At 72.5% G+C, this 57671-nt stretch carries 46 protein-coding genes (2 of these 46 cut by a window edge); 26 read left to right on the plus strand and 20 right to left on the minus strand.

Going from position 1 to position 57671, the window contains the following annotated elements; translation table 11 throughout:
* The 4 genes in view from IO20_RS0116550 to IO20_RS0116565 are tightly spaced (at most 38 nt apart) and all read right to left on the minus strand, a layout consistent with a single transcriptional unit that may run on beyond the window.
* Nucleotides 1–838 carry the 5' portion of an acyl-CoA dehydrogenase family protein gene (locus tag IO20_RS0116550; protein WP_030552899.1) on the minus strand. The gene continues 323 nt to the left of window position 1, outside the view, so 838 of the gene's 1161 nt are visible here — the first part of the coding sequence; the start codon lies at nt 836–838; the stop codon falls past the left edge of the window.
* Between the two features lie 8 nt (nt 839–846).
* Nucleotides 847–1776 (minus strand): hydroxymethylglutaryl-CoA lyase, encoded by a 930-nt coding sequence (locus tag IO20_RS0116555; RefSeq protein ID WP_030552902.1) that lies wholly within the window; start codon nt 1774–1776, stop codon nt 847–849.
* Complete coding sequence (locus IO20_RS0116560; protein WP_211270384.1) at nt 1773–3698, minus strand: acetyl/propionyl/methylcrotonyl-CoA carboxylase subunit alpha; 1926 nt, start codon at nt 3696–3698, stop codon at nt 1773–1775. The genes IO20_RS0116555 and IO20_RS0116560 overlap by 4 nt, the downstream gene beginning before the upstream one ends.
* 38 nt (nt 3699–3736) lie before the next feature.
* Nucleotides 3737–5344 carry a carboxyl transferase domain-containing protein gene (locus IO20_RS0116565; RefSeq protein WP_030552906.1) on the minus strand — a complete coding sequence of 536 codons (1608 nt, stop codon included), beginning with the start codon at nt 5342–5344 and terminating at the stop codon, nt 3737–3739.
* Nucleotides 5345–5430: 86 nt separating this feature from the next.
* Between IO20_RS0116565 and IO20_RS0116570 the strand changes: the two genes are divergently transcribed.
* Entirely contained in the window at nt 5431–6027 is a 597-nt protein-coding gene (locus tag IO20_RS0116570; RefSeq protein ID WP_030213334.1) for an SACE_7040 family transcriptional regulator, read from the plus strand.
* Nucleotides 6028–6138: 111 nt separating this feature from the next.
* A complete protein-coding gene (locus tag IO20_RS0116575) occupies nt 6139–6915 on the plus strand; it encodes a phosphatase (protein WP_030552908.1) in 777 nt (258 codons plus the stop codon).
* Between the two features lie 4 nt (nt 6916–6919).
* On the opposite strand, the gene IO20_RS0116580 is transcribed toward IO20_RS0116575, so the two are convergent.
* The 4 genes from IO20_RS0116580 to IO20_RS0116595 all read right to left on the minus strand — a co-directional run bounded on the left by IO20_RS0116580 (nt 6920) and on the right by IO20_RS0116595 (nt 11321).
* Nucleotides 6920–7951 carry a cation diffusion facilitator family transporter gene (locus IO20_RS0116580; protein ID WP_051874609.1) on the minus strand — a complete coding sequence of 344 codons (1032 nt, stop codon included), beginning with the start codon at nt 7949–7951 and terminating at the stop codon, nt 6920–6922.
* A 24-nt stretch (nt 7952–7975) separates the two neighbouring features.
* Complete coding sequence (gene tesB / locus IO20_RS0116585) at nt 7976–8845, minus strand: acyl-CoA thioesterase II (RefSeq protein WP_030552912.1); 870 nt, start codon at nt 8843–8845, stop codon at nt 7976–7978.
* A 6-nt stretch (nt 8846–8851) separates the two neighbouring features.
* Nucleotides 8852–10009: an acyl-CoA dehydrogenase family protein gene (locus tag IO20_RS0116590; RefSeq protein WP_030552914.1), complete on the minus strand. Its 1158-nt coding sequence runs from the start codon at nt 10007–10009 to the stop codon at nt 8852–8854.
* Between the two features lie 124 nt (nt 10010–10133).
* Complete coding sequence (locus IO20_RS0116595; protein WP_030552916.1) at nt 10134–11321, minus strand: helix-turn-helix domain-containing protein; 1188 nt, start codon at nt 11319–11321, stop codon at nt 10134–10136.
* Nucleotides 11322–11485: 164 nt separating this feature from the next.
* Between IO20_RS0116595 and IO20_RS0116600 the strand changes: the two genes are divergently transcribed.
* Nucleotides 11486–12091 (plus strand): hypothetical protein, encoded by a 606-nt coding sequence (locus tag IO20_RS0116600; RefSeq protein ID WP_030552918.1) that lies wholly within the window; start codon nt 11486–11488, stop codon nt 12089–12091.
* A 45-nt stretch (nt 12092–12136) separates the two neighbouring features.
* Here the strand turns inward: IO20_RS0116600 and IO20_RS0116605 are convergent, their stop codons facing one another.
* Nucleotides 12137–13570, minus strand: a complete 1434-nt coding sequence (locus IO20_RS0116605; RefSeq protein WP_030552920.1) for a PucR family transcriptional regulator — start codon at nt 13568–13570, stop codon at nt 12137–12139.
* Nucleotides 13571–13704: 134 nt separating this feature from the next.
* Between IO20_RS0116605 and speB the strand changes: the two genes are divergently transcribed.
* Nucleotides 13705–14685 (plus strand): agmatinase, encoded by a 981-nt coding sequence (gene speB / locus IO20_RS0116610; RefSeq protein WP_030213311.1) that lies wholly within the window; start codon nt 13705–13707, stop codon nt 14683–14685.
* Between the two features lie 119 nt (nt 14686–14804).
* A complete protein-coding gene (locus IO20_RS0116615) occupies nt 14805–16487 on the plus strand; it encodes a thiamine pyrophosphate-binding protein (RefSeq protein WP_030552922.1) in 1683 nt (560 codons plus the stop codon).
* 60 nt (nt 16488–16547) lie between these two features.
* Here IO20_RS0116615 and IO20_RS39745 read toward each other — a convergent pair whose 3' ends face one another.
* On the minus strand, nt 16548–16922 hold the full coding sequence (locus IO20_RS39745; RefSeq protein ID WP_157850782.1) for a hypothetical protein: 375 nt from the start codon (nt 16920–16922) through the stop codon (nt 16548–16550).
* A gap of 207 nt (nt 16923–17129) precedes the next feature.
* Between IO20_RS39745 and IO20_RS0116625 the strand changes: the two genes are divergently transcribed.
* From IO20_RS0116625 to IO20_RS0116640, 4 genes are all read left to right on the plus strand, one after another.
* On the plus strand, nt 17130–20927 hold the full coding sequence (locus IO20_RS0116625) for an ABC transporter ATP-binding protein (protein WP_397791886.1): 3798 nt from the start codon (nt 17130–17132) through the stop codon (nt 20925–20927).
* An 81-nt stretch (nt 20928–21008) separates the two neighbouring features.
* Nucleotides 21009–21362, plus strand: a complete 354-nt coding sequence (locus IO20_RS37655) for a hypothetical protein (protein ID WP_051874610.1) — start codon at nt 21009–21011, stop codon at nt 21360–21362.
* Between the two features lie 90 nt (nt 21363–21452).
* Nucleotides 21453–21869, plus strand: a complete 417-nt coding sequence (locus tag IO20_RS0116635; protein ID WP_030552930.1) for a hypothetical protein — start codon at nt 21453–21455, stop codon at nt 21867–21869.
* Nucleotides 21870–21968: 99 nt separating this feature from the next.
* Complete coding sequence (locus tag IO20_RS0116640) at nt 21969–23417, plus strand: alpha/beta hydrolase family protein (protein WP_030213282.1); 1449 nt, start codon at nt 21969–21971, stop codon at nt 23415–23417.
* Between the two features lie 65 nt (nt 23418–23482).
* On the opposite strand, the gene IO20_RS0116645 is transcribed toward IO20_RS0116640, so the two are convergent.
* On the minus strand, nt 23483–25297 hold the full coding sequence (locus IO20_RS0116645) for a glycoside hydrolase family 3 protein (protein WP_030552932.1): 1815 nt from the start codon (nt 25295–25297) through the stop codon (nt 23483–23485).
* A 238-nt stretch (nt 25298–25535) separates the two neighbouring features.
* Here IO20_RS0116645 and IO20_RS0116650 point away from each other — a divergent pair, with 238 nt between their 5' ends.
* Complete coding sequence (locus IO20_RS0116650; protein WP_030552934.1) at nt 25536–26084, plus strand: hypothetical protein; 549 nt, start codon at nt 25536–25538, stop codon at nt 26082–26084.
* Nucleotides 26085–26111: 27 nt separating this feature from the next.
* Entirely contained in the window at nt 26112–26669 is a 558-nt protein-coding gene (locus IO20_RS0116655) for an AAA family ATPase (RefSeq protein ID WP_030552936.1), read from the plus strand.
* 58 nt (nt 26670–26727) lie between these two features.
* Here the strand turns inward: IO20_RS0116655 and IO20_RS0116660 are convergent, their stop codons facing one another.
* Both IO20_RS0116660 and IO20_RS0116665 read right to left on the minus strand, forming a co-directional pair.
* Nucleotides 26728–27399, minus strand: a complete 672-nt coding sequence (locus IO20_RS0116660) for a DUF4097 family beta strand repeat-containing protein (protein WP_030552938.1) — start codon at nt 27397–27399, stop codon at nt 26728–26730.
* A 280-nt stretch (nt 27400–27679) separates the two neighbouring features.
* Entirely contained in the window at nt 27680–28726 is a 1047-nt protein-coding gene (locus IO20_RS0116665) for a LacI family DNA-binding transcriptional regulator (protein WP_030552940.1), read from the minus strand.
* A gap of 137 nt (nt 28727–28863) precedes the next feature.
* Between IO20_RS0116665 and IO20_RS0116670 the strand changes: the two genes are divergently transcribed.
* From IO20_RS0116670 to IO20_RS0116680, 3 genes are read left to right on the plus strand one after another with little or no spacing between them, the layout of a single operon-like run.
* A complete protein-coding gene (locus IO20_RS0116670) occupies nt 28864–30015 on the plus strand; it encodes a Gfo/Idh/MocA family protein (RefSeq protein WP_030552942.1) in 1152 nt (383 codons plus the stop codon).
* Entirely contained in the window at nt 30012–31163 is a 1152-nt protein-coding gene (locus tag IO20_RS0116675; protein WP_030552943.1) for a dihydrodipicolinate synthase family protein, read from the plus strand. Before IO20_RS0116670 ends, IO20_RS0116675 begins: the two co-directional genes overlap by 4 nt.
* Nucleotides 31164–31189: 26 nt before the next feature.
* Entirely contained in the window at nt 31190–31963 is a 774-nt protein-coding gene (locus tag IO20_RS0116680) for a sugar phosphate isomerase/epimerase family protein (RefSeq protein ID WP_051874615.1), read from the plus strand.
* A 114-nt stretch (nt 31964–32077) separates the two neighbouring features.
* Here the strand turns inward: IO20_RS0116680 and IO20_RS0116685 are convergent, their stop codons facing one another.
* Together IO20_RS0116685 and IO20_RS0116690 are read right to left on the minus strand one after the other, a co-directional pair.
* Complete coding sequence (locus IO20_RS0116685) at nt 32078–32494, minus strand: PIN domain-containing protein (RefSeq protein ID WP_030552945.1); 417 nt, start codon at nt 32492–32494, stop codon at nt 32078–32080.
* A complete protein-coding gene (locus IO20_RS0116690) occupies nt 32491–32727 on the minus strand; it encodes a type II toxin-antitoxin system VapB family antitoxin (protein ID WP_030552946.1) in 237 nt (78 codons plus the stop codon). The genes IO20_RS0116685 and IO20_RS0116690 overlap by 4 nt, the downstream gene beginning before the upstream one ends.
* A gap of 132 nt (nt 32728–32859) precedes the next feature.
* On the opposite strand from IO20_RS0116690, the gene recD2 reads away from it, so the two are divergent.
* Together recD2 and IO20_RS0116700 are read left to right on the plus strand one after the other, a co-directional pair.
* Complete coding sequence (recD2, locus tag IO20_RS0116695) at nt 32860–35085, plus strand: SF1B family DNA helicase RecD2 (protein WP_030552947.1); 2226 nt, start codon at nt 32860–32862, stop codon at nt 35083–35085.
* 179 nt (nt 35086–35264) lie between these two features.
* Complete coding sequence (locus IO20_RS0116700) at nt 35265–36554, plus strand: citrate synthase (protein ID WP_030213252.1); 1290 nt, start codon at nt 35265–35267, stop codon at nt 36552–36554.
* Nucleotides 36555–37059: 505 nt separating this feature from the next.
* On the opposite strand, the gene IO20_RS0116705 is transcribed toward IO20_RS0116700, so the two are convergent.
* Together IO20_RS0116705 and IO20_RS0116710 are read right to left on the minus strand one after the other, a co-directional pair.
* The gene (locus tag IO20_RS0116705; protein ID WP_030552949.1) at nt 37060–39363 is read right to left on the minus strand and encodes a heavy metal translocating P-type ATPase; all 2304 of its coding nucleotides are present in this window, start codon (nt 39361–39363) and stop codon (nt 37060–37062) included.
* Nucleotides 39364–39445: 82 nt separating this feature from the next.
* Nucleotides 39446–39670, minus strand: a complete 225-nt coding sequence (locus IO20_RS0116710; protein WP_030222074.1) for a heavy-metal-associated domain-containing protein — start codon at nt 39668–39670, stop codon at nt 39446–39448.
* Nucleotides 39671–39824: 154 nt separating this feature from the next.
* On the opposite strand from IO20_RS0116710, the gene IO20_RS0116715 reads away from it, so the two are divergent.
* The gene (locus IO20_RS0116715) at nt 39825–41075 is read left to right on the plus strand and encodes a cation:proton antiporter (RefSeq protein WP_030552951.1); all 1251 of its coding nucleotides are present in this window, start codon (nt 39825–39827) and stop codon (nt 41073–41075) included.
* Here IO20_RS0116715 and IO20_RS0116720 read toward each other — a convergent pair.
* Nucleotides 41053–41769 carry a TetR/AcrR family transcriptional regulator gene (locus IO20_RS0116720; RefSeq protein WP_078946109.1) on the minus strand — a complete coding sequence of 239 codons (717 nt, stop codon included), beginning with the start codon at nt 41767–41769 and terminating at the stop codon, nt 41053–41055. The two genes, IO20_RS0116715 and IO20_RS0116720, sit on opposite strands and share 23 nt — an antisense overlap.
* A gap of 163 nt (nt 41770–41932) precedes the next feature.
* On the opposite strand from IO20_RS0116720, the gene IO20_RS0116725 reads away from it, so the two are divergent.
* From IO20_RS0116725 to IO20_RS0116740, 4 genes are all read left to right on the plus strand, one after another.
* Complete coding sequence (locus IO20_RS0116725) at nt 41933–44215, plus strand: MMPL family transporter (protein ID WP_030552961.1); 2283 nt, start codon at nt 41933–41935, stop codon at nt 44213–44215.
* Between the two features lie 4 nt (nt 44216–44219).
* On the plus strand, nt 44220–45566 hold the full coding sequence (locus IO20_RS0116730) for a tachylectin-related carbohydrate-binding protein (protein ID WP_030552963.1): 1347 nt from the start codon (nt 44220–44222) through the stop codon (nt 45564–45566).
* A 33-nt stretch (nt 45567–45599) separates the two neighbouring features.
* Nucleotides 45600–46901: a tachylectin-related carbohydrate-binding protein gene (locus tag IO20_RS0116735; RefSeq protein ID WP_030552971.1), complete on the plus strand. Its 1302-nt coding sequence runs from the start codon at nt 45600–45602 to the stop codon at nt 46899–46901.
* Nucleotides 46902–46988: 87 nt separating this feature from the next.
* Entirely contained in the window at nt 46989–48305 is a 1317-nt protein-coding gene (locus IO20_RS0116740) for a tachylectin-related carbohydrate-binding protein (RefSeq protein WP_030552974.1), read from the plus strand.
* A 97-nt stretch (nt 48306–48402) separates the two neighbouring features.
* Here the strand turns inward: IO20_RS0116740 and IO20_RS0116745 are convergent, their stop codons facing one another.
* Together IO20_RS0116745 and IO20_RS0116750 are read right to left on the minus strand one after the other, a co-directional pair.
* Nucleotides 48403–48600, minus strand: coding sequence for a helix-turn-helix transcriptional regulator (locus tag IO20_RS0116745; protein WP_030222057.1), 198 nt, complete (start codon nt 48598–48600; stop codon nt 48403–48405).
* A gap of 262 nt (nt 48601–48862) precedes the next feature.
* The gene (locus IO20_RS0116750; protein ID WP_051874611.1) at nt 48863–49804 is read right to left on the minus strand and encodes a sugar phosphate isomerase/epimerase family protein; all 942 of its coding nucleotides are present in this window, start codon (nt 49802–49804) and stop codon (nt 48863–48865) included.
* 244 nt (nt 49805–50048) lie between these two features.
* Here IO20_RS0116750 and iolC point away from each other — a divergent pair, with 244 nt between their 5' ends.
* From iolC to IO20_RS0116775, 5 genes are all read left to right on the plus strand, one after another.
* Nucleotides 50049–51002: a 5-dehydro-2-deoxygluconokinase gene (gene iolC, locus IO20_RS0116755; RefSeq protein WP_051874617.1), complete on the plus strand. Its 954-nt coding sequence runs from the start codon at nt 50049–50051 to the stop codon at nt 51000–51002.
* 9 nt (nt 51003–51011) lie between these two features.
* Nucleotides 51012–51839, plus strand: coding sequence for a 5-deoxy-glucuronate isomerase (gene iolB, locus IO20_RS0116760; protein ID WP_030552980.1), 828 nt, complete (start codon nt 51012–51014; stop codon nt 51837–51839).
* Nucleotides 51840–51931: 92 nt separating this feature from the next.
* Entirely contained in the window at nt 51932–53800 is a 1869-nt protein-coding gene (iolD, locus tag IO20_RS0116765; protein WP_030552982.1) for a 3D-(3,5/4)-trihydroxycyclohexane-1,2-dione acylhydrolase (decyclizing), read from the plus strand.
* 14 nt (nt 53801–53814) lie between these two features.
* Nucleotides 53815–55317, plus strand: a complete 1503-nt coding sequence (locus IO20_RS0116770) for a CoA-acylating methylmalonate-semialdehyde dehydrogenase (protein WP_030222036.1) — start codon at nt 53815–53817, stop codon at nt 55315–55317.
* Nucleotides 55318–55556: 239 nt separating this feature from the next.
* Nucleotides 55557–57671, plus strand: partial view of a CocE/NonD family hydrolase gene (locus IO20_RS0116775; RefSeq protein WP_030552984.1) — the 5' portion only. It continues 591 nt past the right edge of the window; the window shows 2115 of its 2706 coding nt (coding positions 1–2115); it begins with the start codon at nt 55557–55559; its stop codon lies beyond the right edge, outside the window.

Below are 57671 nucleotides of genomic sequence, written 5' to 3' on the forward strand. Positions count from 1 at the left end.
TCGGACGGCCGAAGGCGTGACGTTCCTTCGCGTACTTCACCGACTCGTCCACACAGCCCTGCGCGAGCCCCGTCGCGAGCGCCGCGATGGCGACCCGGCCCTCGTCGAGGATGCGGAGGAACTGGGCGTAGCCGCGGCCCTCCTCGCCGAGGAGGTTGGCGGCCGGGACCCGGACGTCGTCGAAGGCCAGCTCACGGGTGTCCGAGGCGTTCCAGCCGACCTTCGAGTAGGGCGCGGCGACCGTGAAGCCCGGGGTGCCGGACGGCACGATGATCGAGGAGATCAGCGGACGCCCGTCGGGCTTGCGGCCGGTGACCGCCGTGACCGTCACCAGACCCGTGATGTCCGTACCGGAGTTGGTGATGAAGCACTTCGAACCGTTGATCACCCACTCGTCGCCGTCGCGCACGGCGGTGGTGCGGGTGCCGCCCGCGTCCGAGCCGGCGCCCGGCTCGGTCAGACCGAACGCGCCGAGCAGCTCACCGGCGCAGAGCCGCGGCAGCCACTCCCGCTTCTGCTCCTCGGTGCCGAAGAGGTGGAGCGGCATCGCGCCGAGCGAGACACCGGCCTCCAGGGTGATGGCCACGGAGGAGTCGACCCGGGCCAGTTCCTCCAGGGCGATCCCGAGCGCCAGGTAGTCGCCGCCCATGCCGCCGTACTCCTCGGGGAACGGCAGTCCGAACAGGCCCATGCGGCCCATCTCGCGGACGATCTCGTAGGGGAACTCGTGGCGCTCGTAGTAGTCGCCGATCTTCGGCGCCACCACGTCGTGGGCGAACGCCTCGACGGTACGGCGGAGTTCCTCGTGCTCAGCGGTGAGCCGGTGGTCGAGGGTCATGGCTGGGGTCACTCCTTGTGGGAGAGGGCGCGGACGGTGCGGGAAGGGCTGGGCCTGCCCAGGTGGTCGGCCATCCACGCGCTCGTGGCGGTGAGGGCGGCCAGGTCGATCCCGGTCTCGATGCCGAGACCGTCGAGCATCCACACGAGGTCCTCGGTGGCGAGATTGCCCGTCGCGCTCTTCGCGTACGGGCAGCCGCCGAGGCCGCCCGCGGAGGCGTCGACGGTGGTCACCCCGTGGCGCAGGGCGGTCAGGGTGTTGGAGAGGGCCTGGCCGTACGTGTCGTGGAAGTGCACGGCGATACGGGAGGTGGGGACGCCTGCCTCGTTCAGCGCGGTCAGGAGCGCCTGGACGTGGCCCGGGGTGGCGACCCCGATGGTGTCCCCGAGGCTCAGCTCGTCACAGCCCATGTCGGCGAGCGCCTTGGTGACCCGGACGACCTGCTCGATCGGGACGGCGCCCTCCCAGGGGTCGCCGAAGCACATCGACAGGTAGCCGCGGACCTTGAGCCCCGCCTCTATGGCCCGGGTGACCGTCGGGGCGAACAGCGCGAGGGCCTCGTCGACGGTCCGGTTGAGGTTGGCCTTCGCGAAGGACTCGGTGGCCGAGGCGAACACGGCGATCTCCCGGACGCCGAGCGCCAGCGCCCGGTCCAGGCCCCGTTCGTTCGGCACGAGCACCGGGAGGCGCACCGGCAGGTCGCGGACGAGCGGGAACAGCTCCTCCGCGTCCGCCAGCTGGGGCACCCACTTGGGGTGCACGAAGCTGGTCGCCTCGACGGTGGAGAGGCCCGCCGCCGCGAGGCGGCGCACGAACTCCGCCTTCACGGCCGTCGGGACGAGCGTCTTCTCGTTCTGCAGCCCGTCCCGGGCCCCCACCTCGTGGATCCGGACCCGGGCGGGGAGTCCCGGTTCGGGCACGGTCATGGGCAGACTCATGCGGTGTCCTCCTCGCGGGGCGCCACCACGGCCAGGATCCGGTCCATGGCGACGGTGGTGCCGGGGGTGACGTCCAGTTCGGTGACGGTGCCGGCGTGCGGGGCGGAGATGACGTGCTCCATCTTCATCGCCTCGACGACCAGCAGGCTCTGTCCGGCCTCGACCTCGTCCCCGACGGCCACCTTGACGACGGTGACGGTGCCGGGCATCGGCGCGGCGAGCGTGTCGGCCCCGCCGTGCTTCGCCCCGCTGAGCGCGGCCTCGACGGGGTCGTGGTCGAGGACGTGCCAGGAGTCGCCGTCACGGCCGAGCCAGTTGCCGGCGCGGTGGAAGTGGTGGACGAGCCCGTCCACCGTGACCGTCACCGCGGTCTGCGTGACCCGGGCGCCGGCCGGCGCCTCCACCGTGACGGGTTCACGTCCCGACACGCGTACGGGGAAGGGCAGCGGAGACGGACGGCCGCCCAGGCGCCAGCCGCTCGGCCGCGAGAACGGGTCCGTCCAGCCGTCCTTGGGCGCCGGGGCCAGCGCCGCGAGCCGTACGGCCGCCGCCGCCGCGTACACCTCCTCCGGTACGCCCTCGGGGACCAGGCTCTCCGCGTCCCGCTCCACCAGGCCGGTGTCCAGGGCGCCCGTCACCACGTCCGGGTGGGCCAGGAGCCTGCGCAGGAAGCCCGCGTTCGTCGGGACGCCGAGGGTGACCGTTTCGGCGAGGGCCGCGCGCAGCTTGCGGAGGGCGGTGGGGCGGTCCTTCGCGTGGACGATGACCTTCGACAGCATCGGGTCGTAGAGGGAGGAGACCTCGGTGCCCTCGCTCAGGCCCGAATCCGTACGGACCCCGTTCCCCTGAGGCTCGTTCAGGGACAGGACCGTGCCGCCCGACGGCAGGAAGCCCCGGGAAGGGTCCTCCGCGCACAGTCGGGCCTCGATCGCCCAGCCGTCGAGCCGGACGTCGTCCTGCGTGAAGTCGAGCGGCTCCCCGGCGGCCACCCGCAGCTGCCACTCCACAAGGTCGACGCCGGTGATCAGCTCGGTCACCGGGTGCTCGACCTGGAGCCGGGTGTTCATCTCCATGAAGTAGTACGACGAGGGGTCGACGCCCGGCACGATGAACTCGACCGTGCCCGCGCCCACATAGCCGCAGGAGCGGGCCGCCTCGACCGCCGCCGCGCCCATCGCCGCCCGGATCTCCGGGGTGAGGAGGACGCTCGGCGCCTCCTCGATGATCTTCTGGTGGCGGCGCTGGAGCGAGCACTCGCGCTCGCCGAGGTGGACCACGTTCCCGTGGGCGTCGGCGAGGACCTGGATCTCGATGTGCCGGGGCCGGTCGATCCACCGCTCCACGAGCAGCGTGTCGTCACCGAAGGAGGAGCGGGCCTCGCGGCGGGCCGCCGCGATCTCGTCGTCAAGCGTCGCCAGGTCGCGGACGAGGCGCATGCCCTTTCCGCCACCGCCCGCCGAAGGCTTCAGGAGCACGGGCGCGCCCAGCTCGCGGGCCGCCGCCTCCAGTTCGGGGTCGGCCGCGCCGGGGACGACCGGGACGCCCGCCGCCTTGACGGTCTCCTTGGCCCGGATCTTGTCGCCCATCAGGGAGATCGCGGAGGCCGGGGGGCCGATGAAGACCAGACCGGCGTCCGCGCAGGCCTGCGCGAAGGCGGTGTTCTCGGCGAGGAAGCCGTAGCCGGGGTGGACGGCCTGCGCGCCGGTGCGGGCCGCTGCTTCGAGCAGCGCCGGGACGGACAGATACGACTCGGAGGCCGGCGGCGGGCCGATCCGTACCGCCGTGTCCGCCTCCCGTACGTGCCGGGCGTCGGCGTCCGCGTCGCTGTACACGGCCACCGAGCGCACGCCGAGCGCCCGCAGCGTGCGGATGACCCGGACCGCGATCTCGCCGCGGTTGGCGACGAGCACGGTGTCGAACATGCTGTGCTGGAACAAGCTGCGCATCTCCTGGGAGCCCCTCACATCCGGAAGACGCCGAACTGGGGGTCACCCAGGGGCGCGTTGGCACAGGCGGTCAGGGCGAGGCCGAGGACCTGCCGGGTCTCCGTCGGGTCGATGACCCCGTCGTCCCAGAGCCGGGCGGTCGCGTAGTAGGCGCTGCCCTGGGTCTCGTACTGCTCGCGGATGGGGGCCTTGAAGGCCTCCTCCTCGTCCGCGCTCCACCCGTCGCCGAGCTGGTCGCGCTTGACGGTCGCGAGGACCGAGGCGGCCTGCTCGCCGCCCATGACCGAGATCTTGGCGTTGGGCCACATCCACAGGAAGCGGGGGGAGTACGCCCGGCCGCACATCGAGTAGTTGCCCGCGCCGTACGACCCGCCGACGACGACCGTCAGCTTCGGCACCCGGGTGGTGGCCACGGCCGTGACCATCTTGGCGCCGTGCTTGGCGATGCCGCCGTGCTCGTACGCCTTGCCGACCATGAAGCCGGTGATGTTCTGCAGGAAGACGAGCGGGATCCCGCGCTGGTCGCACAGCTCGATGAAGTGCGCGCCCTTCTGGGCGGACTCGGCGAACAGGATGCCGTTGTTGGCGACGATGCCGACCGGGTGCCCGTGGATCCTGGCGAAGCCGGTGACCAGGGTCTGCCCGTACTCGGACTTGAACTCCTGGAAGCGCGAGCCGTCCACGACCCGGGCGATGACCTCGCGCACGTCGTACGGGGTGCGGGAGTCCACCGGCACCGCGCCGTAGAGACCGTAGGGGTCGACCTTCGGCTCCTCGACGGGCTCCACCGACCACGGCAGCGGGCCGCGCTCCGGGAGCGTGGCGACGATGTTCCGCACGATCCGCAGCGCGTGGGCGTCGTCCTCGGCCAGGTGGTCGGTGACGCCGGAGATCCGGGAGTGGACCTCGCCGCCGCCCAGCTCCTCCGCCGTGACGACCTCGCCGGTGGCGGCCTTCACCAGGGGCGGTCCGCCGAGGAAGATCGTTCCCTGGTTCCGCACGATCACGGCCTCGTCGCTCATCGCCGGGACGTACGCGCCGCCGGCCGTGCACGAGCCGAGGACGGCGGCGATCTGCGGAATGCCCGCGCCGGACATCCGGGCCTGGTTGTAGAAGATCCGGCCGAAGTGCTCCCGGTCGGGGAAGACCTCGTCCTGCATCGGCAGGAAGGCACCGCCCGAGTCGACCAGGTAGAGGCAGGGGAGACGATTCTCCAGCGCCACCTCCTGGGCGCGGAGGTGCTTCTTCACCGTCATCGGGTAGTACGTGCCGCCCTTGACGGTCGCGTCGTTGGCGACGATCACGCACTCGCGCCCGCTGACCCGGCCGATGCCGGCGATGACGCCGGCCGCCGGGGCCTGGTCGCCGTACATGCCGTTCGCCGCGAGCGGGGCGAGCTCCAGGAACGGGGATCCCGGGTCGAGGAGGGTGTCCACCCGGTCCCGGGGCAGCAGCTTGCCGCGCGCGGTGTGCCGGGCCCGGGACTTCTCACCCCCGCCCAGGGCGGCCGCCGCGAGCTTGGCGCGCAGCGTCGCGGCCAGCTCGTGATGCGCCGCCTCGTTCGCCCGCCAGGCCGGCGAGGCGGGATCCGCCGCACTCGTCAGCACAGGTGCCTGCTGCATCCCTCGAGCTCCCTTGCTCGGTTAATGAGCGTTAACGTATGTCGTTCAGGTTAACGACCGCTAACCGGGTTGTCTAGAATCGACTTATGACCACGACCCCGTTCGCCAGTGGCAGGACCGATGCCCCGACGCGGCGCGAGCAGATCCTCAAGCAGGCCGCGCGCCTCTTCGCCGAGCGCGGCTTCCACGGCGTGGGCGTCGACGAGATAGGAGCCGCCGTCGGCATCAGCGGCCCCGGCCTCTACCGGCACTTCCCCGGCAAGGACGCGATGCTCGCCGAACTCCTCGTCGGCATCAGCGAACGGCTCCTCGACGGCGGGCGGCTGCGGGTCGGCGAGACCACCGGCGACCCCGAGGCCCTCCTCGGCGCCCTCATCGACGGGCACATCGACTTCGCCCTCGACGACCGGCCGCTGATCACCCTCCACGACCGCGAGCTCGACCGGCTCAAGGACGAGGACCGCAAGCGGGTGCGGCAGCTCCAGCGGCAGTACGTGGAGCTGTGGGTGACGGTGGTCCGCGAGCTGTACCCGGACGCGGCCGAGAGCGAGGTGCGGACGGCGGTCCACGCCGTCTTCGGCCTGCTGAACTCCACCCCGCACCTGGCGGCGGTCGGCCGCCGCTCCATGGAGGACCTGCTGCGCAGGCTGGCCCACGGGGCGTTCGGGGCGCTGGCGGGGTAGCCGTTCCCGGGGCGGAGCGGGGGTTCGCGGGGGCCGCTTCCCGGGCGGGGCGGGGGTCCACGGGGCGAAACGTGTGCCCATCGCCTCCGCCGCTCGGACAGAATGTGGTCCATGCCGATACTCAGCCGTGACGCCCTCGTCGAGCACCTCGTCCGCACCAGGATCGCGGGAGACGTCGCCACCCCGCGCGACAACAACCTCTCCCACTACCGCAAGCTCGCCAACGGCGACCGGCACTACTGGCTCGGCCTGGAGCTCGGTGACCGCTGGGTCGACGAGCAGGACGTGCTCGCCGTCATGGCCGAGCGCTGCGGGGTCATCGACGACCCGGCCCACCGGACCGGCCAGGACACCATCGACCCCGAGCTGACCGTCGACGGCCTCGACCGGCTGGCCGCCCGGCTGCGCAAGGCCGCCGCCGGCAAGGAGCGGGTCCTCTTCGCGACCGGCCACCCCGGCGCGCTGATCGACGTGCACAGCCGGGTCGCCGCCGCGCTGCGCGCCCAGGGCTGCGACATCGTCCGCATCCCGGGCGGGCTCGTCGCCGACGAGGGGTACGTCGTGCAGTTCGCGGACGTCGCCGTCTTCGAACGCGGCGCGAGCCTCTGGCACACCCACTCCCCGGAGCCCATGAACGCGATCCTGGACGCGCTCGGCGAGGACGGCCGCCCCGACCTGGTGATCGCGGACCACGGCTGGGCGGGCCGGGCGGGCCAGCGGGGGATCGACTCGGTCGGCTACGCGGACTGCAACGACCCGGCGCTGTTCCTCGGCGAGGCGGAGGGCACGATGCAGGTCACGATCCCGCTCGACGACCACGTCCTCGACCCCCGCTTCTACGAGCCGATGACGGCGTACACGCTGAACGCGGCGGGCCTGGGCATCTGAGCGTTCACCCGTCGGTACGGGGCTGTGCCACCCCCGGGGTCGGGTTCACGCCCGGAGTCGGGTTCACGCCCGGGGTCGGGTCCAGGTAGACCCGGCGGATCGCCGGGAAGCGTTCGCGGAGCTGGGACTCCGCGTCCTCGCAGGCCCATTCCACCTGCGCCGCCGACGCCACGTCCCGGAAGTCGACCTTCGCCGCGATCAGGACCTCCCCCGGTCCCTGGATCAGGGTGGTCAGGTCGAGGACGTCCACGACGTGCGGGACGGAGAGCAGCTCCTCGCGGACCTCGTCCCGCATCTGCCGGGGCAGCGGGCGGCCGATGAGGAGTTCGGCGTTGGAACGGCCGAGCACCCAGGCCACGTACACGAGCAGGACGCCGATGAGGATCGAGGCGACGCCGTCCCAGACGCCGGAGCCGGTGATCTGGCCGCCGAGCAGGCCGCCCGTGGCGAGCATGAGGCCCGCGAGGGCGGCGGAGTCCTCCATGACGACCGCCTTGACGGTGGTGTCGGGGGTGAGCCGCAGGTACCTCGCGAAGGGCGCCTTCATCCGCTCCGCCTCGGCCTTGACCTGACGGATCCCGGTCCGCAGCGAGAAGCCCTCCAGGACGAAGGCGACGCCGAGGACGATGTACGAGATCAGCGGGTCGCCGAGTTCCTCGCCGTGGGTGAGGGTGTGGATGCCGTCGTAGACGGAGAAGACCGCGCCGCCGACGAAGGTGGCGACGGCCGCGAGCATCGCCCACACGTACCGCTCGCCGGCGTGTCCGACCGGATGGTCCTCGTCGGCCGGCTTCTCGCTCCGCTTGAGCGCGGTGAGGAGCATGACCTCGGTGACGGTGTCGGCGAGCGAGTGGGCCGCCTCGGACAGCATCGCGCTCGATCCGCTGACGACCCCCGCGACGGCCTTGGCGGCGGCGATCCCGAGGTTCGCCACCGCCGCCACGATCACGGTGAAGGTGCTCTCCCCGTTCCCGGAATCCGTCCCCGAATCCGTCCCCGAATCCGTCCCCGAACCCGTCCCCGAATCGTTTGTCATGACATCGGACGGTATGTCCGTACGTCAGCGCGGGACGCGAACGACACCCTCCTGGATGACGGAGATCGCGAGCTTCCCGTCCCGGGTGAAGATCCGGGCCTGACCGAGGCCGCGCCCGCCGGACGCGGTCGGCGACTCCTGGTCGTACAGGAGCCACTCGTCGGCCCGGAAGGGGCGGTGGAACCACATCGCGTGGTCCAGGGACGCCCCGACCACGTCGCCGAGGGCCCAGCCGCCGCGCCCGTGGGCGAGGAGGACGGAGTCGAGCAGGGTCATGTCGGAGACGTACGTGGCGAGGACGACGTGCAGCAGCGGGTCGTCGGTGAGCTTGCCGTTGGTGCGGAACCACACCTGCGAGCGCGGCTCGCGCGGCTCGCCGACGGAACCCCAGGGCGGGGTCTCGGCGTACCGCAGGTCCACCGCCGCGCGCGCCTCGACGAGCCGGGTCGCGATCTCCTCCGGCAGGTGCCGGGGAAGCATCTCGGCGGCCGTCGGCAGCGTCTCCGGGTCGGGCGCGGCCGGCATGTCCGTCTGGTGGTCGAGCCCCTCCTCGTACGCCTGGAAGGAGGCGGAGAGGTGGAAGATCGGCTGCCCGTGCTGGACGGCGACGACCCGGCGGGTGGTGAAGGACCGGCCGTCGCGGATGCGGTCGACCGTGTACACGATCGGCGCGCCCGGGTCTCCGGCGCGCAGGAAGTACGCGTGGAGCGAGTGCGCGAGGCGGTCGTCGGGCACGGTCCTGCCCGCCGCCACGAGCGCCTGGGCGGCCACCTGGCCGCCGAAGACGCGGGGGACGAGCGCGGAGCGGGACTCGCCCCGGAAGATGTCCCGCTCGATCTGCTCCAGGTCGAGCAGATCGAGCAGGTCATCCAGGGCGCTGTGCGCGTCGGGCACCTGTACCTACAGGCCCATCGACTTGGCGATGATCGACTTCATGATCTCGCTGGTGCCGCCGTAGATGCGGTTGACGCGGTTGTCGGCGTACAGGCGGGCGATCGGGTACTCGTTCATGTAGCCGTAGCCGCCGTGCAGCTGGAGGCAGCGGTCGATCACGCGGTGCGCGACCTCGGTGCAGAAGAGCTTGGCGCTGGCGGCCTCGGCCGGGGACAGCTCGCCCGCGTCGAGGGCCTCCAGGGCGCGGTCGGCGACGGCCTCGGCCGCGTCGACCTCGGCCTGGCAGGCGGCCAGCTCGAACTTGGTGTTCTGGAACGAGGCGACCGGCTTGCCGAAGACCGTGCGGTCCGTGACGTACTGCTGCGCGAACCGGACGGCGGCCTTGGCCTGCGCGTACGCGCCGAAGGCGATGCCCCAGCGCTCGGAGGCCAGGTTGTGGCCGAGGTAGTAGAAGCCCTTGCCCTCCTCGCCCAGCAGGTCCTCGACGGGCACCTTGACGTCGACGAAGGCCAGCTCGGCCGTGTCGGAGGTGCGCAGGCCCAGCTTGTCCAGCTTGCGGCCGATCGAGTAGCCCTCGGACTTGGTGTCCACCGCGAAGAGGGAGATGCCGAAGCGGCGGTCGTCCTCGGACGGGGCGGAGGTGCGGGCGCAGACGATCACGCGGTCGGCGTGGACGCCACCGGTGATGAAGGTCTTCGAGCCGTTGAGGACGTAGTGGGTGCCGTCCTCGGAGAGCTTGGCGGTGGTCTTCATGCCCGCGACGTCGGAGCCGGTGCCCGGCTCGGTCATCGCGAGGGCCCACATCTCCTCGCCGGTGACGAACTTCGGCAGGAAGCGCTTCTTCTGGTCGCCGGTGGCGAGCATCTTGATGTACGGCAGGGCGAGCAGCACGTGCACGCCGGAACCGCCGAACTGGACGCCCGCGCGCGAGGTCTCCTCGTAGAGGACGGCCTCGAACTTGTGGGTGTCCAGGCCCGCGCCGCCGAACTCCTCGGGGACGTTGATGCCGAAGATGCCCAGCTCGCCGAGCTTGTCGTAGAACTCGCGCGGCGCCTGCCCCGCGGCGAACCACTCGTCGTAGACGGGAACGACCTCGGCCTCGATGAAGGCGCGGATGGTCTCCCGGAACGCCTCGTGGTCCTCGTTGAATACGGTACGGCGCACGAGCCGCCTCCTCGGAGTCCTGGGCGCCTGGCCCACTATGCCTAAGCGCTTGCTCAGTCAAGTTACCCGTCAGTTCGCGTCGCTGTCCAGATCTGCGCGCCCAAGGTTGCCCACGTCACGTCCTTCAGGACGCGGACGCCTCCTGGCGGCTCCAGCGGCGGTTCGCGGTGTCGTACTCGAACGAGGGTCTGCCCGTGACGGGAGCGGTGCGGAACGGGACACCGCCGTCGGTGATCCGGACCGTGCCCCGGCGCCCCTCCGAGCTCCACTCCAGCTCCAGGTACCAGCGGCAGTCGCACCTCGCCGCCCCCGCCGAGACCAGCAGCTCCTCCGGCTCGGCGGCGCTGACCGTGTACGGGAAGGAGACCGCCGGGAGCGTCCGGCCCTCCTGCCCGGAGGCGTCGTACCCGTCCAGCGCCCGCGCCACCGGCCGCGGCCGGTCCAGGTCCACCTCGAAACGGCGCGGCGTCACCGCCCCGCCGCACCCGCCGCCCACCCGGTACGCCGCCCACGGCAGCGCCGCGCCCCGCTCCACCACCCGCACGTGCAGCGCCTGGAGCACCACCGCCGCCGCGCCCTTCCCCTGCACCGACACCCGCACCAGCGTCTCCCCGCCGTCCACGGCCCCCTGCGCCGCCGCCCAGCTCAGCGCGTCGGCCGACTCCGGCGGGGGAGGGGGCGTCCGCTCCACGAGGTAGGTGTGCCCGCACCCGTTCTTCCAGAGGTGCGAGGCGACCGTCCACGTCAGCGGCGCCGGTGGTTCTGCGGCCCGCTCCCGGGTCTTCCCCGGCAGGAGTACGGCTCCGAGCGTCACCGTCGCCACGGCCGCCAACGCCCCGCAGACCACGCCCACCCACGCCCACCGGCGCCTCCGCCGCCCGGACGGGAGACCCGGCACGCGCGCGTGCACGGGTTCCAGCTCGGGCTCGGACGGGGGCTCCGGGACCGGCTCGGGCTCGGGCTCAGGCGCCGGCGCCGGATCCTGTTCCCGGCCGCGCTCGGGCTCGGGCTCCGCGTCGGGCTCCGGCACCGGCACCGCGACGGGCTCCGGCGCCGGACGGCGACGGGTGCGGTCCGCGCGGCTCCAGGCCACCTCCAGGGCCCGCCGCTCCTCCTCGTCCGCCCCGCACAGCAGGGCGAGGCGGTCGACCACGGCGAACTCCTCCGGGACGGTCGCGCCCGAGCAGTAGCGGTGGAGGGTGGACGCGCTGACGCTCAGGCGCCGGCCCAGCGCCTCGTAACTGCGCCCGTCCCGCGCCTTCAGCGCGCGCACGAGCCGCGCGAACTCCTCGACGGCGGCGTCCTTCGGCATTCCATCCCCCTCGACCCTGCGTCCCACCCTTCACGTCCTTGCACGTCAGCGGGGGTGGAATGGTTCCGGGACGGACGGTGGGCGCGTCACCGTTGCCCGGGGCGGGCGGGGGCCCGACGCTGGTGGAAGCACTGACCGAACGACCCGACGGGGGATCCACCACCATGAACAAGCTCCGTACCGCACTCGCCACCGCCGCCGCTGCCGCCCTGGGCCTCGCGGCCCTCGCCACGGCCCCGGCGCAGGCCGCCGCCCAGCCCGCCTTCCTCGCCGCCTCCCAGATGCCGCCGTCGTCGACGCCGTGGACCGCCACCCAGGTCTTCACCGGCGTCCCGGAGAACGGCGGCGCCCTCTGCGCCCCGTACAAGATCCCGGCGCAGAACACCCGCTACCGCGAGTTCACCACCGAGCTCGACACCAACGGCGTCCAGATCACCACCGTCGCCCGCACCGAGGCCGACGCCGTGAAGCTGGTCGACACCCTCCGCAAGTCCCTCGCCGGCTGCGGGCCCCTCCTTGAGCGGCAGAACCCGGGCCTGCACGCCGTCAGCGCCTCCCACGGCAAGCTCGCCGTCGAGGAGGGGGCCTGGGTCTACAGCCTGGACACCGCCGACCCGCAGATCGGCAGCACCGACATCCACCTCTTCTCCGTGGGCCGCGACGGCCGCACCGTCACCCTCGTCCGCTGGGGCCAGATGGGCGACTTCGAGGACGCCCCGCTGACCGCCTTCCGCACGACGACGAAGACCGCCGTCAACAAGCTCTACTGACCCGGGGCGACCTCGCGCAGCCGAGAGCCGTGGAACCGGATCGGGTCACGAAGCGCGGAGGGCGAACCACAGCTCCATCCGTACGTCGGGATCGTCCAGGTCCCGGTCCAGGAGCGCCGCGCAGCGGGCGATCCGCTGGCGGACGGTGTTGCGGTGCAGGCCCGTCGCCACCGCCGTCCGGTCCCAGCCGCCGTGCAGGGAGAGCCAGACGCGGAGGGTCTCGGCGAGGGGTTCGGTGAGCGGTGCGAGCAGCGTCCGGGCGTACGCGGCGGCTTCGCCGGGGTCCACGAGACCGGCGAAGCCGCCCGCCCGGTGCCGGACCAGGGACGTGCGGGAGGCCTCCGCCCGGCGCAGCGCCCGCGCCGCCTGCGCGTCGGCGGCCGTCAGCTCCGCCGCCGCCACGGGGGCGCTCGCGCCGAGCGTCCAGCCCTCCTGCGCGGTGACGCCGGTGGAGGCGGGCAGCAGGAGCCGTACGGTTCCCCCGGCCTGGTCCATCAGCGGTGTGCCGAGCGCCGCCGCGAGCGAGGCCGTCGCGAACGGCGTGCCGTCGCCGCCCGAGGCGTGGACCACCGTCCACGGGCCGGGACCGAGCGCGCCCGCCACCTCCGCGGGGGGCGCGCCGAGGAGCAGGCGGACCAGGGCCCCGTCCCGTACGGTCACGTCCGCGCCCCGGTGCGGGGCCGTCAGCAGGGACAGCAGGACGACCGCGACGCCCGCGATGGTGTGGTCGCCGGGGTCCCGCCGCTCCGTCGCGACCCCGAGCGTCAGGCTGTCCCCGCCGCCCAGCGCGTAGGCGGCGAGCCGCAGCCCGCCCTCCTCCCCGCTCGCCGAGGCCGGTCCGCCCGGCCCGCCGGAGACCAGCGCCGCCAGCTCGGCGAGCGTCCCCGCCGCCTCGGCCGGGATCTCCGGGCCGGCCACCGCCGACTCCGTGCCGTCCGGGCCGAAGAGCACCGCCCGTCCCGCCAGGCGCGAGGCCAGCGCGCCGAGGACCGCCGGGACCGGCGCCGGCCGGGCCGCGGCCGTCGCCAGGGACTGCTGCGCCTCCGTCACCCGGCGCAGCTCGCGCAGCCGGGCCTCCGCCATCAGCTGCCACAGCGCCCGCGCGACCGCGGTGAACGGTGTCCGCGGCGGCACCTCGACCAGCGGCAGGCCCTGACCGGCGCAGGCCTCGACGAGCTCGGCCGGGACCGTGTCGTACACCGGTGTCACCCCGAAGGCCAGCGCCGCCGCCCCCGCCTCCACCACCCGCTCGACGTAGCGCGCCGGATCGGTGAGCTGCACGCCCGCCGTCATGAGCAGCTCGCCGCCGAGGAGATACGGGTAGGGATCGGCCATCTCCGAGGTGTGCACCCAGTGCAGCGGGACGTCCTCGGGCCCCGCGAGCAGCCGGAGGCCCAGATCCCGGCGCGCGAGCAGCGCGGTCAGCGGGACGGGTGGCGCCGGGGGAGTGGAGGCGGGGTGCGCCGAACGCGTCGTCATGGACTCTTCGTACACCACGCGCTCGTACAGTGGAGAGAACGCACACTTCTGCACCGCTTTCCCGCCGCCTACCGTCGTGATGTCCGGCGTGCCGGAGAACCCAGCCGGAGACACCCCCCCAGGAGGACCCGACCATGAGCAGCAGCGACCAGAACACCCCGCGCGGCCCGATCGACTCGTCCCGCATCCCGCGGTACGCCGGTCCCGCGACGTTCGCCCGGCTGCCGCGGCTCGACGAGGTCGGCACCGCGGACATCGCCGTGGTCGGCGTCCCCTTCGACAGCGGCGTCTCCTACCGCCCCGGCGCCCGCTTCGGCGGCAACGCCATCCGCGAGGCCTCCCGCCTGCTCCGCCCCTACAACCCGGCGCAGGACGCCTCCCCGTTCGCCCTCGCGCAGGTCGCGGACGCCGGCGACATCGCCGCCAACCCGTTCAACATCAACGAGGCCGTCGAGACCGTCGAGGCAGCCGCCGACGAGCTGCTCGGCACCGGCGCCCGCATGATGACCCTCGGCGGCGACCACACCATCGCGCTGCCGCTGCTGCGCTCCGTCGCCAAGAAGCACGGCCCCGTCGCCCTGCTCCACTTCGACGCGCACCTCGACACCTGGGACACCTACTTCGGCGCCGAGTACACCCACGGCACCCCGTTCCGCCGGGCCGTCGAGGAAGGCATCCTCGACACCGAGGCGCTCTCCCACGTCGGCACCCGCGGCCCGCTCTACGGCAAGCAGGACCTCACCGACGACGAGAAGATGGGCTTCGGCATCGTCACCTCGGCGGACATCTACCGCCGCGGCGCCGACGAGGTCGCCGACCAGCTGCGCCAGCGCATCGGCAACCGCCCGCTGTACATCTCCATCGACATCGACTGCCTCGACCCGGCCCACGCCCCCGGCACCGGCACCCCCGAGGCGGGCGGCATGACCTCCCGCGAGCTCCTGGAGATCCTCCGCGGCCTCTCCTCCTGCAACCTGGTCTCCGCCGACGTCGTCGAGGTCGCCCCGGCGTACGACCACGCCGAGATCACGGCGGTCGCCGCCTCGCACACGGCGTACGAGCTGACGACGATCATGTCGCGTCAGATCGCGGAGAGCCGCGCGGCCGCGCAGTAGTACCGCCGGGTGGCCCGGGGGCGGGCTGCGCGACACTCGTCGCGCGGCCCCGGCCCGGGTGGGCACGACCCGGCCACCGGGCCGCACCGTACCGACCACGCCACGCCAGAGGGACGTCCATGACCCACGACCACGACCTGGTCCTGCGCCCGACCGCCGCACAGACCGAGGCCGCGCTCAACCCGCCCCCCGGGCGCAACGGCGGCGACCTCGTCATCGAGACCCTCACCGGGCTCGGCGCCACCACGGTCTTCGGACTCCCCGGCCAGCACGCGCTCGGCATGTTCGACGCGCTGCGCCGCTCCTCCCTCCGGTACGTCGGCCTCCGCGTCGAGAACAACGCCGGCTTCGCCGCCGACGCGTACGGCAGGATCACCGGCGAGGCCGCCCCGCTGCTGCTCTCCACCGGACCCGGCGCGCTCATGTCGCTCGCCGCGCTCCAGGAGGCCGCCGCCGCCTCCGCGCCCGTCCTCGCGATCGGCAGCCAGATCCCGGCGGCCGGCCTCGGCGGCGGTCGCCACGGCTACCTCCACGAGCTGCGCGACCAGCAGGCCTCGTTCAGGGACGTGGTCAAGTCCGTCCACACGGTCCGTACGCAGTCCCAGATCCCGTCCGCCATCGCGGCGGCCTGGGAGTCGGCGCTCACCGCCCCGCACGGGCCGGTCTGGGTCGAGATCCCGCAGGACGTGCTCGTCGCGGAGACGGCGCTGCCCGTGGTCACGGCGATGGACGCGACGCCCGAGGACATCGCCCCGCGCCCCGAGCTGACGGCGCTCGCGGCCCACCTCCTGGCGAACGCCGAGCGGCCCGCGATCATCGCGGGCGGCGGCGTCGTACGCTCCGACGCCTCCGGCAAGCTCCGCGCGCTCGCGGAGCGCCTGGACATCCCCGTCGTCACCACCTTCGGCGGCAAGGGCGCCTTCCCCTGGGAGCACCCGCTGTCGCTCCAGTCCTGGCTGGAGGACCGGCACACCACCGACTTCCTGGAGGACGCCGACGTCCTCCTCGTCGTCGGTTCGGGCCTCGGCGAACTGTCCTCGAACTACCACACGTTCGCCCCGCGCGGCCGGGTGATCCAGATCGAGGCCGACGCCGGGAAGCTGGAGTCCAACCACCCGGCGCTCGGCATCCACGCGGACGCCCGCCTCGCCCTCCAGGCGCTCCTGGAGACGGCCCCCGAGCGGCGGGACCCGACGGCCCCCGAGCGGGTGCGTACGGTCCTCGCCAAGGTCAGGGAACGGATCGCCGCGCAGGACCTGGACCTGGAACAGCAGGTCGTCGCGGCCGTACGGGCGGCGCTGCCGGCCCGCTCGCCGAGCTTCTGGGACATGACGATCCTGGCGTACTGGGCGTGGTCGGCCTTCGACGCCCGGCACCCCAACACCATGCACTCGGCGCAGGGCGCGGGCGGCCTGGGCTACGCCTTCCCCGCCGCCCTCGGCGCGGCCGTCGCGGACCCGTCCCAGCCGGTCCTCGCGGTCTCCGGCGACGGCGGCGCGATGTACTCGATCGCGGAGCTGGCGACGGCGAGGCAGTACGGGCTCGACGTGACCTGGCTTATCGTCGACGACGGCGGCTACGGCATCCTGCGCGAGTACATGACGGACGCCTTCGGCGAGACCACGGGCACCGAACTGACCCGCCCCGACTTCGTCGCCCTGGCGGAGTCCTTCGGTGTCCCCGGGACCCTGGCGAGCCCGGAATCCCTGACGGCGGACCTCACGAAGGCCCTCGCGACCCCCGGCCCGTCGGTGGTGGTCCTCCCGGCCCTGCTGCGGATGTTCGAGCCGACGCACCTCTGACCCGGAAGACCGTCCGGCCCACCCTCGCGAGGGCGGCGGGGGCCGGACGGCCGCGGTGCCTCAGCCGACGAGCTCTCCCCACCGCTCCCGGTACTCGGCGAGCTGCGCCGCGTACCCCTCCCGGAACCTCTTCTCCTCCACCTCGCCGAGCCCGTTCCGGCCCATCGGCTCCGGGCGGATCAGCCGCCCGACGTCGGCGAGGACCTCGGCGGCGGCCTCGGCGACGGCGCCGCCCTTCTGCCGGGCGGTGAACACGCGGTTGCCCGACTCTCTCAGGAGCTCCTCGCACACCGTGCGGGGCTTACCGACCGCCCTCCTCATCCCCGCCTCCGGCACGGCCACGACCCTGCCCGCCACCGCGAGCCCGTCCAGGGCCCCCAGCGCCGCGTACAGCCGCCCCCACGCGTAGTACTTCCCGTCCTCGACCCGCGTCACGGACCTCCCCTTCCCCTCCGACCCTACGAACCGCCCTCCGACGTCCACCGCTTCCTACCCAGGCCGGGCCTCACTTCTCTCCCGGCCCCGCCTCCGAGGTCCTAGGACCAGCGACCGGTCTTGTCCCGTTCTTCGTTGCGGCGGGATGAAATCGCACGTCGGCCGCGTTGGGCCTTCCGGTAGAGCAGGACGGACGGGAGGCCATTCGTGGCGGCGGTGGGGCAGCACAAACAGGCGGCGGACGGACAACCGGCGGCCGACGGGCGACCGGCGGCGGACGGGCGGCAGGGCTGGGCCCGGCGGCTCACCGGATACGCCTGGCGGTACAAGGCGAACGTGATCCTCGCGCTCGGCTCCTCCCTGCTCGGGATGGCCGTGCTCGCCCTCGTGCCGCTCGTCACCAAGGTGATCATCGACGACGTCATCGGGACGAAGACCCGCGACCTCGGCGTCTGGACCGGCCTCCTCATCGGCGCCGCCGTCCTCGTCTACGTCCTCACCTACGTCCGCCGCTACTACGGCGGACGCCTCGCCCTCGACGTCCAGCACGACCTGCGTACCGACATGTACGCCACCATCACCCGGCTCGACGGGCGGCGTCAGGACGAGCTGTCCACCGGCCAGGTCGTCGGGCGGGCCACCAGCGACCTCCAGCTGATCCAGGGCCTGCTCTTCATGCTCCCGATGACCATCGGGAACGTGCTGCTCTTCCTCATCTCGCTGGCCGTCATGGCCTGGCTGTCCATCCCGCTCACCCTCGTCGCCCTCGCCGTCGCCCCCGCCCTCTGGTTCATCGCCAAGCGCAGCCGCACCCGCCTCCACCCCGCCACCTGGTACGCGCAGCAGCAGGCCGGTGTCGTCGCCGGGGTCGTCGACGGAGCCGTGACCGGCGTCCGGGTCGTCAAGGGCTTCGGCCAGGAGGACCAGGAGACCGGCAAGATCCGCGAGGCCGGGCGGAAGCTGTTCGCCGGACGGCTGCGGACGGTGCGGCTGAACTCCAAGTACACCCCCGCCCTCCAGGCCGTCCCGGCCCTCGGCCAGGTCGCCGTCCTCGCCCTCGGCGGCTGGCTCGCCTACAAGGGCCAGATCACCCTCGGCACCTTCGTCGCCTTCTCCGCCTACCTGGCCTCCCTCGTCGGCCCGGTCCGCATGCTCGCCATGGTCCTCACCGTCGGCCAGCAGGCCCGCGCCGGCGTCGACCGGGTCCTCGACCTCATCGACACCGAGCCGGTCATCCAGGACGGCACCAGGGAACTGCCGGCCGACGCCCCCGCCACCGTCGAGTTCGACGACGTGTCCTTCGCGTACGAGGACGGCACCCCCGTCCTCGACGGCTTCTCCCTGGAGATCCGCCCCGGCGAGACCGTCGCCGTCGTCGGCGCCTCAGGCTCCGGGAAGTCGACCGTCTCCCTCCTCCTGCCCCGCTTCTACGACGTCTCCCACGGCGCCGTCCTCGTCGGCGGCCACGACGTCCGCGAGCTGACCCTCGACTCGCTGCGCGCCGCCGTCGGGCTCGTCCCCGAGGACTCCTTCCTCTTCTCCGACACCGTCCGCGCCAACATCGCGTACGGCCTCCCGGACGCCACCCAGGAGCAGATCGAGGCCGCCGCCCGCGCCGCCCAGGCGGACCGTTTCATCGCCGAGCTGCCCGAGGGCTACGACACCAAGGTCGGCGAGCACGGCCTGACCCTCTCCGGCGGCCAGCGCCAGCGCGTCGCGCTCGCCCGCGCGATCCTCACCGACCCCCGGCTGCTCCTCCTCGACGACGCCACCTCCGCCGTCGACGCCAACGTCGAGCACGAGATCCACGAGGCCCTCAAATCGGTGATGGCGGGCCGCACCACCCTGCTCATCGCGCACCGCCGCTCCACCCTCAACCTCGCCGACCGCATCGCCGTCCTGGAGGACGGCCGGCTCGCCGCCCTCGGCACCCAGGCCGAGCTGGAGGAGCACTCCCCGCTCTTCCGGCGCCTCCTCACCGACCCCGAGGAGCTGGGCGCCGTCTCGCCCGGCCACATCGCCCCGCCCGACGTCCCCGAGGACCGCACCCTGCGGGCCGAGCTGGACGCCGAGTTCGACGCCGAACGGGGCATCACCCCGACCCTGTGGGTACGGGACGAGGCCGCCGACCGGGAGAGCGAGGTGCCCGGAGCCACCCCCGAGCTGCTCGCCGCGGTCGAGGCCCTGCCGCCCGCCGCCGACACCCCCGACATCGACGAGGCCCGCGCGGTGTCGCCCGAGGACGCGTACGGGCTGCGCCGGCTCCTGCGCGGCTTCGGCGTCCCGCTGCTCATCAGCCTCGGCCTGGTCGCCCTCGACGCCGGCGCGGGCCTGCTGCTTCCGATCCTGATCCGGCACGGCATCGACGAGGGCGTGAACCGGCTCGCGATCGGGGCCGTCTGGGCGGCCTCCGCGCTCGCCCTGGTCACCGTGCTCGTGCAGTGGGTCGCGCAGACCGCGGAGACCCGAATGACCGGCCGCACCGGCGAACGGGTCCTGTACGCGCTGCGCCTGAAGATCTTCGCCCAGCTCCAGCGGCTCGGCCTGGACTACTACGAGCGCGAACTCACCGGCCGGATCATGACCCGGATGACGACGGACGTGGACGCCCTGTCCACCTTCCTCCAGACGGGACTCGTCACCGCCTTCGTCTCCGTCGTGACCTTCTTCGGGATCATGGTCGCGCTGCTCGTGCTCGACCTCCAGCTCGCCCTGGTCGTCTTCGCGACCCTGCCGGTCCTCGCCGTCGCCACGTACTTCTTCCGCCGCTCCAGCGTGAAGGCGTACGAGCTGGCGCGCGAGCGGATCAGCGTCGTCAACGGCGACCTCCAGGAGTCGGTCTCCGGCCTGCGGATCGTGCAGGCCTTCCGCCGCGAGCGGTCGGGCGCGGCCCGGTTCGCCGAGCGCAGCGACTCCTACCGCGAGGCGCGCGTCCGCGGGCAGTGGCTGATCTCGATCTACTTCCCGTTCGTGACCCTGCTGTCCTCGGTGGCCGCCGCCGCCGTCATGATCGTCGGCGCGAACCGGATCGAGGCGGGCACGCTCACCACCGGCGCGCTCGTCGCCTACCTCCTCTACATCGACCTGTTCTTCGCCCCCGTGCAGCAGCTCTCCCAGGTCTTCGACGGCTACCAGCAGGCCGCCGTCTCGCTGAAGCGGATGCAGGAACTCCTCCAGGAGCCGACGTCGACGGCCGCCGCCGACGCCCCCCTGGACGTGCTGTCCCTGCGCGGCGAGATCGCCTTCGAGGACGTCTCCTTCGCGTACGGGGGAGAGGACGGCACCGCCAAGAAGGAGACCGCCCTCACCGGCATCGACCTGCGCATCCCGGCCGGGCAGACCGTCGCCTTCGTCGGCGAGACCGGGGCGGGCAAGTCCACCCTGGTGAAGCTGGTCGCCCGGTTCTACGACCCGACCGGCGGCCGGGTCACGGCCGACGGCACCGACCTGCGGGACCTCGACCTCACCGCGTACCGCCACCGGCTGGGCGTCGTCCCCCAGGAGGCGTACCTCTTCGCCGGGACGGTCCGCGACGCCATCGCCTACGGCCGTCCCGAGGCGACCGACGCCCAGGTGGAGGCGGCGGCCCGCGCGGTCGGCGCGCACGACATGATCGCCACCCTCGACGGCGGCTACCTCCACGAGGTCGCCGAGCGGGGCCGGAACCTCTCCGCGGGGCAGCGCCAGCTCATCGCCCTCGCCCGCGCCGAGCTGGTCGACCCGGACGTGCTCCTCCTCGACGAGGCGACGGCGGCCCTCGACCTGGCCAGCGAGGCCCAGGTCAACCAGGCCACCGACCGCATCTCGGGCCGCCGCACCACCCTGGTCGTCGCCCACCGGCTGACCACGGCGGCCCGCGCGGACCGCGTCATCGTCATGGACCACGGCCGGGTCGCGGAGGACGGCACCCACGAGGAACTCCTCGCCCTGGACGGCCGGTACGCCACGCTGTGGCGCACGTTCATCGGGGAGTCGGTGGACGAGGAGGAGCCGGAACGGGTGTGAGCAGGAGGTGATCCGCCCGGATGAGGAGATGAGTATCCGGGCGGATGGTCCGGCCTCCGCCCGACGGGGTTGGATCGGGGCATGAGCAACGACTCCCGCACCCGCGCCGCCTCGCCCGTCCCCGTCACCCCGCCGGACGTCGAGGGCGCGCGTCTGCGCAAGCGGTCCGTGCTCTGGGCCGGGCTGTTCCTGCCCGCGAGCCTGCTCGCCGGCATCCTGGTGCTCACCCGTGAGAACACCGCCCGCTGCCTCACCTACGGGGAGGCCTGCGACGGCACCCCCGGGTTCCTGTACCTGGTGAGCCTGGCGATCGGCCTCGCGGCGCTGGTGACCGTGCAGAGCACCTCCCGCCCCGACGTCCGCCGGGCGGCCTTCTGGACCCAGCTCGGCGCCGAGGGCGTCTTCCTCCTCTTCCTCCTCACCGCCTTCTCGTAGGCCTGTCTCTTGGCCCCCGGGCCGGAGGCAACCATTCCGGGGTCGGGCGCGTCGTACGCCCGTACGCTGATCCATTCGGGAGGGGAACGCATGCTCACGGAGACGCAGAACCCACGGCGCGGCCGACGGCTGCTCACCCGGGTCCTCGCCCCGCTCCTCGCCGCCCTCGCCCTGCTCGTGCTCCCCGGTCCGGGGCCCGGCACCGGCACCGCCGAAGCCGCCTCCGTCTGCCAGGGCCGGCCGACCAAGACGTACCGTTTCGCCACCGGCGAGCTGCGCCTCTACAAGACCCGCCACTACGCGTGCGCCGTCACCGTCGCCAAGCGCCCCGGCTCCGCCCGCCCGATGAGCGTCTCCCTCCAGCCGCGCGGCGGTCGGCCCGCCGTCAAGTCCGGCCGGTACACCCGGCAGACCGGCCCGGTCACCGTCCACGCCCTCAACCGCTGCGTCCGCGCGTCCGGTGCGGTGGCCGGCCGGGGAACCTCCACGGCCTGGATCCTGTGCTGATGTACAGGAAAGTCCAAGGGTAAGGACCAACTGGGTCTGGCGGTCCACACGTTGCCCCCGCTAGGTTCGCGACACCGTTGTGAACCAAGGGGAGGACGAATGCGCAAGTCGCTCAGATGGCTGGTGTCGCTCTCGGTGCTCATAGGCACCGTCGGCTCCACGGGCGTGGCCACCGCCGCGAACACGGAGGCCGACAGCAGCACGGCTGTCGCCGACTCGCAGAGCACGGACATCAAGGACCGCATCCTGGCCATCCCCGGGATGACCCTGATCGAGGAGAAGCCGTACGCCGGCTACCGCTACCTCGTCCTGAACTACGAGCAGCCGATCGACCACCGACGCCCGTGGGCGGGCACCTTCCAGCAGCGGATCTCCGTCCTCCACAAGGGCACGGACCGTCCCACCGTCTTCCGCACCAGCGGTTACGGGCTGAGCACCACTCCGAGCCGGAGCGAGCCGACCCGGATCGTCGACGGCAACCAGATCTCCATGGAGTACCGCTTCTTCACGCCGTCGCGCCCGCAGCCGGCCGACTGGTCGAAGCTCGACATCTGGCAGGCGGCCAGCGACCAGCACCGGATCTTCACCGCCCTGAAGAAGATCTACGCCGAGAACTGGCTCTCCACCGGCGGCTCGAAGGGCGGCATGACCGCCACCTACTACGAGCGCTTCTACCCGAAGGACATGGACGGCGTCGTCGCCTACGTCGCCCCCAACGACGTGGTGAACAACGAGGACTCGGCCTACGACCGCTTCTTCGCCAACGTCGGCACCAAGGAGTGCCGCGACCGCCTCAACGACATGCAGCGCGAGGCCCTGATCCGCCGCGAGCCGCTGCAGAAGAAGTACAAGGAGTGGGCGGAGGCCGAGGGCGCCACCTTCAACACGGTCGGCACCCTCGACAAGGCCTACGAGGCCGTCGTCCTCGACTTCGTGTGGGGCTTCTGGCAGTACTACGGCGAGGACGTCTGCGACCAGATCCCGGACGCGAAGACCGCGACCGACGACGTCGTCTACGAGACGATCGACGCCTACTCCGGCTGGTCCGCCTACGCCGACCAGGGCCTGGAGTACTACACGCCGTACTACTACCAGGCGGCGACCCAGCTCGGCTCGCCGACCATCCAGCAGCCGCACCTCGCGGGCCTCAGCCGCTACGGCTACCAGCCGGCCCGCAACTTCGTGCCGAGCTCGATCCCGATGAAGTTCCAGCCGCAGGTCATGCGGGACGTCGACAACTGGGTGCGCAGGAACGCGAACCAGATGCTGTTCGTCTACGGCGGCAACGACCCGTGGGGCGCCGAGCCGTTCCACCTCGGCAAGGGCGCGCGCGACAGCTACGTCTACACGGCGCCGGGCGCCAACCACGGAGCCAACGTGGCCGGGCTCGTCGACGCCGAGCGGGAGAACGCCACCGCCCGCATCCTGGCCTGGGCCGGCGTCTCCGCCCCGGCCGTCCAGGCGGCGCAGCCGCTGGCGCGCTTCGACGCCCGCCTCGACAAGGCGGTCGACGAGGACGTCACCCGGGAGCACGGCCTGCGGCCGTAACCCGTAACCCTCGGCTCGTCAGGTGCCCGGTGATCCTCGGCGGAGGAGCACCGGGCACCGTCGTGTCAGCTGTACGAGAGTCCGTGGCCGACCGGATACAGCACCTTCGCCGGTTCGTCCGCGTCCTGCACCGGGACCGGGAGCCGGCCCCTCGGCCGCGCCCGGCCCGCCAGGACCCTTACGGCCGCCCGGAGTTCGACGTCCGTCCAGGAGTAGGACGCCAGCGTCGCCCGCTGGCCGGCGATCCGGGCGATGTCGTACGGGTTGCGGATCGCGATCGTCACCACGGGCACCCCGGTCGCGACGAGCCGCGCCACGAGGGTGCGCTGCGGGCTGGCCGCGGTGACGTTGTACGTACCGACGACGACCACGTCCTTCCCTGCCGCCGCCGCCACCGCCTCCTCGATCTTCGCGGCCGTCGGGGTGATCCCGGTGGAGAGCGCGGTCGCGGTGAACCCCAGCTCCCCCAGGGCCGTCGCGAGGGTGGTCGTGGGCGGCCCGGTGGTCCCGGACGGCGAGGCCGGGTCGGCGCCGACGACGAGGACCCGGCCGTGCGAGGCCGGGCTCAGCGGCAGGAAGCCGTCCTCGTTGAGGAGCAGCGTCGTGGTGGCCTCGGCGATCCGGTCCGCCTGGGCGAGGTGGGCGGCGGTCCCGACCACCCGCTCGACACCGGCCCGGGTCGTGTACGCGTTCCGGAACAGGCCCAGCTTCGCCTTGAGGCGCAGGATCCGCAGGATCGATTCGTCGAGCCGGGCCTCCGTCAGCTCGCCGCCTCTGACCGCCGCCAGGACCGCGTTCCACGCGACGTCCAGCTTCGGCGGGTTGAGCAGCTGGTCCACCCCGGCCTTGAGCGCGAGCACCGGGACCCGGTCGTCGCCGTACTTGGTCCGCACGCCCTCCATGCCGAGCGAGTCGGTGACCACCACGCCGTCGTAGCCGAGCTGTTCGCGCAGGATGCCGGTGAGGATCGGCCGGGACAGCGTCGCCGGGTCCTCGCTCGGGTCGAGCGCCGGGACCACGATGTGCGCGGTCATGATCGAGTCGATCCCGGCGTCGATCGCCGACTCGAAGGGCGGGGCGTCCAGCTCGGCCCACTGCGCCCGGGTGTGGGTGATCGTCGGCAGACCGTAGTGGCTGTCGACGGCGGTGTCGCCGTGCCCCGGGAAGTGCTTGGAGGTGGCGGCGACCCCGGCCCGCTGGTACCCCTTGACCTGCGCGGCGACCAGACCGGCGACCGCCGCCGGGTCGGAGCCGAAGGAACGGACCCCGATGACCGGGTTGGCCGGGTTGACGTTGACGTCGGCGACCGGGGCGTAGTTCTGCCGGATGCCGACCGCCGCGAGCTCCGTGCCCGCGATCTGCGCGGCCTTGCGGGCGTCCGCGTGCGAGCCGCCGGCGCCGAGGGCCATCGCCCCGGGCACCAGGGTCGCGGGCTCGCCCACCCGGCAGACGATGCCGTGCTCCTGGTCGGTGGAGATGAGCACCGGGACGGGTGTGTCCTGGGCGAGCGCGGCCTGCTGGATGCCGTTGGAGAGCTCGGCGATCTGCTGCGGGTCGCGGGTGTTGTGGGCCCAGGCGAAGTAGATGACCCCGCCCACGTGGTAGCGCTCGACCAGCTCGGCGGCCGTACGGACGCCGATCTCCTTGACGTTGGCGTCGATGTCGGCCTGGTCGGGGGCGGTCGCGGAGTGGCCGTACACCCGCATCACGAAGAGCTGGCCGACCTTCTCCTCGAGGGACATGCGGTCGATGATCCGCCGGAGCCTGTCGTCCTGGTCGGCATGGGCGGGCGTGCTCAACCCGGTGACGGCCGCCGCGGCGGCTGCGGCGGTCACCGTGAGGAGGGTGCGTCGGGAGGGGGCGGGGGCGCGGTGGTGCACTGATGCTCCTTCCGGCCGTGCGAGAGTGAAGTGAAGGAAACTTCCAAGGAGACACGGATAGCCCGAAAGTAACTGCCAGGTCAAGGACCCGCGCACGAATCGCCCGCGCGAGCCGGGCCCGACCGGCAGGACACCCCCGGCGGCCGTGGCGGACCATTCGGGCGCTTCTCCGCCCCCTCCGGGGGACAGCGCACGCCTGTCATCCGGTACCCGCGGCCGCCGGGCGTTCACTGACGGCATGAACATGAAACTGGCGCGCCGGGCGCTTTCCGGCGCCCTGCTCGCGACCCTCCTGACGGCGGGACAGGCCTCGGCCGCCGCCGTGCAGCAGAACATCGCGCTCTCCGAGTCCGGCACCGACGGCTCGGTCGTCTCCTGCGAGCCGGGCCTGCCGGACGCCTGCCACTGGCGGTTCGAGTCCTTCGCGAACGGGTCGGGGCTCCCCTACGGCTACGAGACCCTCCCGGTCGTCGTCGACCTGCGGACCTCCGGCACCTGGGACGCGCAGGGCTGCCAGCCGCTCGCCGACGACAGCACCGTGACCTTCCACCGGCGGCCCGGCCAGGCTGACTTCGGCTGGCGGAAGCAGCTCGGCGGCGCGTACTGCAAGGTCGGCGACAACGCTCACGTCCTCCACGCGACGTTCGTCGTCGAACCGGCCACCCGCGCCGGCCGTTACCACCGGGTGACGGGGACCGGAACCATGACGCTCCAGGACGGAGTCGGCAACACCCCGGGCAGTACGGGCCCGTGGGACGCCCAGGAGAGCGGAACGCTGACCTACTGATCCGAACGACAGGCTTAGGGTGCCGGTATGGATCTCGTACCCGTCGACCGCACTCCCGCCCCGGGAGCCGTCCTGCTCAGCGGCATACCCGGCAGCGGCAAGTCCACCGTCGCGGCCGCCCTCGCGGCCCGGTTCGCGATGTCCGCGCACATCGAGGTCGACGAGCTCCAGAACCTGATCGTCCGGGGCGGCCACTGGCCGGACCCCGACGGCGACCCGGAGGCGGACCGCCAGATCTTCCTCCGGGCCCGCAACGCCTGCCTCCTGGCGGACAGCTTCGTCACGGCCGGCTTCCTGCCGGTCGTCGACGACGTCGTCGTCCGCCGCTCCCACCTCGACTTCTACCGCTCCCAGGTGAAGGCGGGACCGCTCCACGTCGTCTTCCTGGCCCCCGGCCCCGACAAGGCCTGGGAGCGCAACAACGCCCGCCACAAGAAGCTGACGACGAACTGGGCGTTCCTGGACGAGGCGATGCGCGCGGAACTCTCCGGCGAGGGCATCTGGATCGACAACGCGGACCAAGCGGTGGAGGAGACGGTGGACGCGGTACTGAAGGCGACGGGCCTGACGTCCCCGGCCGCCTGACGTCCCCGGGGCCTGGCGCGACGGTCCGACGCCGGGGACGTGACCTGAGGGACGCGGCCTAGAGGCTGCGGGCCGTGATGTCGCCGTACGACGTGGTGGCCCGGATGCTCAGCTCCGCCGCCGCGCCCCCGGTGTTGGCGAGCGCGTTGTGGATCCGGCCGTAGGCGGTGCCGGCGTCGAGCGTCGCGGAGACGCCGGGGGCGGCGTCGACGGAGATCGCGCCGGACTCGGTGCGCAGGACGACCGTGCCGCGGGTGGCCGCCGCGACGCGGAGGTCGCCCTGCTGGGTGCTGATCTCCGCGGGGCCGCCGAGGCGGCCGACCGTGATGTCGCCGGAGAGGAGGGCGAGGCGGGCGTTCGCGGTCTCGTCGAGCGTGACCGTGCCCTGCGCGCCCTCGAAGGTGACGTCGCCGAGCCGTCCGGTGCCGCGGAGTTCGCCGGCGGCCGTCTTCGCCTCGACGCGGGAGCCGGCCGGGAGCTGGACGGTCACCTCGACGGACCCGGAGTCGCCCAGGATCCGGTTCTTCGCGGGGGCGGCCGCGATCCGCAGGACACCGTCTCCGTACTCGACCGTGATCTGCTCCGCGGCCTTCACGTCGGCGCCCTTGGCGGCGTTCGCGGGCCGGACGTCGACGGTGGTGTCGGTCCGGTCCGAGGCGGCGAGCCGGATGAGCCCGGCGGGGATGTCGAGGACGGTGACGATGGCGGCGGGGGTGGCGAACTTCTGCATGATGAGCTCCTTCTTCGTCAGCGTGCGCTCTGTCGGCCCGCTGTTTCCGATGAGTGAAAAGCTACGTTGCGTTCGCTGATATGGCAACAGATTGCACGCCTCAAGTCCGCGTTGCTGCAGGTGGGTGCGGCAATTTCATTGCAATGATTCTGCGGTCTAACGCAACGACTCCACTCCGGAGTGTTGCAATGAGCTGGAGGTGAAAGCTCCATCGGGGGCATGCGGAAACGACGAACGCCGCCGCGAGCGCTGCTCGCGACGGCGTCCGGAGGGCGAGTGCCTACCCGCGGGGTCGTCCCGTCGACCCCCGCACCACCAGCTCCGCCGGGACCGTCTCGGGGCCGCCCGCCGAAGGCTCCTCCGTGCCCATGGCCAGACGGCCCGCGCGGACGCCCGCCCCGTGCAGCGGGAGGCGTACCGTCGTCAGGGCCGGGACCGCGTCCACCGAGAACGGCAGGTCGTCGAAGCCCGCCACGGACACGTCGCCGGGGATGTCCAGGCCCCGGTCCCGCAGGGCCGCGCAGACGCCGAGGGCCACCGTGTCGTTGGCGGCGACGATCGCCGTGAGGTCCGGGTCGCGGGCGAGCAGTTCGGCCGTCGCCTCGTAGCCGGCCTGCCGGTCGTACGCGCCGCGGACCGTCGGCCCCTCCGGGACACCGGCCGCCGTGAGTGCCGCCCGGTGGCCTTCGAGCCGGTGCCGGGTCGTCGTGCGGTCGGCGGGCCCGGCCGCGTAGCCGATGCGCCGGTGGCCGAGTCCGAGCAGGTGCTCGGTGAGCTGCCGCGCGCCGGTCCGGTTGTCGAAGACGAGCGCCGCCGTGTTCGCGTCGCCGGGCACCGGCGGGCGTCCGCACAGCACGACCCGGGTCCCCGCCTCCGCCAGCCTGGCCAGCTTGGCCGCGGTGGCCGTCAGGTGCTCCGGGTCCTCCAGTGAGCCGCCCATGAGGATCACGGCCGCGGCCCGCTGCCGCTGGAGCAGGGTGAGGTAGGTCAGCTCGCGTGCGGGGGAGCCGCCGGTGTTGCAGACGACGGCGAGCTTCTCGCCCCCGCCGCGCCCGGCCGCGCCCTCGCCGATCGCGCCCTGCGCCGCGCTCGCCATGATCCCGAAGAAGGGGTCGGCGATGTCGTTGACGAGGACGCCGACCAGGTCGGACGTGGCGGCGGCGAGGGAGCTGGCGGGGCCGTTGAGGACGTAGTCCAGTTCGTCCACGGCACGCAGGACCCGTTCGCGGGTCGACGCCGCGACCGGGTAGTTGCCGTTGAGGACGCGGGAGACGGTGGCGGGGGAGACCCGCGCGCGGGCGGCCACGTCCGCCAGGGTGACGGTCATCGTGTGTGCGTACCTCCGGGGCCCTTGTCGACGGCGATGTCGGCAGGCTAGCGTCATCCTCGATGGAAAGCGCTTTCTATCGCAGAGAGAAGGCACTTTCCGTCAGGAACGCGGAACACCGGGGAGAGGAACACTTCGTGACACGCAGGACAGTCCGCATCGCCATGAACGGCGTCACCGGACGCATGGGATACCGCCAGCACCTCGTCCGCTCGATCCTCGCCCTGCGCGAACAGGGCGGCCTCGACCTCGGCAACGGTGAGACCCTCTGGCCCGAGCCGGTGCTCGTCGGCCGCCGCGAGCCCGCCCTGCGCGCGCTCGCCGAGCGCCACGGACTCACCGAGTGGTCGACCGACCTCGACGCCGTCCTCGCCGACGACAGCATCGACATCTACTTCGACGCCCAGGTCACCTCCGCCCGCGTCGAAGCGCTCACCAAGGCCATCGACGCCGGAAAGCACATCTACACCGAGAAGCCGACGGCGGCCGACCTGGCCGGCGCCCTGGACCTCGCCAGGCGCGCCACCGAGAAGGGCATCAGGCACGGCGTCGTCCAGGACAAGCTGTTCCTGCCGGGCCTGCTCAAGCTGAAGCGCCTCATCGACGGCGGCTTCTTCGGCGAGATCCTCTCCGTACGCGGAGAGTTCGGCTACTGGGTCTTCGAGGGCGACTGGCAGGACGCCCAGCGCCCCAGCTGGAACTACCGCTCGGAGGACGGCGGCGGCATCGTCGTCGACATGTTCCCGCACTGGGAGTACGTGCTCCACGAGCTGTTCGGCCGGGTCACCAGCGTCAGCGCGCACGTCGCCACGCACATCCCGCGCCGCTGGGACGAGCAGGGCAAGCCCTACGAGGCCACCGCCGACGACGCCGCGTACGGCATCTTCGAGCTGGAGGGCGGCGCCGTCGCCCAGATCAACTCCTCCTGGACGGTCCGCGTCAACCGCGACGAACTCGTCGAGTTCCAGGTCGACGGCACCCACGGCTCCGCCGTCGCCGGACTCCGCGGCTGCCGCGTCCAGCACCGCTCGGCCACGCCGAAGCCCGTCTGGAACCCCGACATCCCCGTCACCGAGTCCTTCCGCGACCAGTGGCAGGAGATCCCCGACAACGCCGAGTTCGACAACGGCTTCAAGGCCCAGTGGGAGCTGTTCCTGCGGCACGTCGTCCTCGGCGAGCCGTACCACTGGGACCTGCTCGCCGGCGCCCGCGGTGTCCAGCTCGCCGAGCTGGGCCTGAAGTCCGCCGCCGAGGGCCGTCGCCTCGACGTCCCGGAGGTCGGCCTGTGATCCGCCTGCCAGGACCCGACGGCGGCGTACGGGAGTACCACCCCCGCGCCGAGCCCCTCGCGCTCACCACGTCCGGCGCCCTGACCTCCCGTACGGTCTTCTCCGCCGCCCACGTCGTCGCCGACCCGTACGCCGACACCAGCCCCGACTCGCCCGCCGCCGTCGACTGGGACGCCACCCTCGCCTTCCGCCGCCACCTCTGGTCCCAGGGCCTCGGGGTCGCCGAGGCCATGGACACCGCCCAGCGCGGCATGGGCCTCGACTGGAACGGCGCCGCCGAGCTGATCCGCCGCAGCGCGGCGGAGGCGCGGAGCGTGGGCGGCCTGATCGCCTGCGGCGTCGGCACCGACCAGCTCGCGGGACCCGCCGGCCTGGCCGAGGTCCGCAAGGCGTACGAGGAGCAGCTCGCCCTCGTCGAGGAGACCGGCTCCCAGGCCATCCTGATGGCCTCCCGCGCGCTCGCCGCCGCCGCTTCCGGACCCGAGGACTACCTCGACCTGTACGGGCACCTCCTCCGCCAGGCGGGCGAACCGGTGATCCTGCACTGGCTGGGCCCGATGTTCGACCCGGCACTGGAGGGCTACTGGGGCTCCGCCGACCTCGACGCCGCCACCGAGACCTTCCTCGACGTGATCAAGGCCCACCCCGACAAGGTCGACGGCATCAAGGTCTCCCTCCTCGACGCCCGGCGCGAGGTCGAACTCCGCCGCCGCCTCCCGGAGGGCGTCCGCTGCTACACGGGCGACGACTTCCACTACCCGGAGCTGATCGCCGGCGACGAACAGGGCTTCAGCCACGCCCTGCTCGGCATCTTCGACCCGCTGGCCCCACTGGCGGCGGACGCCGTCAGGACCCTGGACACGGGTGACGTCGAGGGCTTCCGGGCGACCCTCGACCCGACGGTCGCCCTCTCCCGGCACCTCTTCCAGACGCCGACCCGCTTCTACAAGACGGGCGTCGTCCTCCTCGCCTGGCTCGCCGGCCACCAGGACCACTTCACGATGGTCGGCGGCCTGCAGTCCGCCCGTTCGCTGCCGCACCTGGCGCGCGCGTACGAACTCGCCGACGGGCTGGGCCTCTTCCCCGACCCGGCGCTCGCCGAGGCCCGGATGCGATCCCTCCTCACGGTGCACGGAGTGCCGCAGTGAACCTCGACCGCTTCAGCATCAACCAGATGACGGTGAAACAGCTCGCCCTGCCCGAACTGGTCGAGCACTGTCTCCGACTGGGAGTCCCGGGCATCGGCCTGTGGCGCGCACCGGTCCAGGAGTACGGGGTCGAGGCGGCGGCCGCGCTGGTCCGCGACGCGGGCCTCACCGTCACCACCCTCTGCCGGGGCGGGTTCTTCACCTCGGACGGGTGGGAGGCGGACAACCGCGCGGCGATCGACGAGGCCGTGACGCTCGGCACCGACACCCTCGTCCTGGTCTCCGGCGGCCTCAGCCCCGCCTGCCCGGACCTGCCGTCGGCCAGGGCCCGCATCGCCGAGGCGATCGGCGCGCTCGCCCCGTACGCGGGGGAGCGGGGTGTCCGGCTCGCCATCGAGCCGCTGCACCCGATGTACGCCTCCGACCGGTGTGCGGTCTCCACCCTGGACCAGGCCCTGGAGATCGCGGAGCGGTTCCCCGCCGAGCAGGTGGGCGTCACCGTCGACACGTACCACCTGTGGTGGGACGACCGCGCCCCGGCGGCGGTGGAACGCGCGGGCGCGGAGGGCCGGATCCACACCTTCCAGCTCGCCGACTGGACCACCCCGCTGCCGGCCGGTGTCCTCAACGGCCGGGGGCAGTTGGGCGAGGGCTGCATCGACCTCCGAGCCTGGGCGGACCTGGTCGAGAAGGCCGGCTACACGGGCCCGGTCGAGGTGGAGCTCTTCAACGACGACCTGTGGGCCCGGGACGGCGTGAAGGTCCTGGAGGAGACGCTGGACCGGTTCCTGGCGGTCTGACCGGCTCCATCGAGCTGCCCGGCCCCGGTGCGGAGGGGCCGAGGCGAGGCCGCCCGGCCGTGCGGGGCCGGGCGGCCGTGTGCGTACGGCGCCCGGCGCGCTGCCTGTGCGCGGTCACCCGCCCAGGTGCCGGACGTCGTGCTGCTCGACCTCCTTGAGGACGCGGGCCACCGTGACGAAGTCGTTGTCCCGGTGCAGGATGGTCAACCCGTGGTGGACCGCCGCGGCGCAGAGAAGGAGATCGACGACGCCCGCCGCACGGTGCTGACCCTTCTGCGTCAGCTTGTACTGGGCGGTTTCCACCCGTCGCCGTGCGTCCTTGGGGACAAGCACGGTTCCGATCGTGGCGGAGAGGGTCTCGCCGATCTCGTCGCGGTCGTCCGGGCCGGCGGCGGTGAAAAGAATTTCCGCCCTGGTGGCCTCGCACGTGCCGATAGCGCCCGTTTCGATCTCGGCGTCCCAACGGCGGTGCGCGGCGGGATCGATGCCGAGGTGAACGTACGCACTGGTGTCGATGAGGTACGTGATCACTCGGCGTCCTCGCCGTGCTGGGCGGCCTTGCGGGCTTCCCATGCTCGGCGTGTGGGCTCCAGTTCACCTCGTGCGCCCCGCTCCGCGAGGCGCTGGTACGCGGCCCTGCGGCGATGGCGCCTTACGACGTCTTCGAGCGCCGTGTTGATCGTGTCCTTCTTCGTGGGCGTACCAAGAAGCTTCGCGGCCTCGGCGAGTACGTCGTCGTCCGCATCCACGTTGGTCACACCCATGATCACCCTCCAAGCGCACCATGTGGGAAGAGCGCCCACTCTTCCCACGTCGTAGCTCAGGGCCGGTCCCCCGGAGCGGGAGTTGTCCACAGTCCCGCACCCCTTGTCGGTGGGTTTCGCTACGGTCGGCGCATGTCCAACGAGGGTCGTGGTCCGGCAGTGCTCGAAGGGGTCCTGGAGCGGATCACCTACGCCAACGAAGAGAGCGGGTACACGGTCGCCCGGGTCGACACCGGCCGCGGCGCCGGCGACCTGCTCACGGTCGTCGGCGCGCTGCTGGGGGCGCAGCCCGGGGAGTCGTTGCGGATGGAGGGTCGCTGGGGCTCGCACCCGCAGTACGGCAAGCAGTTCACCGTGGACAACTACACGACCGTGCTGCCCGCCACGATCCAGGGCATCCGCCGCTACCTCGGCTCCGGTCTCGTCAAGGGCATCGGCCCCGTCTTCGCCGACCGCATCACCCAGCACTTCGGGCTCGACACCCTCGACATCCTCGAAGACGCTCCCGCGCGCCTGATCGAGGTCCCGGGTCTCGGCCCCAAGCGCACCAAGAACATCACCGCGGCCTGGGAGGAGCAGAAGGCGATCAAGGAGGTGATGGTCTTCCTGCAGGGCGTCGGCGTCTCCACCTCCATCGCGGTCCGGATCTACAAGAAGTACGGGGACGCCTCGATCTCCGTCGTGAAGAACCAGCCCTACCGGCTCGCCGCCGACGTCTGGGGCATCGGCTTTCTCACCGCCGACAAGATCGCGCAGTCCGTGGGCATCCCGCACGACAGCCCGGACCGGGTGAAGGCCGGCCTGCAGTACGCGCTGTCGCAGTCGAGCGACCAGGGGCACTGCTTCCTCCCCGAGGAGCGGTTGATCGCCGACGCCGTCAAACTCCTCCAGGTCGACACGGGGCTCGTCATCGAGTGCCTCGCCGAGCTGGCCGAGGACCCCGAGGGGGTCGTACGGGAAGTGGTGCCGGGCCCCGAGGGGACGCCCGTCACCGCCGTGTACCTGATCCCCTTCCACCGGGCCGAGCTGTCGCTCGCCGGGCAGCTGCGGCGGCTGCTCGGCACCGAGGAGGACCGGATGCCGGCCTTCCGGGACGTGGCCTGGGACAAGGCCCTCGCCTGGCTCGCGGACCGCACGGGGGCCTCGCTCGCGCCCGAGCAGGAGGAGGCCGTACGGCTCGCCCTCACCCGCAAGGTCGCCGTGCTCACCGGCGGACCCGGCTGCGGCAAGTCGTTCACGGTGCGGTCCATCGTGGAGCTGGCCCGCGCCAAGAAGGCCAAGGTCGTCCTCGCGGCCCCCACCGGCCGGGCCGCCAAGCGGCTCGCCGAGCTGACCGGCACCGAGGCCTCCACCGTGCACCGGCTCCTGGAGCTCAAGCCGGGCGGTGACGCGGCCTACGACCGCGACCGGCCCCTCGACGCCGACCTGATCGTGGTCGACGAGGCCTCGATGCTCGACCTGCTCCTGGCGAACAAGCTGGTCAAGGCGGTGGCGCCGGGCGCCCATCTGCTGCTCGTGGGCGATGTGGACCAGCTTCCCTCGGTCGGCGCGGGCGAGGTCCTCGGCGATCTGCTCGCCCCGGGAAGCCCCGTACCGGCGGTCCGGCTGACCCGTATCTTCCGGCAGGCCCAGGAGTCCGGAGTCGTCACCAACGCGCACCGGATCAACGCGGGCGTGCCGCCCAGGACCGAGGGGCTGCCGGACTTCTTCCTCTTCGTGGAGGAGGAGACCGAGGACGCCGCCCGGGTCGCCGTGGACGTCGCGGCCCGCCGGATTCCGGCCAAGTTCGGGCTCGACCCGCGCCGGGACGTCCAGGTCCTCGCACCGATGCACCGGGGCCCGGCGGGCGCGGGCTCGCTCAACGGACTGCTGCAGCAGGCGATCACCCCGGCCCGCCCGGACCTGCCCGAGAAGCGGTTCGGCGGCCGGGTCTTCCGCGTGGGTGACAAAGTCACCCAGATCAGAAACAACTACGACAAGGGAGCCAACGGGGTCTTCAACGGCACGGTCGGTGTCGTCACCGCGCTCGACGCCGTCGAACAGCGGCTGACCGTGCGGACGGACGAGGACGAGGAGGTGCCGTACGACTTCGACGAGCTGGACGAACTCGCCCACGCCTACGCGGTCACCATCCACCGTTCGCAGGGCAGCGAGTATCCGGCCGTGGTGATCCCGGTCACCATGAGCGCGTGGATGATGCTCCAGCGGAACCTGCTCTACACGGCGGTGACCCGGGCCCGGAAGCTGGTCGTCCTGGTCGGCTCCCGCCGGGCCATCGCCCAGGCGGTCCGAACCGTGTCCGCGGGCCGACGCTTTACCGCACTCGCGTTTCGGCTCACAGGTCGCACCCTCGTGTGAAAGATCACGGAGGACTACCGGAACCGGGGCGAAGGGGGCAGGATATGAAGGTTGGCGGCACTGAGTGCCGCCGATTGGCCCAATGGTCGACCCCGAGTGCACTCTCCTGAGCCAAATGGGGGATGGTAGAGACAGTCAGGGCACCTCGAAGAAGAGGCACTACGTCGGTGAGGGATGACGTGAGCGACAACTCTGTAGTACTGCGGTACGCGGACGGTGAATACACCTACCCGGTGGTCGAGAGCACCGTCGGCGACAAGGGCTTCGACATCGGAAAACTCCGAGCCCAGACCGGTCTGGTCACCCTGGACAGCGGATACGGCAACACCGCCGCCTATAAATCCGCGATCACCTACCTCGATGGTGAGCAGGGGATTCTGCGGTACCGCGGTTACCCCATCGAGCAGCTGGCGGAGCGCTCCACCTTCCTTGAGGTGGCGTACCTGCTGATCAACGGTGAGCTTCCCAAGGTCGACGAGCTCGCGACCTTCAAGAACGAGATCACGCAGCACACGCTGGTCCACGAGGACGTCAAGAACTTCTTCCGCGGCTTCCCGCGCGACGCCCACCCGATGGCGATGCTGTCCTCGGTGGTCTCGGCGCTGTCCACCTTCTACCAGGACAGCCACAACCCGTTCGACGAGGAGCAGCGCCACCTCTCCACGATCCGGCTGCTCGCCAAGCTGCCGACGATCGCGGCGTACGCGTACAAGAAGTCGATCGGTCACCCCTTCGTCTACCCGCGCAACGACCTCGGGTACGTCGAGAACTTCCTGCGCATGACCTTCTCGGTCCCGGCGCAGGAGTACGAACTCGACCCGGTCGTCGTCTCCGCGCTGGACAAGCTGCTGATCCTGCACGCGGACCACGAGCAGAACTGCTCGACCTCCACCGTGCGTCTGGTCGGCTCCTCGCAGGCGAACATGTTCGCCTCGATCTCCGCCGGCATCTCGGCCCTGTGGGGCCCCCTGCACGGTGGCGCCAACCAGTCGGTCCTGGAGATGCTCGAAGGCATCAAGGCCAACGGCGGCGATGTCGACTCCTTCATCCGCAAGGTGAAGAACAAGGAGGACGGCGTCCGCCTGATGGGCTTCGGCCACCGGGTGTACAAGTCCTTCGACCCGCGCGCCAAGATCATCAAGGCGGCGGCGCACGATGTCCTCTCGGCCCTCGGCAAGTCCGACGAGCTGCTCGACATCGCGCTCAAGCTGGAGGAGCACGCGCTCTCCGACGAGTACTTCGTCTCGCGCAACCTCTACCCGAACGTGGACTTCTACACGGGCCTGATCTACCGCGCCATGGGCTTCCCGACCGAGATGTTCACGGTGCTCTTCGCGCTCGGCCGCCTCCCGGGCTGGATCGCCCAGTGGCACGAGATGATCAAGGAGCCGGGTTCCCGCATCGGCCGCCCGCGCCAGATCTACACGGGCGAGGTCCTCCGCGACTTCGTCCCGGTCGAGGCCCGCTAGCAGCTTCGCTGTGACCGGGCGCGCGCCCCCGGCCGCTTCGCCGTGACCGGGGGTGCACCCCTTGCGGCGAGGGAGCCGAAGGGGCGCGTCGGTGCTCCAGCGCCCCGGAGGCGAACCGAGCCTCAAAGAAGAGGTGTGCGAGAAGCGCCCCGCCGCCGATCCCCCCACGGGTCGACGGTCGGGGCGCTTCCCATATCCCGGTGCGGATTCCCCCCACGGGATCCGGGCCGGGCGTCTGCCGCGTCAGCGGTGGCTGCGCGGAGCGCGGGTGGCGACGACGCGGTCTGCCGGGGTACGTACGGGAGGGCCGCTCAAAGCTCCCCGGTGCACGTCCCCCGGCTCAACGCTTGCCAACGGGACGTCCCCCAAGACCTCCCGATGAACGTCCCCCAAGACGTTCTCTGGCATCGCCCACTTAGACTCGCGAACAGCCCAGATGGTTACCCCCCAATATCTGTGATCTAGATCTCCTTGTGAAGGTCCTGTGCGTCACGTGTGGGTGAATTCACGCGAAGCGCCGCAGCCGCAGGCTGTTGGATACGACGAACACGGACGAAAGGGCCATGGCCAGACCCGCGATCATCGGGTTGAGCAGGCCGGCCGCCGCGAGGGGCAGCGCGGCGAGGTTGTAGCCGAAGGCCCAGCCCAGGTTTCCCTTGATCGTGGCCAGGGTCCGCCGCGCCAGCCGGATGGCGTCCGCCGCGACCCGCAGATCGCCCCGGACCAGCGTCAGATCGCTCGCCTCGATGGCGGCGTCCGTACCCGTCCCCATGGCCAGACCGAGATCCGCGACGGCGAGCGCGGCGGCGTCGTTCACCCCGTCGCCCACCATGGCGACCGTCCGGCCCTCCGCCTGGAGCCGCCGGACGACCTCGGCCTTCTCCTCCGGCAGCACCTCCGCGATCACCTCGTCGATGCCCACCTCGGCCGCCACGGCCTCGGCCACCGCCCGGTGGTCGCCGGTGAGCAGCACGGGCCGCAGCCCCAGGCCGCGCAGCCGGGCCACCGCCTCGGCGCTGGTGTCCTTGACGGTGTCGGCGACGGTCAGGGTGCCCCGGGCCACCCCGTCCCAGGCGACGTGGACGGCGCCGGGCCCGGGGGCGCCGGCCGGGATCTCGACGCCTTCGGCCGCGAGCAGGGCGGCGCGCCCGACGAGGACCAGGTGGCCGTCGACCGAGCCGCGCACGCCGAGCCCGGGGACGTTCTCGAAGGTCTTCGGTACGGGCAGCTCCCCGCACCGCTCGGCGGCGCCGGCCGCGACGGCGCGGGCCACCGGGTGTTCGGAGGCGTGTTCCAGGGCGCCCGCGAGCCGCAGCAGCCGGACCTCGTCGGTGGCGTCGGTGCCGTACTTCCCCCCGTACACGTGGACACCGGTCAGCCGCATGCGGCCCGTGGTGACCGTCCCGGTCTTGTCGAGGACGACCGTGTCGACGCGGCGGGTGGACTCCAGGACCTCGGGTCCCTTGATGAGGATGCCGAGCTGGGCGCCCCGGCCGGTGCCGACCATGAGGGCGGTCGGGGTGGCGAGGCCCAGGGCGCAGGGGCAGGCGATGATCAGGACGGCGACGGCGGCGGTGAACGCGGCGGTCGGGTCGTCCGTCACGAGCAGCCAGGCGACCAGGGTGCCGAGCGCGATGAGGATCACGGCCGGGACGAAGACGGCGGAGACGCGGTCGGCGAGCCGCTGCACCTCGGCCTTGCCGTTCTGGGCGTCCTCGACGAGCTTCGCCATCCGGGCGAGCCGGGTGTCGGCGCCGACGAGGGTGGCGCGGACGACCAGCCTGCCGGAGACGTTGACGCAGCCGCCGGTGACCGGGTCGCCCTCGGTGACGTCGAGCGGCAGCGATTCGCCGGTGAGCAGGGACGCGTCGACCGCCGACGCGCCCTCGGCGACGGTGCCGTCGGTGGCGATCTTCTCCCCGGGGCGTACGACGAAGAGGTCGCCGGCACGCAGCGCGGCGACCGGGATCCGTACCTCCGTGCCCTCGCGCAGTACGGCGACGTCCTTGGCGCCGAGTTCCATCAGGGCGCGGAGCGCGGCGCCCGCCTTCCGCTTGGCGCGGGCCTCCAGGTAGCGGCCGAGCAGGATGAAGGTGACGACGCCGGCCGCGACCTCCAGGTAGATCGAGGAGGAGGCGTCGGAGCGGTCGACGGTCAGGTCGAAGCCGTGCCGCATGCCGGGCATTCCGGCGTCGCCGAGGAAGAGGGCCCAGAGCGACCAGCCGAAGGCGGCGAGGGTGCCGACCGAGACGAGGGTGTCCATGGTGGCGGCGCCGTGCCGGAGGTTGGTCCAGGCGGCCCGGTGGAAGGGCAGTCCGCCCCAGACGACGGCGGGGGCGGCGAGGGTCAGCGAGAGCCACTGCCAGTTCTCGAACTGGAGCGAGGGGACCATGGCGAGCAGGACGACGGGCGCGGAGAGCAGCGCCGTGACGGTGAGCCGCTGCCGGAGTGCGGCGAGTTCGGGGTCCGTCTCCGGCTCGGGGTCGGTCCCTGGCCCGGAGTCGGTCCCCGGCCCGGAGGGAGTCTCCGGCTCCGGGGCCGGCGGCTCCTCGGCGGTGTAGCCGGTCTTCACGACGGTGGCGATCAGGTCGTCGACCGCGATCTCGGGCGCGTGCTCCACCCGGGCCTTCTCCGTGGCGTAGTTGACGGTCGCGGTCACCCCGTCCATCCGGTTGAGCTTCTTCTCGACGCGGGCCGCGCAGGAGGCGCAGGTCATCCCGCCGATGGTCAGCTCGGTGACCGTGGTGGCGGCGGCGCCGGTGGCGGCGGGGTCCGTGAGGGGGACGTCCGGGACGGTGGTGCGGGGCATGTGCGGTTCCAGGAGGTGCCGAAAAGGGTGCAGGGCCGTACCCGGTAACGGTACGACCCTGCGAGGCGGTGGGGGCGAGCGGTCAGACCAGCTCGTAGCCGGCCTCGTCGACGGCGGCGCGGACGGCCTCCTCGTCGAGCGGGGCGGCGGAGACGACGGTGACCTGCCCGGTGGCGGCGACGGCCGTGACGGAGGAGACGCCGGGCAGCTCGGAGATCTCGCCGGAGACGGCGCCCTCGCAGTGGCCGCAGGTCATGCCCTTGACCTGGTAGACGGTGGTGAGTTCGGTCTTCGTCTCTGCGGTCATGGCGGTTCTCCTCGTGGGTTCAGGACCGTACGCCACGGATTTTATACCCCTGGGGGGTATTAATCCAGTCGGCTCCGGTCGTGGCGTGCCGGAGATGTCGGCAGGCCCCTCCGTCGTCAGGTCATCCAGCCGGAGCCTATGGTAAACACCCGATATGTCGCATTCGGGGACCACGCTCATCCTGATCATGACCATCGCCGTCCTGGCGCCGCTGCTCGCCTACGCGGTCGGACGGAAGCTCCCCGTCCCCCTCGTCATCTTCGAGATCCTGCTCGGCATCCTCATCGGCCCCGACGTCCTCGGCTGGGCCCACCCGAGCGAGCTGATCGACGGCCTCTCCGAACTCGGCCTCACCATGCTGATCTTCCTCGCGGGATACGAGATCGAGTTCGGCAAGGTCCGCGGCGACACCCTCCGGCGCTCCGTCCAGGCCTGGCTGATCGCCCTCGCCCTCGGACTCGCCGCCGGCATCCTCCTCGGCGGCGGCTACACCAAGGGCGTCTTCATCGGCGTGGCGCTCACCAGCACCGCGCTCGGCACCGTCCTGCCGGTGCTCCGGGACGCCGGCGACCTCCACGGACGGTTCGGCTCGGTCGTCATGGCCTTCGGCGCGGTCGGCGAGTTCGGCCCGATCATCGCGATGGCGCTGCTGCTCAGCGGGCGCGGCGCCGGCGAGTCGACCGTACTGCTCGCGGTCTTCGCCGCGCTCACCGCGGGGGCCGTGTACTGGGCGCTGCGCCCGCGCCCGCCGTGGTTCTCCGCCGTCATCGCCAAGACCCTGGACAGCAGCGGGCAGTTCGCGGTCCGGTTCGTCTTCCTGCTGCTCGCCCTGATGCTGGCCGCCTCGCAGGCCCTCGGGCTCGACGTGCTCCTCGGCGCCTTCGCGGCCGGACTCATCACCCGGCTCGTGCTGACCGGGGCCGCGCCCGAGTCAGGCCCCAAGATCCTGGAGAAGATCGAGGGCGTCGGCTTCGGCTTCCTCGTCCCGGTCTTCTTCGTCGTCACCGGGATCGAGTTCGACCTGGACTCGCTCCTCGCGGGCGGCCGGACGCTGCTTCTGCTGCCGCTCTTCCTGCTGCTCTTCCTGGTGGTGCGCGGCGGCCCGATCTGGTTCCGCGCCCCGCGCGACCTCGGCCGGAGGGACCGGGCCTGCCTCGTCCTGTACGGCTCCACCGCGCTGCCGCTCGTCGTCGCCATCACCACCATCGGCGTGGACGACAAGACGATGACGGCGGGCGAGGCGGCGGCGCTCGTCGGGGCCGGGATGCTCTCCGTCCTCGCCTTCCCGCTGCTCGCGCTGAAGCTGAGGGGGAGGGCGGGGGAGGAGCCGGAGAGCGGGCCGGCGGGCGAGCCGCGGGGCGAGGCCCCGCGCGGGGGAGCCGTCAGTGGCTCCGAGTCGTGGTGACCGGCCCTTCGGTCAGCGGCCCTTCGGTCAGCGGGGCGAGGTAGCGGAGGAGGAGGGTCTTCAGCTCGCCGATCATGGCGTCCCGCTCGGGCCCCTCCGGCGCGGCAAGGACCAGGTCCAGGCCGCCCTTGAAGGTCGCGAAGGTCATCTCGGCGACGCGGGCCCGCTCCTGGGCGGGCATGGCGGGGGCGAAGTGGGCGAGCACCTCCCGTACCCGGGCGAGCAGCGAGACGTGCAGTGCGTCGTGCTCCTCGGCGATCCGGCCGGGCGCGTCGGAGCCGTGCATCAGGGCGAGGAAGGCCGGGTTCGCGCAGTTGAACTCGATCATCGGATCGACCACGGCGTCCAGGAGCTCGGGCAGCGGCAGCGCGAGGTTCTCCGGTGTGAACGCCTGGCCGTGGGCCTCCCGCATCTGGTGCAGCAGACGCTCGCCCAGCTCGATCGCGATGGCCTCCTTGTTGGGGAAGTACTGGTAGAGCGTGCCGGGCGAGACGTGGGCCTCGCGCGCGATGGCGTTGGTGCTCGCCGCCGTGTAGCCGTTCGAGCAGAAGACGTTCGCGGCGGCCTGGAGCAGCTGCGCGATGCGGCGCTCGCCGCGGGCCTGGCGGCGGCGCGGCTTCGGCTCGTCCGATGTCGGTTCCGGCGTCGCTTCCGACGCCACTTCGGGCACGTCTTCGGGCACGTCTTCGGACATGACTGTCCCCAGCTCTCCTCAACACGTTTGACAAATGCGAGCGCTCGCTCGCATTCTTGGAGAACGCGAGTGATCACTCGTGTTTGCCAGTCTATGGCAACGGGCGACCCATGTGACCTGCCGGGAAGCGAGCACAGGGGTCAGGTGAAGGGGACACCTCGTCATGGCCGAAGTCAAGAAAACAGCGCTCGATGGCGGGGTCGGAGCCCGTGGCGGGGGCGGCGGGTGGACGCGGTTCGTGACCGCGCGGCCGCGGCTCACACTCCTCGTGGCCCTCGTCCTCACCGCCCTCGCCGTCCTCGCCGGCGGCGGGGTCGCCGACCGCATGGGCAGTGGCGGCTGGGAGGACCCGGCCGCCGAATCCACGTACGCGACCGAGGCGCTCGAGCGCCGGTTCCCGGGCTCCCAGCCCAACCTGCTCCTGCTCGTGAACGCCGGACCGGAGGGGGTCGACGCCCCGGCGGTGGCCGCCGAGGCCAGGAAGCTCGCCGAGCGGCTCGACGCCGAGCCGGGCGTCGACGGTGTCGGTTCCTACTGGTCCACCGGTTCGCCCGCCCTGCGCTCCGAGGACGGCCGGCAGGCCGTGATCGCCGCCCGGATCGCCGGTGAGGAGAAGGACGCCGCCGCCGTCCTCGACCGGATCGCCCCCGAGTACCGGGGCGCGCACGGACCCGTGGAGGTCTCCCTCGGCGGCGGCCTCGCCGTCCGTCACGAGATGCAGGTGATCATTCAGGAGGACCTGCTGAGGGCCGAGCTCATCGCCCTGCCCCTCACCCTCGTCCTGCTCGTCATGGTCTTCGGCAGCGCCGTCGCCGCCCTGCTGCCGCTCGGCGTCGGCATCGTCGCCATCCTCGGCACCAACGCCGTCCTGCGCGGCATCACCGAGTTCACCGACGTCTCCGTCTTCGCGCAGAACCTGACGACCGCCCTCGGCCTCGGACTCGCCATCGACTACGCCCTGTTCGTCGTCCGCCGCTACCGCGAGGAGCTGGCCGCCGGGGCCGACACCTACACCGCCGTCCGCACCACGCTGCGCACCGCCGGGCGGACCGTGCTCTTCTCCGCGCTGACCGTCGCCGTCTCGCTCGCCGCGATGCTGGTCTTCCCCCAGTACTTCCTGCGCTCCTTCGCGTACGCGGGCATCGCCGTCGTCCTGCTCGCGGCGACCGCCGCGCTCACCTTGCTCCCGGCGGCCCTCGTACTGCTCGGCGACCGGGTCAACGCGCTCGACCTCCGGCGCCTCCTCCGGCGCCGTCGCGCCGGCCGGGAGGGCGCGGGCACGGGCGAAGGCGGCGACGAGGGCGCGGGCTGGGCGCGGGCCGCCTCGCTCGTGATGCGCAGGGCGCCGGTCTTCGCCGTCCTCACCACCGCCGGACTCGTCCTGCTCGGACTGCCCTTCCTCGGCGTGAAGTTCGGCACCGCCGATGATCGCCAGCTGCCCGTCACCGCCTCCTCCCGAGTCGTCCAGGACCAGCTGAGGGACAGCTTCCCCGGCGACCCCGGCGGCGGGATCACCGTCGTCGCCGAAGGCGAGGCCACCCCCGCGCAGTACGCCTCCTACCGCGAGCGGATCGCCGCCCTCGACGGCGTCGCGCGGGCCGAAGGACCGGTGACCGCCGCCGGTGGCCACGCCTACTTCACCGTCGTGCCCGAGGGCGAGACCGTCGGCGCCGAAGCCCAGCGCACCGTGAGCGAACTGCGCGCCGCACCGGCGCCGTTCGACACCTCCGTCACCGGGCAGGCCGCCGTCCTCGTCGACTCCAAGGACGCCCTCGCCGAGCGGCTGCCCTGGGCGGCGGGCATCGTCGTCCTCGTCACGCTGCTCCTCGTCTTCCTGCTCACCGGCAGCGTCCTCATCCCCGTCCAGGCCGTCGTCCTCAACGCCCTCAGCCTCACGGCGATGTTCGGCGCGGTCGTCTGGGTCTTCCAGGACGGCCACCTCGCCGGACTCCTCGGCTTCACGGCCACCGGCGACATCGAGACCACCCTGCCGGTGCTCATGTTCTGCGTGGCCTTCGGACTCTCCATGGACTACGGGGTGTTCCTGCTCTCCCGCATCAAGGAGGAGTACGACGCCACCGGCGACCACGAGCACTCCGTCCGCTTCGGCCTGCGCCACACCGGCGGCCTCATCACCGCCGCGGCCGTGATCCTCGCCGTCGTCATGGTCGCCATCGGCACCTCCCGCGTCACCAACACCAAGATGCTCGGCCTCGGCGTCGCCCTCGCCGTCCTCATGGACGCCATGGTCGTCCGCAGCCTTCTCGTCCCCTCCGTGATGAAGCTGACCGGCCGCCTCACCTGGTGGGCCCCGGGGCCGCTGCGCCGCTTCCACGACCGGTTCGGAATCAGCGAGACGGATCCGTACAACCATGGGTCGACTCCGGGTGTCATAGAGGTGTCCGAGGAGTTGCGGGAGACCGCTTCCTCACGATCAACAGGCTGAATCCATGGGGGATTTCGTGGCACGCGTACGCGCAAGTCTGGTTCTGGCGACGGCCCTCGTCGCCGGCATCGCACCGGTGGCGCTCGGGGGAGCGCCGGCTGTCGCCGCACCGGTTGCGGCCCGGTCGGGAGCCACCGTCGAGCCGGGCACCGTCGTCCAGGAAGGCGGCCGGCTGACCGTTCCGGCCGGCGTGGAGGGACCGGTGACGCTGCGGTTCAAGGCGACGCTGCCGACCGGAGTCACCGGACCGGTGCGGGCCCGTGTCACCCTCCCCATCACCAACTGGCCGCCCGGCGGCTGGACGGACCACCGCGCCGCGGCGCAGATCGACTCCACGTGCTCGGTCGGTGGCGGGGCCTTCGCCGCCTGCGACTGGCAGGGGACGAGTTTCACCGACGACCCCGGCCCGTACCGGATCGTCCTCGACCTGCCCCCAGTCGAGGCCTCGTCGACGGTCGACCACGCCGTCACGATCGACTTGCCGGAGAGCCTCGCCTGGATCGGCTCGCTCGACGCGCCCGTCGAGCTGAAGGACGCCGCCGGGACCGTCGTGGCCCAGGGCAAGGTCGGCCTCGACGTGGTCGCCGGCAGCCCGCGGTCGTCCCAGTGGGGCGCCGTGCACGCCGTCGACAAGGACGGAGTCCTCTGGCGTTACGAGGCCACAGGCAAGGCCGACCGGACCCTGACGCCCCGCAAGCGGATCGGCGGCGGCTGGAACGCCTACGACCGGATCGTCCCGCTGAACCGCGCGACCGCAGCCGGCACGGGCGACCTGGTGGCCCGGGACAAGAACGGCCACCTCTGGTACTACGAGGGCTCCGGCAACCCCGCGGCCCCCTTCAAGCCGGCCAGGCGCACCACCGGCGACCAGATCGGCAGGTGGCAGGAGTACACGTCCCTCGCCTCCAACGGAGAGGGGGGCCTCGTCGCCCGCGACAAGGACGGCGTCCTCTGGAACTTCGAGCGCTCGGACGAAGAGGGCATCAGCCTCTTCGAGCCGCGCGTGCGCGTCGGCGGCGGCTGGAACGTCTACACCCAGATCACCGCCTTCGGTGACGGCCTGGTCGCCCGTGACACGGCCGGTGTGCTCTGGAAGTACAACGGGTCCACCTCCACGTCGGCGGCGCGGCCGTTCGAGGCCCGCTGGCGGGTCGGCGGCGGCTGGAACACCTACAACACCCTGGCGGGGACGGCCGAACTCGGCGCCGGCACCCACACCGAGCTCATCGCCCGGAGCACCAACGGCGACCTCTGGGCCTACGACGCCAGGCCCTCCGGCTTCGGCTACGCGCCCAGCTCGCTCCGCACCCGGATCGGCTGGGGCTGGAGCATCTACAAGACGGTGATCTGACACCTCTGATCGCCACCTCTTCAAGGGGGATCCATGAGAAACACCCGTACGTTTCTGGTCGCGGCGAGTGTCCTGCTCGCCGCTCTGATCCCCCCGGCCGCCGGAGGGGCGCAGGCTCTCGCCGCGCCCCTCACGGCGCCCACCCCGGGCCCGGCCGCCGCGGCGCCCGAGCCCGGCACCGTCGTCCAGCGGGACGGCACCGTCGTCGTCCCCGCGGGCGAGGAGGGCCCCGTCACCAGCTACCTGCTCGCCACCCTCCCGGCCGGTGCCACCGGACAGGTCTCGGCCCGGATCGACTGGGCCAACCTCGAATGGTGGGACAGCGAACGACCCGGCTGGCTCTCCTACCTCACCTGGTCGTGCTCCGTGAACGGCGGCCCGTTCACGCCCTGCCCGCTCAACGGCCCCCATGACGGGGAGCACCCCTACACCCAACTCCCGACGACGACCGCCGCGCCCACCCTCACCTACGCCGTCCGGGTCGACGCGGCCACGTACGGCTCCGTGGGCGTGCCCACCTGGGGCACCGTCTCGGTCACCGCGGCGGGCGAGAAACTCGCCGACGGGCCCGTCGAGTTCCAGTTCGTCGACGGCACCCCGGAGGCCTACCGGCGCACGGTGCTGCACGCCCGCGACCGGAGCGGCGTGCTCTGGCAGTACGAGGGGACGGGCAAGGAGGACGCACCCTTCAAGCCGCGCACGCGGGTCGGCGGCGGCTGGGGCGTCTACACGGCGCTCACCAAGCTCGGCCCCTCGACGGCGGACGGCGGCGGCGACCTCGTCGCCCGGGACGGCGCCGGCACCCTCTGGTACTACTCCGGCTCGGGCGACCCGGCCGCACCGTACTGGCCGCGCGTCCGCGTCGGCGGCGGCTGGAACGCCTACACCGCGATCACCGGCACGCCGAGCGGGCTGCTCGCCCGGGACCGCTCCGGTGTCCTCTGGCACTACGTGGGCTCCCACCAGTCCCCGCCCGCGGCCCCCTTCAAGGCACCCGTCCGGGTCGGCGGCGGCTGGAACGCCTACACCGCGATGACCGCGCTCGGCGACGGCCTCGTGGCCAGGGACACGAGCGGAGTGCTCTGGCTCTACCGGCAGAGCAACCCGCGCGACCCCGCCGTACCGTTTGCGCCGCGCGTCCGCGTCGGCGGCGGGTGGAACGTCTACTCCGGCCTCGTGGGCACCGGGGAGCTCGGGCGCCTCGGTCCTCCGGACCTCGTGGCCCTCGACAGGGACGGCATCCTCTGGACGTACGAGGGCACCTACTACGCGCCCCCCGGACCGAACCGGAAGCGGGTCGGCTGGGGCTGGAACATCTACGACGCCCTCGTCTGAGGGAACCACGGACCCGACGGAACCACGGACCCGACCGAACCCACAGAACACACGGAACCCACGGCACCGACGGAACTGGGGAATGCCATGAGACACCTGCGAAGAGTCCTGGTCGCGACGGGAGCCGTCCTCGCCGTCGCGACCGCCCCGGTGGCCGCCGCCCCCGCACCCGCCCCGACCGCCACCGCGCCGCCCGCGAGCGCGGCGGACGCCGCCGTCGAACCGGGGACGATCGTGCAGGAGGGCGGCCCGCTGACCGTGCCCTCCGGCGAGGAGGGCCCGGTCACCACGAGGCTCACCGTCACCCTGCCGCCCGGAGTCACGGGGCCGCTGCGCGGCACGCGGCTCGCGTTCGAGGCGGGGACGAGCCGGCCGGAGGACCGACCCGGCCTGCGGTTCGGTTCCACGTGCGCGGTGAACGGCGGGGCGTTCGCACCCTGCGCCTGGACCTCACCCGACCCGGAGACGGTCGTCGAGACCTGGCTCGTCCTCGACCTGCCCGGCGCCGAGGTGCCCGCCGGCTCCTCGACCGTCACCTACGACATCACCGTCGACGTGCCCTCGGGCCTGGAGTGGCTCGGCGATCTCTCCGCCACCCTCGAACTCGGCCACGCGACCGGCGTGGTGGCACGCGGCGAGGTCGGCCTCCGGATCGTGCCCGGCACCCCGGAGGCCTGGAGACGGTCCTCGCTGCACGCCCGGGACCGCGCAGGCGTGCTCTGGCAGTACGACGCCACCGGCCGCGACGACACCCTGCTCGCACCGCGCAGCCGGGTGGGCGGCGGCTGGAACGTCTACACGGCGATCACGAAGCTGGACCGCACGACCGTCGCCCGCAACACGGGCGACCTGGTGGCCCGTGACCGGGACGGCGTGCTCTGGTACTACCAGGGTGGCGGCCGGGACAACGCGCCCTTCGAAGCGCGCGTGCGGATCGGCGGCGGGTGGAACGTGTACACGCGCATCGTCGGCCTGCCGGGCGGCGACCTCGTCGCCCGCGACCGGGACGGTGTCCTCTGGTGGTACGAGGGGAGCGGCCTGGCCCGCGGGAAGTTCACCCCCCGGGTCCGGATCGGCGGCGGGTGGAACGCGTACACGAGCATCGTCTCCTTCGGTGAGGGACTCGTCGCCCACACGTCGGCCGGCCGGCAGTGGAGGTACGAGAAGTCGGACGACTGGGACCCGTCCGTGCCCTTCAAGCCCCGGCGTGAGGTCGGCGGCGGCTGGAACGGCTACTCGGCGCTGGCGGGGATGGGTCTCGTCGTCCAGGACCCCTCCCTCGCCGCCCGGACGAAGGACGGCAAGCTGTTCGTCTACGGGGTCGACCGGTGGGGCGGGAACTCCGACCCGTACGACCCCCGTCCGGCGGGCTGGGGCTGGAACATCTACGACCTGCTCGTCTGACATCGCCCGCCCCGGCTCCCACGACGTGGCGCCGGCACCGGGTCCTCCCGGTGCCGGCGCCGTGGGTGACCGTCGTGGCGCGGTACCGTCAGTCGCGTCAGTCGCGGCGGCCCCGGTTGCCGGGACGGCTGGCGACCCAGGCGCGGATGGTGTCCGGGTACCAGTAGGGCTTCCCCGATTCGACCTGGTCGGGCGGTGGCAGCAGTCCGTGCTTCCGGTAGGAGCGGACCGTGTCCGGCTGGACCCGGATGTGCGCGGCGATGTCCTTGTACGACCAGAGCCTTCTGTCCGTCATGCCTGGTACCTCCCTGCGCGCCACGCAGCGGCGGCGGGGGTGCCGTTCGGGGGCGCTGCGGGCGGGCGTTGGCGATCACTGAGCCATTGCCCCCTGCAACGACCCCTTCAGACCGCAGGAGAACGCCTGTCGTGCGCCTGTGACGGAAGACCCGCGTAACGGAGACACGTGTGACGCCGAAGGGACGTGCGTGACGAAAGCGGAGTATCGGAACAACGGCGTGTCCCCGTGCGTCATCCCCGGTCAGAGAGGTATGCGCCGGTCACACGCCGCAGGAGCGCAGAAAGCGCCGGGTGCGCAGCGCGATCGGGTACGGGACGTCCGGCTCGCACGGGTACATGTCCTGCTCGACGATCGCGAACAGGTCCACGTCCAGGGCCGACGCGGCGGCGAGCACGGGCTCCAGGGCGGGCACCCCGGACGGCGGCTCGCACATCACGCCCCGCGCCACCGCGGGACCGAACGGCACCCCCTCGGCCACCACCCCGGCCAGCACCTCCGGGTCGACCTGCTTGAGGTGGAGGTAGCCGATCCGCTCGCCGTACGTCTCGATCAGCTTGACGCTGTCCCCGCCCGCGTACGCGTAGTGCCCGGTGTCCAGGCAGAGCGAGACCGCCTCCGGGTCGGTGGCGTCGAGGAACCGCGTGACGCTCTCCTCGCCGTCCAGATGGGTGTCGGCGTGCGGGTGGACCACGATCCGCAGCCCGTACCGCTCGCGCACCTCCCGGCCGAGACGCTCGGTCAGCCGCGTCAGGTCCCGCCACTGTTCCGCGGTGAGGGTCGGCTCCTCCAGGACCTCGCCCGTGCGGTCGTCGCGCCAGAAGGACGGGATGACGACGAGATGGCCGGCGCCCACGGCCTGGGCGAGGGCCGCGTTCTCCGCAACGTGCGCCCAGGTCCGCTCCCAGACGCCGGGGCCGTGGTGGAGGCCGGTGAAGACCGTCCCCGCCGAGACCCGCAGACCGCGCCGCTCGGTCTCGTCCCTGAGGACGGCCGGATCGGTCGGCAGATAGCCGTACGGCCCCAGCTCGATCCACTCGTAGCCCGCGCCGGACACCTCGTCGAGGAAGCGCTGCCAGGGCACCTGCCGGGGATCGTCGGGGAACCAGACACCCCACGAGTCCGGGGCGGAGCCGATCCGGATCCGGGACGGCGGCGACGCGGGCGGCGACGGGGACAACGACGGCTTCGGCGGCTTCGTCATGCCTGCCACCTTCGCCGGGACCCGAGAACAGCGTCAAGCGGGCCGCTCCGGCCTCGTCCGGTCCAGCCCGTTCCACTCCCGCCGATCCGCCCCGGCCCGTCCCGCCCCTTCCGGTCGTCCGAATGTCCGGACATGTCGTTGACACGCCTCCGTACGGCCGACTAGACCTGGGGTGACCGGCCGGGACGGGAAGACCGGACGCGAGAGGTGGCGCGTGGAGACGGAGCCGTACGACCTGATCGCCATGGGGCGCCTCGGCGTGGACCTGTACCCGCTCCAGACCGGTGTCGGCCTCGACCGCGTCGAGAGCTTCGGCAAGTTCCTCGGCGGCTCCGCGGCCAACGTGGCCGTCGCCGCCGCCCGCCTGGGCCGCCGCACCGCCCTCGTCTCCCGCACCGGCGCCGACCCCTTCGGCACCTATCTGCGCCGCGAGCTCAAGGGCTTCGGCGTGGACGAGCGGTGGGTGGGCGAGGTCGAGGAGTACCCCACGCCGGTCACCTTCTGCGCCCTCTTCCCGCCCGACGACTTCCCGCTCACCTTCTACCGCCGCCCCAAGGCGCCCGACCTGGAGATCCACCCGCACGAGCTCGACCTCGACGCGATCCGCGCCGCCCGCGTCTTCTGGGCGACCGGCACCGGCCTGAGCGCCGAGCCGAGCCGCACCGCGACCCTGGCGGCGCTGCGGGCCAGGTCAGGCCGGGAGGTGACGGTCCTCGACCTGGACTGGCGGCCGATGTTCTGGGCGGATCCCGCCGAAGCCCGCCCGTACTACCGCGAGGCCCTGCGGCACGCGACCGTCGCCGTCGGCAACCTCGACGAGTGCGAGGTGGGGACGGGGGAGCGCGATCCGTACACCGCCGCCCGCGCCCTGCTCGACGCCGGCGGGGGAAGCCTCCGGCTCGCCGTCGTCAAACAGGGCCCCAAGGGCGTCCTCGCACTCGCCGCCGACGGGACCCGCGCCGAGGTGCCGCCGCTGCCGGTGGACGTCGTCAACGGCCTGGGCGCGGGCGACGCGTTCGGCGGGGCGCTCGTCCACGGCCTGCTCGCCGGCCGGGACCTCGACACGATCCTGCGCCACGCCAACGCCGCCGGGGCGATCGTCGCGGGCCGCCTCGCCTGCTCGTCCGCCATGCCGTACGCGGAGGAGATCGCCGAGGCGCTCGCGACGGGCACGGGAACGATCCGCGAGAGGGGGTAGGGATCCGCCATGAACTCCGACCCGACCGCTCCCTCCCTCCACCTGCCCGCCGGGACCGCCGCCCAGGGCCCGTACGCGCTTCACATCGATCCCGGTCGGGCCGGATGGACGTACTCCGCCCTGCGGGTCCTCACCCTCGGACCGGGGGAGATCCACTCCTTCGGGAGCGGGGATTCCGAATGGGTCGTGCTTCCCCTCTCCGGTGCCTGTAGCGTGCGCGTCGACGGCGAGATCCTCGAACTCCTGGGCCGCGCGAGCGTGTTCGACGGAGTGACCGACTTCGCCTATGTACCGCGCGACGCCCACGCCCAGATCGCCTCCGGTGCGGGAGGCCGCTTCGCTTTGGCAGGAGCGAAGTGCGAGCGACGACTCCCCGCCCGCTACGGCCCCGCGCCGGAGGTTCCCGTCGAGACGCGCGGCAGCGGCGACCGCGCCCGCCGGGTGCGGAACTTCGCCTCGGCCGACGCCTTCGACTGCGACCGGCTCATCGCCGTCGAGGTCGTCACTCCCGGCGGCAACTGGTCCTCCTACCCGCCGCACAAGCACGACGAGCACCGCCCGGGCGCCGAGTCCGTCCTCGAAGAGATCTACTACTACGAGATCGAGGGCCCGCGGGGCCTCGCCTACCAGCGGATCTCCCCCTCCCGGCCCGGCGGCACGGAACTCCTCGCCGAGGTGCGCGACGGCGACGCCGTCCTCGTACCGGACGGATGGCACGGCCCCTCGATCGCCCAGCCGGGGCACGACCTCTACTACCTCAACGTCATGGCGGGCCCCGGCCCCGAGCGCGAGTGGAAGATCTGCTTCCACCCGGACCACACGGAGGGATACGCATGAGCAGGCGCTACGAATGAGCAGGGACCAGTGAGCAGGGGAGACCAATGAGCAGGGATCAGTGAGCAGGGGAGACCAATGAGCAGGGGATCCGCATGACCATCCGGCTGACCGTCGCCCAGGCGCTCGTGCGCTTCCTCGCCGCCCAGTACACGGAGCGCGACGGAGCCCGGCACCGGCTGATCGCCGCCACCTGGGGCATCTTCGGCCACGGGAACGTCGCCGGGATCGGCCAGGCGCTCCTCGAAGAACCCCGCATGCCCTTCCACCAGGGCCGTAACGAACAGGCCATGGTGCACGCCGCCGTCGGCTACGCACGCCAGCGCAACAGGCTCTCCGCGCACGCCGTCACCACCTCCATCGGCCCCGGCGCCACCAACCTCGTCACCGGCGCCGCCCTCGCCACCGTCAACCACCTGCCCGTCCTGCTCCTGCCCGGCGACACCTTCGCGGGACGCCCCGCCGACCCCGTGCTCCAGCAGCTCGAAGTCCCGTACGCCGGCGACGTCTCCGTCAACGACTGCCTGCGCCCCGTCTCGAAGTACTTCGACCGGATCGGGCGCCCCGAGGCCCTGATCCCGGCCGCGCTCGCCGCGACGCGGGTCCTCGCCGACCCCGTGGAGACCGGTGCGGTGACCCTCGCGCTGCCCCAGGACGTCCAGGCGGAGGCGTACGACTGGCCGGAGGAGTTCTTCGCCGAGCGGACCTGGCGGGTCCGCCGCCCCTCCCCTGACGAGCACGAACTGACCGCCGCCGTCGCGGCGATCGGCCGGGCCACCCGTCCGCTGATCGTCGTCGGCGGCGGTGTCCGGTACAGCGGGGCCGAGGAGGCGCTCCACGACTTCGCCACGCTCACCGGCATCCCCGTCGCCGCCACCCAGGCCGGCAAGGGAGTGCTCCCGCACGGCCACCCCCAGGACGTCGGCGGCATCGGCCACACCGGCACCGCCGTCGCCGACCACCTGGCCCGCACCGCCGACGTGGTCCTCGGCGTCGGCACCCGCTGGACCGACTTCACCACCGCCTCCGGCACCCTCTTCGGCCACCCGGACCTGCGGTTCGTCAACCTCAACATCGCCGCCTTCGACTCCCACAAGATGGCCGCGCTCCCGCTCGTCGCCGACGCGCGCGAAGGCCTGGAGCAGCTCCACGCGCTCCTCGACCCGCACCACGTCACCGCGCACTACGTGCACGAGTACGCCGAGGAGAAGCTCCGCTGGCAGACCCGCGCCGACGCCGCCTACGCCGTCCCCGACGAGGACGCCCGCCCCACCCAGGCCCAGGTCCTCGGCGTACTCGACACTCTGGTCGACGCGAGCGACATCCTGATCAACGCCGCCGGCTCGCTCCCCGGCGACCTCCACAAGCTGTGGCGGACCCGCTCACCGGACCAGTACCACGTCGAATACGGCTACTCGTGCATGGGCTACGAGATCCCGGCGGCCGTCGGCGTCCTCCTCGCCGCACCCGACCGGCCCGTCTGGGCCCTCGTCGGCGACGGTACGTACCTGATGAACCCCACCGAAATCGTCACCGCCGTGCAGGAGCGCCTCCCCCTCAGGCTGATCGTCCTCCAGAACCACGGCTACGCCTCCATCGGCGGCCTCTCGGAGGCGGTCGGCGCCGAGCGGTACGGCACCGACTACCGGCACCGCGACGCGGACGGCGGCTTCACCGGCCCGCCGCTCCCCGTCGACCTCGGCGCCAACGCCGCCTCCCTCGGGATGCGGGTGCTGCGCCCCCGCACCATCCGTGACCTGCGCGAAGCCCTAGCGGACGCGCGGGCCGCGACGGTTCCCACATGTGTCTACGTCGAGACCGAAACGCCCGACACTGTGTCGGGCCCGCCCCCGGCGCAGGCGTGGTGGGATGTGCCCGTGGCCGAGACCTCGACCCGCCCGTCGGCGGTCAAGGCCCGGGAGGAGTACGACCGGCACGTCACCGCCCGACGCCGCCATCTCTGAAGGAGTAACTCGTCATGACGAAGACCGTCCACCACTGGATCGGTGGCAAGACCGTCGAGGGCACGTCGGGCAACTGGGGCCCGGTCACGGACCCGGCCACCGGCGCCGTCACCACCCAGGTCGCGCTCGCCTCCGTCGAGGAGGTGGACGCCGCCGTCGCCGCCGCGAAGGACGCCTTCGCGACGTGGGGCACCTCGTCCCTCGCCCAGCGCACCACGATCCTCTTCAAGTTCCGCGCGCTGCTCGACGCCAACCGCGACGCCATCGCCGAGCTGATCGTCGCCGAGCACGGCAAGGTCCACTCGGACGCCCTCGGCGAGGTCGCCCGCGGCCTGGAGATCGTCGACCTGGCCTGCGGCATCACCACCCAGCTCAAGGGCGAGCTCTCCACCCAGGTGTCGAACCGGGTGGACGTGGCCTCGATCCGCCAGCCGGTCGGCGTCGTCGCCGGCATCACGCCCTTCAACTTCCCGGCCATGGTGCCGATGTGGATGTTCCCGATCGCCATCGCGACCGGCAACACCTTCATCCTCAAGCCCAGCGAGAAGGACCCCTCGCCGGCCTTGAAGATCGCCGAGCTGCTCGCGGAGGCGGGCCTCCCGGACGGCGTCTTCAACGTCCTGAACGGCGACAAGGTCTCCGTGGACCGACTCCTGGAGCACCCGGACGTCTCCGCGATCTCCTTCGTGGGCTCGACGCCGATCGCCCGCCACATCCACACCACCGCCTCCGCCAACGGCAAGCGCGTCCAGGCGCTCGGCGGCGCGAAGAACCACATGCTGGTCCTCCCGGACGCCGACCTCGACGCGGCGGCCGACGCGGCCGTCTCGGCGGCGTACGGCTCCGCGGGCGAGCGCTGCATGGCCATCTCGGCGGTCGTGGCCGTCGGCGCCATCGGCGACGAGCTGGTGCAGAAGATCCGCGAGCGCGCCGAGAAGATCAAGATCGGCCCCGGCACCGACCCGACCTCCGAGATGGGCCCGCTCATCACGGCCGTCCACCGCGACAAGGTCGCCTCCTACGTCCACGGCGCGGCGGACGAGGGCTGCGAGGTCGTCCTCGACGGCACCGGGTACACGGTCGAGGGCCACGAGAACGGCCACTGGATCGGCCTCTCCCTCCTGGACCACGTGCCCACCACGGCCAAGGCCTACCAGGACGAGATCTTCGGACCGGTGCTCTGCGTGCTGCGCGCCGAGACGTACGAGGAGGGCCTCGCCCTCATCAACGGCTCGCGCTTCGGCAACGGCACCGCGATCTTCACCCGCGACGGCGGCGCGGCCCGCCGCTTCCAGATGGAGGTCGAGGCCGGCATGGTCGGCGTGAACGTGCCGATCCCGGTGCCGGTCGGCTACCACTCCTTCGGTGGCTGGAAGGACTCGCTCTTCGGCGACCACCACATCTACGGCACCGACGGCGTGCACTTCTACACCCGCGGCAAGGTCGTCACCACCCGCTGGCCGGACCCGTCCGAGGCCCCGGCGGGCGTGGACCTGGGCTTCCCGCGCAACCACTGACAGCACTACCGAGGTGCCGACAGTACCGATGCGCTGACAGCACCGGGACGCTGACAGCACTGAGGTGAGAAGGCCCCGGGCCGCTTCGGCGGATTCCCGGGGCCTTCTCGCCGTGCCGGGAGTACCGGCCGGATACCGCGCCCGTGGTACGGGGCCGTGGCACGTACGACCTCAGGAGGGCGGGCGCCTCCGTCCCCGGGCAGCAGAGGTCCACAGCCGGCCCGCATAGGCTCGACAACATGCGACTCCGACTTCCCCGGTGGGCCGCGGTCACCGCCGTCCTCGCCGTCCTCGCGGGTGCCGGCACTGTGACCGCCGTCGCCTCGGACGATCCGCCGCCCGTGCACCGCGCGGACCGGATGCTCGACCTCGACGGGGTAAAACTCGACACCTCGTACTTCACCGGGGGCGGTGACGGGCGCAGGCCCGCCGTCCTCCTCGGCCACGGCTTCGGCGGCTCCAAGGACGACGTCCGCGCCCAGGCCGAGCAGCTCGCCCGCGACGGTTACGCCGTCCTCACCTGGTCCGCGCGAGGCTTCGGTGCCTCCACCGGGCAGATCGGCCTCAACGACCCCGACCACGAGGTCAGGGACGCCAGGAAGCTGATCGACTGGCTGGCCGCCCGGCCCGAGGTCCTCCTGGACAAGGCGGGCGACCCGCGCGTCGGCGTCACCGGCGCCTCCTACGGCGGCGCGATCTCCCTGCTCGCCGCAGGGCACGACCCGCGCGTCGACGCCATCGCCCCGCAGATCACCTACTGGAACCTCGCCGATGCGCTGTTCCCCCAGGGCGTCTTCAAGAAGCTGTGGGCCGGCATCTTCTTCTCCGCCGGAACGACGGCACAGCCGGGCGCGCAGCAGGGCACCCAACCGAGCGCACAGCAGGGCGTCCAGCCGGGTGCCGCCGCGGGCAAGGCCGCTGCCGACGCCTGCGGGCGCTTCACCCCCGAACTGTGCGCGCTCTACCAGCGGGTCGCCGTCTCCGGGAAGCCCGACGCCGCCGCCCGCGCCCTCCTCGAAGCCCGTAGCCCCTCTGCCGTCGGCGCCAGGATCAAGGTGCCCGCCCTGCTCGTCCAGGGCCAGTCCGACTCCCTCTTCACCCTGGCCCAGTCCGACGCCATGGCCAAGACCCTCACCGCCAACGGCGCCCCCGTCGCCGTCGACTGGATCTCCGGCGGCCACGACGGCGGCGACCGCGAGACCGAGCGCGTCGAGCGGCGCATCAGCGGCTGGTTCGACCGCTGGCTGAAGCGCGACACCTCCGTCGACACCGGTCCCGCCTTCCGCGTCAGCCGCACCGGCGGCGTCGACTCCACCGACGGTCAGGCCACCCTGCGCGCCGCGACCGCCGACCGCTACCCGGGGCTCACCGCCGGCACCACGGCCGTCCCCCTCGCCGGACCGGCGCAGACCTTCGCCAACCCCGCGGGCGCCGCACCGCCCGCCGTCTCGGCCGTCCCCGGCCTCGGCGGCGGCGTCGCAGGACTCTCCTCGCTCGGCGTCGGGATCTCCCTCGACTTCCCCGGCCAGCACGCCCGCTTCGACGCGAAGCCACAGACCGAGCCGCTCCGGATCACCGGCACCCCGACCGTCCGCGTCAAGGTCACCTCCACCGCCGCCGACGGCTCCGCCGTCCTCTTCGCCAAGGTGTACGACGTCGGGCCCGACGGCCGGCAGCAGGTCCTGCCCGCCCAGCTCGTCACCTCCGTCCGCGTCGACGGAGCCAAGGCGGGGAAGAGCCTCGCGCTCACGCTGCCCGCGATCGACCACGAGGTGGAGGCCGGGCACCGGCTCCGGCTCGTCGTCGCCGCCACCGACCTCGGCTACGCCTCCCCGGTCGCCCCCGCCGGCTACACCGTCGCCGTCGAGAGCCCGCTCGCCGTCCCCACCGCGCCCGGCCTCGACACCCAGGCCGCCACGCTGCCCTGGTGGGTCTGGGGCCTGCCGCTCCTCGGCCTCGCCGTCGCCGCCGCGCTGCTGCTGACCGCCCGCCGCCGTACCACCGCCCCCGCGCCCGACCCCGAACTGGCCGCCGTACCGCTCCAGATCGCCGGGCTCTCCAAGAAGTACAAGGGCGGCGACCGGTACAGCGTCCGGGACCTCTCCTTCCGTGTCGAACAGGGGCAGGTCCTCGGCCTCCTCGGGCCGAACGGCGCGGGCAAGACCACCACCCTGCGCATGCTGATGGGCCTGATCACCCCCGACGAGGGCGAGATCCGGGTCTTCGGCCAGGCCATCAGGCCCGGCGCCCCGGTCCTCTCCCGGGTCGGCGCCTTCGTCGAGGGCGCCGGCTTCCTGCCGCACCTGTCAGGACGGGAGAACCTGGACCTGTACTGGAAGGCCACCGGCCGCCCA

The organism is Streptomyces exfoliatus (assembly GCF_000725545.1).
Classification (GTDB): domain Bacteria; phylum Actinomycetota; class Actinomycetes; order Streptomycetales; family Streptomycetaceae; genus Streptomyces; species Streptomyces exfoliatus.

Coding starts and splice junctions, on each gene's coding strand:
- IO20_RS0116555 (WP_030552902.1), bottom strand. CDS start 1,776: ATGAGTCTGCCCATGACCGTGCCCGAACCGGGACTCCCCGCCCGGGTC.
- IO20_RS0116560 (WP_211270384.1), bottom strand. CDS start 3,698: ATGTTCGACACCGTGCTCGTCGCCAACCGCGGCGAGATCGCGGTCCGG.
- IO20_RS0116565 (WP_030552906.1), bottom strand. CDS start 5,344: ATGCAGCAGGCACCTGTGCTGACGAGTGCGGCGGATCCCGCCTCGCCG.
- IO20_RS0116570 (WP_030213334.1), top strand. CDS start 5,431: ATGACCACGACCCCGTTCGCCAGTGGCAGGACCGATGCCCCGACGCGG.
- IO20_RS0116575 (WP_030552908.1), top strand. CDS start 6,139: ATGCCGATACTCAGCCGTGACGCCCTCGTCGAGCACCTCGTCCGCACC.
- IO20_RS0116580 (WP_051874609.1), bottom strand. CDS start 7,951: ATGACAAACGATTCGGGGACGGGTTCGGGGACGGATTCGGGGACGGAT.
- IO20_RS0116595 (WP_030552916.1), bottom strand. CDS start 11,321: ATGCCGAAGGACGCCGCCGTCGAGGAGTTCGCGCGGCTCGTGCGCGCG.
- IO20_RS0116600 (WP_030552918.1), top strand. CDS start 11,486: ATGAACAAGCTCCGTACCGCACTCGCCACCGCCGCCGCTGCCGCCCTG.
- IO20_RS0116605 (WP_030552920.1), bottom strand. CDS start 13,570: ATGACGACGCGTTCGGCGCACCCCGCCTCCACTCCCCCGGCGCCACCC.
- speB (WP_030213311.1), top strand. CDS start 13,705: ATGAGCAGCAGCGACCAGAACACCCCGCGCGGCCCGATCGACTCGTCC.
- IO20_RS0116615 (WP_030552922.1), top strand. CDS start 14,805: ATGACCCACGACCACGACCTGGTCCTGCGCCCGACCGCCGCACAGACC.
- IO20_RS37655 (WP_051874610.1), top strand. CDS start 21,009: ATGAGCAACGACTCCCGCACCCGCGCCGCCTCGCCCGTCCCCGTCACC.
- IO20_RS0116635 (WP_030552930.1), top strand. CDS start 21,453: ATGCTCACGGAGACGCAGAACCCACGGCGCGGCCGACGGCTGCTCACC.
- IO20_RS0116640 (WP_030213282.1), top strand. CDS start 21,969: ATGCGCAAGTCGCTCAGATGGCTGGTGTCGCTCTCGGTGCTCATAGGC.
- IO20_RS0116650 (WP_030552934.1), top strand. CDS start 25,536: ATGAACATGAAACTGGCGCGCCGGGCGCTTTCCGGCGCCCTGCTCGCG.
- IO20_RS0116655 (WP_030552936.1), top strand. CDS start 26,112: ATGGATCTCGTACCCGTCGACCGCACTCCCGCCCCGGGAGCCGTCCTG.
- IO20_RS0116660 (WP_030552938.1), bottom strand. CDS start 27,399: ATGCAGAAGTTCGCCACCCCCGCCGCCATCGTCACCGTCCTCGACATC.
- IO20_RS0116665 (WP_030552940.1), bottom strand. CDS start 28,726: ATGACCGTCACCCTGGCGGACGTGGCCGCCCGCGCGCGGGTCTCCCCC.
- IO20_RS0116680 (WP_051874615.1), top strand. CDS start 31,190: ATGACGGTGAAACAGCTCGCCCTGCCCGAACTGGTCGAGCACTGTCTC.
- IO20_RS0116690 (WP_030552946.1), bottom strand. CDS start 32,727: ATGGGTGTGACCAACGTGGATGCGGACGACGACGTACTCGCCGAGGCC.
- recD2 (WP_030552947.1), top strand. CDS start 32,860: ATGTCCAACGAGGGTCGTGGTCCGGCAGTGCTCGAAGGGGTCCTGGAG.
- IO20_RS0116705 (WP_030552949.1), bottom strand. CDS start 39,363: ATGCCCCGCACCACCGTCCCGGACGTCCCCCTCACGGACCCCGCCGCC.
- IO20_RS0116710 (WP_030222074.1), bottom strand. CDS start 39,670: ATGACCGCAGAGACGAAGACCGAACTCACCACCGTCTACCAGGTCAAG.
- IO20_RS0116715 (WP_030552951.1), top strand. CDS start 39,825: ATGTCGCATTCGGGGACCACGCTCATCCTGATCATGACCATCGCCGTC.
- IO20_RS0116720 (WP_078946109.1), bottom strand. CDS start 41,769: ATGTCCGAAGACGTGCCCGAAGACGTGCCCGAAGTGGCGTCGGAAGCG.
- IO20_RS0116725 (WP_030552961.1), top strand. CDS start 41,933: ATGGCCGAAGTCAAGAAAACAGCGCTCGATGGCGGGGTCGGAGCCCGT.
- IO20_RS0116730 (WP_030552963.1), top strand. CDS start 44,220: ATGGGGGATTTCGTGGCACGCGTACGCGCAAGTCTGGTTCTGGCGACG.
- IO20_RS0116735 (WP_030552971.1), top strand. CDS start 45,600: ATGAGAAACACCCGTACGTTTCTGGTCGCGGCGAGTGTCCTGCTCGCC.
- IO20_RS0116740 (WP_030552974.1), top strand. CDS start 46,989: ATGAGACACCTGCGAAGAGTCCTGGTCGCGACGGGAGCCGTCCTCGCC.
- IO20_RS0116745 (WP_030222057.1), bottom strand. CDS start 48,600: ATGACGGACAGAAGGCTCTGGTCGTACAAGGACATCGCCGCGCACATC.
- IO20_RS0116750 (WP_051874611.1), bottom strand. CDS start 49,804: ATGACGAAGCCGCCGAAGCCGTCGTTGTCCCCGTCGCCGCCCGCGTCG.
- iolC (WP_051874617.1), top strand. CDS start 50,049: ATGGGGCGCCTCGGCGTGGACCTGTACCCGCTCCAGACCGGTGTCGGC.
- iolB (WP_030552980.1), top strand. CDS start 51,012: ATGAACTCCGACCCGACCGCTCCCTCCCTCCACCTGCCCGCCGGGACC.
- iolD (WP_030552982.1), top strand. CDS start 51,932: ATGACCATCCGGCTGACCGTCGCCCAGGCGCTCGTGCGCTTCCTCGCC.
- IO20_RS0116770 (WP_030222036.1), top strand. CDS start 53,815: ATGACGAAGACCGTCCACCACTGGATCGGTGGCAAGACCGTCGAGGGC.